Raw genomic sequence first — 57,671 nt, forward strand, 5'->3', positions numbered from 1 at the left:
TGTCCTGAATCAAATAGCTCATGGTGTAATACATGCCGCCCCCGGGAACCAATGTAATCAATTGCGGCAAAACAAAAATCGTGGCGGGCATTTTATAGTGTCGAGAGAAAAATTCGCCCAAAATGCCCATAATGAGTGCGGAAACGAAGGCGCCGAAAAATGCGCTTCCATCCAAGTCTACAATTTTCAAATAAATTAAATAAGCGAAGCCGCTGCTCAAAGCACTGGGGATTAGGGAACGCTTCGGCGCTTCCACGGGTACCGCATAGCCGATAGTCGATGTCACCGAAACGACAAACATCAGGATAAGTTTAGACAGTTCCATATCAGCCTCCGATAATCTTTTGTACGTTTAAAATAAAGCCGACGCCCAGTGCGATGGCGAGAGCGACAAAAATTCCCTTCGTAATGCCGATCATGCCGGAGACAAAGTCCCCACTCATAATGTCTCTAAGTGAATTGGTGATTTGCATCCCGGGGACCAAGGGCATAATGGATCCGATGATGATCATGTCCATGTGGAGTCTATCCGTAGCATTCGCACCGACAAATGCGAGGATGGACACGACCATGGTACCGATGAGCGTATCTGCGAAGAAATTGATATTGAAGCGTGAAGTGGTGCGCATACAATAGCTTAAAGCCATTCCGACTAGGAATGTATAGCTGAAATCGTACCAATCCCCGCCGAACATCACGGCAAAGGATGCACTACAGAGTCCGATAAAAAACATGGACATGGGTAACGAACATTTTTCCATGGTTGATATCGCCAAAAGCTTGTCGCGAGCATCGTTCAGTGAAATATCGCCGGAAACGAAATTTCTTGAAAAAGTATTGATAGCATCGATGCGGGACAAGTGAACGCCTTGGTTTTTAATGTCTTTAAACATGGTGATGGTTTCGCCCTCGTACTGAGCGGAGACGAAAATCGCAGAGCTCAGGGCGAAGACCTCGACCTCTTTGATCTCTTCTACACAAGCGCACATACGCACGATGGTATCCTCGGAACGGTAAATCTCCGCACCGTTTTTGATCAGCATTTGACCGGTAATCATGGCCAGGTTAATCAAGCTTTTTGCTTCGTTTAAATTATCGACGTGGCGTTTTTCCATGCATATCACCTGCTTTCTCTATCAGCTTTAATTTATCGCTTCGACTCATCTTTTTAATAGAGGCTTCGCGGCGAAGCCCCCAGGAAAGATCAGCACCTTCCTCTAAGTAAACCATGGTAACGGGAAGGCGCGAGCGAGTGTACTTGGCCCCGGTGCCTTTATTGTGTTCTTCCAAGCGTCTTTCGGGATCCGTGGTGTAGCCGGTGTACAAGGTGCCGTCGCTACAACGTAGGATGTAGACGTAATGCTTGCTTAATTTTTCCATCGGCTCAACACTTCTTTAATTTCGTTGTAGTGAAAGCCCCTGGAAAGGAGAAATCGGATGATCTTTTCCCGTTCCTTCACAAGAATTCCGTCGCGAAGATATTTTTTTTCTACGATGGCTTCGATCATCTCTATTTCAATTTCCGTGGTATATTCTTCAAGGCCGTGGGCGATGGTCGTATCGTCGATTCCCTTTTGCCGAAGGATATAGGCGATCTTTACCGGTCCGTAGCCGTTAATATTACGCTTGTCCCGACAGAACAAAAGGGCGTAGGCCTCGTCGTCGATGAAGCCGTACTCGCTTAAGTAATCCACGACTTCATCGGTGACCTCTTCGTCGAAATCCTCTGAAGATAGGATCGTGCGAATTTCACTCTCGGTTTTTCGATTCGTCAATTTTTTCAGGGCAAGATCGATTCCGTCTTGTCGAGCGCTGTCAAAGACGATGGCGACGATTTGATCCTCGTCGATTTCCTTTCCCTTATACAAATTGTGGCGTACAAAAACCGACTCCTTAAGAGACAATGTATCGTCATTTGAAAGGTGAAGGACGTAGCGATCATCTTCTTTTTTTATTTTAATAATTTCCATAGGCATCATCGATTTATTTTAACACAAATTAGAGTTTTCTTCTCGATGATCCGGACCTTTGAAACGGCGGAAACGTTGAAAATGAACGGTTGCTGTGATACTATTTAGGTAAAATTGAGATGAGGTGCAGAATGGCAATACTTTCACAGCTTTTTAAATATATCTTCATTCTGATTATATACTTGTTTATTTTTACAATCATTCGCATGATCTACTTAGATATACGCTCCATGCAATCCTTGGAAATAGGAAAAGATGAAGCGTATTTGAAAGTAGTGAATCGATTGGATTCGCTGAATTTTAAAATGCAGGAATATTACGTCTTGCGCGGCTTAACGAAATTGGGCCGAAGCAGTAAGAATGACATCGTCATTAAAGATAATTTCGTTTCAAAAAATCATTTGCTCATTGAAAAGGAAAACGGCCATTACTATATTCGCGACTTAAACAGCGCCAACGGAACCTTTTTAAACGGTCAAACCCTTCATGAAAAAACGGAATTGAAAAACGGCGATCGCATCGGCGTCGGCTTTATTCAGTTTTTATTTGTCGACCAAAGTAGGTGATACAGTGGATAATAAAATCTTCAGACGTCCGCGAGATATCCTTCTCGTTTTTGAAATTTTGTCCATCGCATTGGTTTTTTACACCTACGAGGGGCATCTGGATCGCCAGTTGTTATTTTTAACCGGCGGTCTTATTTTTGTCATCTACATTTCTAATTTTATCCTCGGTAAAATCACCACCGGCGATAATTATATTTTCCTTATCGTCTCCCTGCTATTGACCATCGGGATAATCACGATTTTCCGAATCGAACCGGAGACGGGGATTAGGCAGCTACAGTGGGCATTTATCGGGGTATTGTTTTTTTACGCCACCTATTTTCTCGTTCGCGTCGTGCCCCATGTGGAGCGCTACGGCTCCTTGGCTTTGGTGATCAGTGTCCTGTTGTTTTTATCGACTCTGATATTCGGCAATACCGTGCGGGGCGCGAGAAACTGGCTCAGTATCGGATCATCCATCGTCTTCCAACCGACGGAGTTCATTAAGATCCTACTCATGTTTATTTTAGGCAGCTTTTACAGTAATTACGAGAAATACAAGAAATACCCCTACACCAGTTATATTATTATGGCAATTATTTACTTTTTCGTCCTGCTATTATTTATTCAACGGGATTTAGGGACGGCCGTGCTGTTTATGGCCATGTATATTGCCATTCAATTCGTTTACGACCCGGATATTAAGGCGTTTTTCATCAACCTTGGCCTTTTGGCTCTGGGGGGCGTGCTGGGCTACTTTCTTTTCGGTCACGTGCGAACCAGAATCGACATATGGCTTGACCCCTGGACTTACGCTTACAGCACCGGCAGACAAATTGTGCAATCTCTTTTTGCCATTGCAGAAGGGGGATTTTTCGGTGCCGGGATCGGCTTCGGTCATCCGGAGTTAATTCCCGTCGCCGTATCGGACTTTATCTTCCCGGTTATTTGCGAGGAAATGGGCCTTTTTGCAGGATTTGCCATTATCCTTCTATACATTCTTTTAATCTACCGCGGCATTAAGATCGCCTTGGAGCAAGAGTATAAGTTTTATCGCATGTTGGCTATTTCTGCGACGGTGCTCATATCCGTGCAGGCCTTTCTGAATATCGGCGGCGTCATTAAGCTGATTCCCATGACCGGGATCACGCTGCCCTTCATGTCCTACGGCGGTAGCTCGATCTTGTCCAGCTTTATTGCCCTAGGTATATTACAGGTCGCATCGGAAGACTTGTCTTGGAAATATGAGCGTGAAATTATGAAAGACGAGGTGAGCAATGAACCGAACGGAAAATAAGCACATCATTGTTTTGCTCGCCGGATTGATCCTTTTATTTTTAAGCTGCATTGTCTATTTGACTTACTTTTATTTCTTCCAAGCGGAGGAAGTAAAGAAGAATCCGTCGAACCGTCGGAGTTATATTGAAGAGGCTCAAATTAAGCGCGGGGACATTTACGATCGCAACGGCGAGGTACTTGCCACCTCGAAAGGGGAGCCGGGAAATTACCGCAGGGAATATGCCTATCCCATTTTGTATTCTCATATTATCGGCTACTCCCATCCCTCTTTAGGAAAGAGCGGTTTGGAATCTTCTTACAACGATTATTTGTTGAATCGAAACGGAAACCGTACCTTAAAGGCCATATCCGACATGATTCGCTCGAAAAAACAAGACGGCAATTCCTTGATTCTAACCATCGACACCCAAGTCCAATCCAAGGCGCGGGAAATGCTGGAAGAAAATGCGGAAAAAGGCAGCATCGTGGTTATGAACCCGAAAACCGGGGAGATCTATGCCATGGTCTCCTTGCCCGATTTCAATGCATCGACTATTGCCCAGGATTGGAACGAGCTGCAAAAGAATCAATCCGGCGCATTGCTGAATCGATCCATTAATGGTCGCTATCCGCCAGGGTCCACCTTTAAGCTTATAACCGCATCGTCTCTGCTTGATCAGGATCGCATCGATTTAAACTATGAGGATAATGGCTCTCAAGTCATCGACGGTCGGACGTTTAAAAACGCGGAAGGCGCACAATACGGCTCCGTGGATCTAAAAGAGGCTTTGGTTAAGTCCATCAACACTTATTTCGTCGATAAGGGCTCAAAATTAGGAAAGGACAAATTAGGAGGAGCCGCCGATAAATTTTATTTCAACAGCAAAATTCCCTTTGATCTGCCCGTGTCGGTTTCGGTCTTCGATTATAAAAAGAATTTGCCGAAAACGACTTTGGCCGCGTCGGCCATCGGACAGGGGGATGTTTTGGCGACGCCTCTTCACATGGCCATGGTGGCATCGGCGGTGGCCAACGACGGCAAAATGATGCAGCCTATTTTGGTAAAAGAGGTGGAAAACTCAAAGGGGTCGGCAATTGAAGAGAAAGAACCGAAGGTATTGATCGAATCCACGACGCCTGAGATTGCAAAGAAACTGACCAAGTATATGGTCTCCGTTGTTCAAGACGGTACAGGCCGCAGAGCCGCTTTAAGAAGAACTCAGGTCGCAGGCAAGACCGGCTCGGCAGAAAATGCATCCGGCGAAAACCACGCATGGTTTATCGGCTTCGCACCGGCGGAGGATCCGCAAATCGCCGTGGCCGTCATCGTCGAGCAGGCGGGCAAATCCGGCGGCAGTGTGGCTGCGCCTATGGCCCGAGACATTATCGCCTATGCTTTAAACAATATCGACTTCAATGCCTCCGACATTCATTTGGAGGATGACGATGATTGATCGCGAGGTTTGCGTGATGATTGCTGCTGCCGGCATGGGCAAGCGCATGAATTTAAAGCAGAACAAGCAGTATCTTCCCATTCACGGAAAGCCCATGGTGCGACACACCATCGAAATATTTGACGATATGGATGAAATTTCCTTTCTCGTGCTTTTAATTCGCGAAGGCGAGGAAGCCATGATGAAAGAAATTCTTGAAGACATGGACTTAAGTCACAGCATCTACATGGTCGTCGGCGGCGATGAGCGTCAAGACACTATTTGGGAAGGCCTTCAGTTTTTAAAGGACTGGAACGGCATTATCCTTACTCACGACGGCGCCAGGCCCTTCGTCACGAAAGAAGAAGTACTGGCGGTGATTGAGGGAGCCGAGGAAAGCGGCGCCTGCTGTCTGTCCACGCCGATGAAGGACACTGTAAAGATCAGCGAGGACGGTAAGTGGAGCGGTGTCACACCCGATCGCTCGAAGCTCTATGCCATACAGACGCCACAGGGCTTTCAAAAGGATATTTTGGTCCGCGCCTATGTTCAGGCCTATGACGAAGGCTACTACGGAACCGACGATTGTTCACTGGTGGAAAAGACGGGTCGAAGGGTGAAGCTGATTCGCGGCTCCTATAACAATATTAAACTCACGACGCCGGAGGATTTAATCTTTGCCGACGCCATTTACACAGACAGGAAGGGCTCATGAGAATCGGAATCGGATACGACGTCCATCAATTAGTTGAAGGAAGAAAGCTGATTCTCGGCGGTGTGGACATACCTTATGAGCGCGGGCTGTTGGGTCACAGCGACGCTGACGTTCTCGTTCACGCCATCGAGGATGCTATTCTCGGCGCCTTGGCCTTGGGAGATATCGGGAAGCTTTTTCCGGATACGGACCCGGCCTACAAGGACGCCTCCAGCATTGAAATGCTGAAGCAGGTCATGGCTCATATAAAGGAAAAAGGGTTTGCCGTCGGCAATATCGACGCCACAGTCATTGCCGAGAAGCCGAAGCTGGCGCCGTATATTTCCGCCATGCGGGAAAATATCGCAGAGGCTTGCGAAAAAGATTTAAGCGCCGTTTCGGTTAAAGCAACGACCAGCGAAAAAATGGGGTATGAAGGTAGAGGAGAAGGTATGACCGCCATGGCGGTGGTGCTTTTGGAATCCTCGGAAAAGAAAGGACGATAAAATGTTAGTTACGGGAAAACAAATTTTACAACACGCAGATGATCACGGTTATGCCGTCGGCGCTTTTAATGTCAATAATATGGAAATCATTCAGGCCATCGCCCAAGCGGCTGATGAGCTTCGCGCTCCGGTTATTTTACAAGCGTCTCAGGGAGCCATTAAATACGCAGGTGTCGAATACATTACGTCCCTGGTAAAGACCACGGCCCAACAAATCGATGTACCCATGACCTTGCACTTGGACCACGGCACGGATTTTAACGAGATCATGAGCTGCATTCGCAACGGCTTTACCTCCGTTATGATCGACGCATCGAAGCACGAGCTGGAAGAAAACATCCGCTTAACGAAGGAAATCGTAAAAATCGCTCACGCTGTCGGCGTTTCCGTGGAAGCGGAGCTGGGTAAAATCGGCGGAACGGAAGATCAAATCGTCGTATCGGAAGCGGAAGCTACTTATACCGATCCTGAAGAAGCCCGCATTTTCGTCGAAGAAACCGGTGTCGACTCTCTGGCCATTGCCGTCGGCACGGCACACGGCGTTTATAAAGGCGAACCGAAAGTGGACATCGACCGCATTCGAGAAATCGATCGAGTCGTCAGCGTGCCCTTGGTTCTTCACGGCTCCAGCGGCGTTCCCTATGACACCTTGGAAAAGGCCGTCGGCGCCGGGATTCGCAAGATCAATATCGACACGGACATTCGTGCCAGCTTCGCCGGTGCAGTCAAGGCCTTTGTTGCCGAAAATCCCGACGAAATCGACCCGAGAAAGATTTTGAAGCCTGCCCGTGCAGCCATGGCCGAAACGGTAAAGGAAAAAATCAAAGTCTTCGGCAGCGACGCAAAGGCTTGGAAATAATGAAATTTTTCATCGATACAGCGAATATCGCTGAGATTAAAGAAATCGAAGCCTGGGGCGTATTGGACGGCGTGACCACGAATCCTTCCCTAATCGCCAAGGAGAAGGATGTGGTCTTTGAAGATGTCATCGAAGAGATCGCATCCCTCGTCGACGGGCCAATCAGTGCGGAAGTGACGGCTGCGGATTCCGAGGGCATGATTGCCGAGGGTAAAAAGCTCGCCGCCATTCATAAAAACATCGTCATTAAGGTGCCTATGAACGAAGAAGGTCTGAAGGCCATTCGTGCCCTTAAAAAAGAGGGCATTCGTACGAATTGCACCTTGATCTTTTCCGTGAACCAAGGCCTTTTGGCCATGGCGGCCGGCGCTTCCTTTATCAGCCCCTTTATCGGACGACTCGACGACATCGGTCACGACGGCATGGAATTAGTACGGGACCTTGCGGAGGTTATGGATTATTACGGCTACGACTGTGAGATGATCGCCGCAAGCATTCGCCATCCGCTTCACGTAAAAGAGGCGGCAGAGGCCGGTGCCCATATTGCCACTGTGCCTTACAAGGTATTTAAGCAGATGCTGAAGCATCCCCTGACGGACAAGGGAATCGATCAATTTAACAAGGATTTTGAAGGGACGAAGAGAGCCAATGGATAGAGATCTCAGTTTAAACTTAGCAAGGGTAACGGAAGCGGCCGCTTTAAACGGAGCGCGCTTTCTCGGAAAGGGCGACAAAAACGGCGCCGACGGTGCTGCCGTCGATGCCATGCGCCGCATGTTTGATACGGTTCACATTCGCGGAACCGTGGTCATCGGTGAAGGTGAAATCGACGAAGCGCCCATGCTTTACATCGGCGAAGAAATCGGCACGCGCCATCAATCCGACGATGCCGTAGATATTGCCGTAGACCCTATTGACGGAACGACGGCCATCGCCAACGGCATGAACAATGCCATTGCCGTCGTGGCCGTGGCGCCGGAGGGTTGCCTGCTACACGCGCCGGACGTCTACATGAAAAAAATCGCGACGGGGCCGAAGGCAAAGGGTGCCATCAGGTTGGAAGACTCCGTGGAAGAAAATATTCACCGCGTCTCAGAAGCCATCGGTAAGTCGCCTGAAGAAATGACGATTTCCGTTCTCGATCGGCCGAGACACGACGATTTGATCAAACAAATCCGTGCCACCGGCGCCCGCATTAAAAAAATTAAAGACGGCGATATCGTCACCGCCATTTACACTTGCTTTGAAGAGAGCGGTATTGATATGATTATGGGCATAGGCGGCGCACCGGAGGGCGTCATTGCAGCGGCGGCTTTAAAATGCTTAGGCGGCGACTTTCAAGGAAGACTTGTGACCTTTGACGATGCGCAAAAAGAACGTGTCGCAAAAAGCGGCGCCGACCCCGAAAAGATCTTCACCATCGAAGATTTAGTAAAGGGTAACGACGTGATCTTTGCCGCTACCGGCGTGTCCAACGGCGATTTACTGAAGGGCGTTCGCTACATGAAGGACAATAAGGCGACAACGCAATCCTTGGTCCTGCGCTTGCCCTCAAAGACCGTGCGCTTTATCGACAGCGTACACGATTTGAAGAACAAGCCGGAATACGCAAAGTAAATTGACAAAAAGAAGAAAGTATGCTATCCTATAAAAGTTAGTAATACGAATTAAATTTTTAAGGAAAGGAGTGTGGACAGATGAAAAAAGGTATCCATCCCGAATACAAAGAAGCTACGGTCACTTGTGCTTGTGGCAACACCTTCAAGACGGGCTCTGTAAAAGAGGATTTAAAAGTGGAAGTTTGTTCCGAATGTCATCCTTTCTTCACAGGACGTCAAAAGTTTACTGATACGGGCGGACGTATTGATAAATTTAACAAAAAATATAAAAGATCATAAAAGACGGCCCGTGAAAGCGGGCCTTTTTTTTAAGGAGTTTCACTAATCTATGAACGAATCCTTTAAGACGACCATCGGCGGACAAGCCCTTATCGAAGGGGTGATGATGCGGGGACCTTCCAAGACTGCCTATGCCGTAAGGAAGCCCGACGGAGAGATCGCCCTTCGCACGGGAAAGAATAAAAGCATCGCCGACAAGTATCCCGTTTTAAATTGGCCCGTGTTGCGCGGTGCCGTGAAATTAATCGAGGCCATGGTTATCGGCGTCGATGCCATTATGTATTCCGCCTCTTTTTGGGAAGAGGAGGAAGGGGAAGAGGACGGCTTTTTTAGAAAACACTTCCCTGAACACGGCGAAAAGCTGGAGCAAATTTTTACGGTAGCGTTTTCGTTTCTGTTAGCCGTTATCTTTTTCATGGTCCTTCCCAACGCGCTGGCCACCTTCTTCCAACGCAATATTGAAAGTTCCTTTCTGCTGAATCTGGTAGAAGGAGTTTTTCGCATCGGAATCTTCTTTGCCTACATGGCTATAATTTCCAAACAAAAGGAAATCGGCCGCGTCTTTGAATACCACGGAGCGGAGCATAAATCCATCGCCTGCTACGAGGCCGGTGCACCTTTGGAGGTGGAGGAGGTACGGAAGTATTCTCGCCTGCATCCCCGCTGCGGAACCAGCTTTTTATTTATGGTATTGATTTTATCGGTAATCATCTTATCCTTCTTCGGCTGGCCATCTTTTATCGGTCGCATCCTCGTGCGCATCTTGATCTTCCCCGTTATCGCCGGGGTCAGCTATGAGGTCAATCGATTGATCGGCAAATACGACACGCCTCTTACCATGGCCCTGCGCTATCCGGGGCTCATGATTCAAAAGCATTTCACCGTTCGTGAGCCGGACGACAGCCAAATTGAAGTGGGTATCGCCTCTTTAAAGGCGGTTCTTCCCGAAGAAGGGGAAAGTGATCTATGGAAGTAAAAGAAGCCTTTGACGAGGCTTGTGCGGCCTTAAAAGGGGATCGCCGCCGCGCATACCTTGTGTTCGACGCTCTCTTTCAGCTGGATCAGAAGGCCGTGCTTCTTTATCCGGAGAAGAATCTGAATCAATCTGAAGTTTCAGGGCTTCGTCGAGTGATCGGCGATATGGCAAGTGGAAAGCCCATGGCCTATGCTTTGAAGCAGGAATATTTTTACGGCGAGAAATTTTACGTCGATGAGCGGGTCTTGATTCCCCGCTACGATACGGAAAGAAGCGTGGATTGCATGAAGTCCTTGGCACCGAAGGCCAAGCGCATTCTTGAAATCGGCACAGGCTCCGGCTGTGTGGCCATTACACTGGCCCGGCTTTACCCCGAAGCGGAGGTTCACGGCGTAGATATTTCCGCCGATGCTCTGGATGTAGCCGCATTAAATGCAAAAAACCACGGCGTGAAAAACGTGTTGTTTACAGAATCCGATCTTTTTTCCAAGGTTCGGGAAACTTACGATATAATCTATTCCAATCCGCCGTACATTACCGCAGACGAAATGAATAATTTAGATAAAAGCGTCGTCGATTACGAGCCTGAGCAGGCGCTCTACGGCGGCGTAGACGGATTGGATTTTTACCGGAAAATCACGGCCGAGGCACCGAATTTTTTAAACGACGGCGGTTACTTGGTTTTTGAGATCGGTGCCAATCAGAGAGAAGACGTGGAGAAATTATTACGCGAACATCATTTTTCGGCCGTCGGTTGCGAGAAAGATTTCAGCGGCTTGGATCGCGTCGTTTATGGGAGGATAGAATATGTTTGAAAACTTATCGGTTTATGAGGATCGCTATAAAGAATTAAACGATATGATGATGGATCCGAAGGTGCAAAGCGACAGTAAATTGCTTCAAAAAACGGCCATCGAACACGCGGAGATCGAACCAATCGTAAAAAAATACAGAGAATATACCGAAACCTCCGAAGCCATCGCCGAAAACAAGAGCATGTTTGACGAAAAAATCGACGACGAGATGCGGGAGCTGGTAAAAGAGGAATTGAAGATGGAAGAAGAGCGCTTGGCCAAAATCGAAGAAGAGCTGAAAATTCTCTTGATTCCCAAGGATGAAAACGACGATAAAAACGTCATTGTCGAAGTGCGCGGCGGTGCCGGCGGCGACGAAGCGGCTCTTTTTGCCGCGGTCCTCGTGCGCCAATACATTCATTATGCCGACAATCATAACTGGAGGTCGGAGCTGATGTCCAGTAATGAAAACGGCATCGGCGGTTTTAAGGAAGCCATTCTTTTGATTCAAGGCAAGGGCGCCTATTCTCGTCTCAAATACGAATCGGGGGTTCACCGTGTGCAACGCGTGCCGGAAACGGAATCCTCTGGTCGAATCCATACATCGACGGCGACGGTTATCGTCATGCCGGAAATCGACGATGTGGAAATCGAAATCGACCCCAACGACGTGCGCGTCGACGTGTTCCGTTCCTCCGGAAACGGTGGCCAGTCGGTCAACACCACGGACTCCGCCGTTCGCCTGACTCACGAACCGACGGGGATCGTCGTCAGCTGTCAGGACGAGAAGAGCCAATTGAAAAACAAGGACAAGGCTTTTAAAATTTTAAAGGCGAAGCTTTACGACATGGAACTTCAAAAGCAGGAAGATGCCGTCAGCAAGGAAAAGAAATCCCAAATAGGCTCCGGCGATCGCTCTGAACGCATCCGCACATATAATTATCCCCAGGGTCGTGTGACGGATCACCGTATCAATTACACCAGTCACCGCATCGACGATATCAATAACGGGGACCTGGACGATCTCATCGATGCCTTGACGGCAGCGGATCAAGCGGCGAAAATACAAAGCGTGGAATAAGCCTTTAGCGGTCGCTCGTAAACTTGTCTTATTATCAATTACATGATATGATTAGCAAGTCAAAAAGCAACAAGATATAAGGAGGCATTATTATGCACGCAATGACTCAAGACAACTTAAGAAGCGCTTTTGGAGGCGAAAGCCAAGCACATATGCGTTACGGTATTTGGGCAAAAACCGCTGCCAAAGAAGGTTTCCCCAATGTCGAAAGACTCTTTAACTGCACCGGCGAAGCCGAAAGAGTCCACGCCAATCTGCACTTCAAGGCCATGAAAGATATTCACGGCGATTTCCCCGTCACCAGTATGGCAGGCTTCGGAATCGGAAGCACCTCTGAGAACCTTCAAAAGGGTATCGATGGCGAAACCTTCGAATTTACGGAAATGTATTCCGCATTTATCGAAGTAGCTAAGATGCAAGGGGAAAAAGAAGCGGTTAAGGCGATGCAATTTGCTATCGAAGCTGAAAAGATTCACGCCGTTCGCTACGAAGAAGCTAAAAAGGCAGTTGACGCAGGTAAAGACTTGGATGCAAAAGACATCCTTCTCTGCCCCGTTTGCGGTTACATCACCTTCGACGCAAACGAAGAAGAATGCCCCATCTGCCACACCAAGTCAAAGGCCTTCGTCGCTTACTAAGATCTGAAAAGACATCTTCGGATGTCTTTTTTTCATGCCCGAAATTTCAATTTCAACTATGGTATAATTAAGGGAACTGTTAATCAAAGGAGTAGTCATGGAAGAGCAATTTCAACATTTAATCGATCGTGTGAAGGAAATCCACGGCGGTGAAACCTACGTCATCACCACCCACGGATGCCAGATGAACGAACACGATTCCGAAAAAATAAAAACACTATTAAATAAGATGGGCTTTAAAGAAATTGACAGAGAAGAAGATGCCGACCTGTCGATTATCAATACCTGCTCCGTTCGCCATAGTGCGGAAGATAAAGTCATCGGCCATATCGGTCGCTTAAAACACATTAAAAAGAAAAACAAAAAGTTGAAAGTAGCGGTCTGCGGTTGCATGATGCAGCGAAAGGAATCTCGAGACTACGTACTCAATACGTTTAATCACGTGGACATCGTCTTCGGAACCAATAATATTTACCGTCTGCCCCAATTAATTTTGGAGAGCGACGACAGGAAAAATGCCGTGGTGGAAATCGACGAAAGCTACACCAATTTCGACAATCAGATTTATTCAAGAACGGCGAGCAATGCCGCTTACGTCAACATCGTGTACGGCTGCAACAATTTCTGCACCTACTGCATCGTGCCTTACACTCGGGGCCGTGAAGTATCCAGAGAACCGGAAGATATTCTCGATGAAATAAAAAATCTCGTGGCCGACGGCGTCAACGAGGTGACTCTGCTGGGACAAAATGTTAACTCCTACGGAAAAAATTTAGAAGAGAAGACCACCTTCGCCGAGCTTTTACGCATGGTACACGAGGTGGATGGAATCGACCGTATTCACTTTACCACCTCCCATCCCAAGGACATGTCCGACGACTTAATCGCCTGCTTTAAGGATCTACCGAAGCTTGCCAATTACCTGCACCTGCCCGTGCAGTCGGGATCCGATCGCGTGCTGAAGATGATGAACCGCCACTACACGCGGGAGGATTACTTTACGCTTATCGACAAAGTGCGCGCCGTCCGTCCGGACATTTCCCTTTCCACCGATATCATGGTTGGCTTTCCCGGGGAAACGGAAGAGGACTTCGAAGACACATTGGACCTGGTGAAGCGCGTTAAGTACGACAACGCCTTTACCTTTATTTACTCCCGACGGGAAGGCACAAGGGCCGACAAAATGGAAAATCAGGTGCCTAAGGAAGTAAAAGATGCGCGCTTTCAGCGTCTCTTGGACGCGGTGTATGCCATTCAAAGGGAAAAGTACGAGGCCTTACACGGTACCGTGCAGGAGGTCTTATTTGAATCGGCGAGCAAAAACGATCCGACGAAAATGAGCGGACGCACCGGAGGATTTAAATTGGTCCACGCGCCCTACGATCCCGAATACATCGGTCGCATGGCTCAGGTAAAGATTACGGGAGGCAATACATTCTCTTTAGAAGGAGAAATCGTTCATGGAAATCAGTGATTTTGAAAAATTGACGCCGGCTATGCGCCATTACGTCGAAACAAAAAACGAAAACCCCGAAGCCTTTTTGTTTTACCGCCTCGGGGATTTTTACGAGCTCTTTTTTAACGATGCCATCGTCGTTTCCGATCTACTGGACCTCACCTTAACCAAGAAAAGCGGCGGCTTGGAAGACAAGATTCCCATGTGCGGCGTGCCTTATCGCGTGGCCAATCAATACGTGAAGCGGCTGGTGAAAATGGGTTATTCCGTGAGCATTTGCGATCAAGTGGAAGATCCGAAAGAGGCGAAGGGCCTGGTGAAGAGGGAAGTCACCAAGGTCGTTACGCCGGGCACTTTTATCGACGAAGACGACACAGACGAGCCCCGCATATTGACCAGCATCGCTCAAGTGGGGAAGATCGTCGAGCTGGTGCACTGCGATTATCCTTCGGGCAAGCTGGTACTAGAGCGAAAAGTATGTTGGGACAAGCGCGAAACGGAAAGCTTTCTCGAAAAACAATTCGCCCTTTATCGTCCCACGGAGATTCTTTACGACGGTGATTTTAAAGAGAAAAAGATCATTCATAAATTGGCGCGCCGCCACTTTGTCTTAAAAACGACGGAAGTGAAGGAAAATAATCGAGCCGTTTTAGCCGATTACGCCGAATTAAATCAAAGCATCGACTTCGATAGTTTGTCCCTCGCCAATCTGCTGGCCTATTTGGAAGCGACCCAACACAGCAAGCAGAATCACCTCCATATTGCCGAGCGCAAGGACAACGACGAAACCATGGATTTGTCGGAAACCACCATTCGCAATTTGGAGCTGGTGAGCAACAGCCACAATAATCAAAAGGAGCATTCACTTTACGCCATTTTGGATCGTTGCAAGACGAAAATGGGCAGTCGCTACCTTCGCACGGCTATTTTGCATCCCTTAATGGACGCTGACGCCTTAAATGATCGTTACGATCGCATCGACGCGTTGCATAGCGATCGCATTTTATTTGACGATATTCAGGAGCAGCTGGCGGCGATTTACGACATCGATCGACTGTCCATCTACATTGCCAACGAAACCATGACGCCGAAACAGCTTCAGCGGCTGGAGAAAAGCTTGAACGCGGTGCAAGAAATCGTGCATCTCCTCGAGCAGGCAGACAGCCAAGCCTTGCTTCGGCTATTCGACGGCGTGGATCTCATGTGGGAGCTTTCGGAGCTGTTGAAAGAAACATTTGTGGAAGACGTCCCCGTTAACTTCCGCGAACAGCGCTTTATGGCCGAGGGCTTCGATGAAGAGCTTGACCGCCTCTTCGCCCTTTCCGAAAGCGGCAAGCAGTGGATTTTGCAGCTGGAGGAAAAAGAGCGGGAAGCGAGCGGCATAAAGAATTTGCGAATTAAGTACAATAAAATTCTCGGCTACTTTTTCGAGGTGTCCAAGTCTTTTGTGGATCAGGCGCCGGATCATTTCATTCGCAAACAGACCCTGGTGGGTAGTGAGCGCTTCTTCACAGAGGAATTAAAGGACAGGGAAGAGGAAATTCTTCACGCAAAAGAGCGTGCGCTTATGCGTCAGCTGGATTTGCTTGAGGGAATTCAACAAACTATTCGGTCGAAACTTTTGTCCATTCAAAAGTTATCGGAAGCCGTACAAAAGCTGGATGTGGCATGTTCACTGGCCACCGTTTCTGAGCGCTACCATTACATTCGCCCGTCCTTTAACGACAAGGGCGTGATCTCCATAAAAGGAGGCCGCCATCCCGTGGTCGAGCAGTCCATGGAGGATCCCTATATTCCCAACGACACCTATCTCGACGACGAGAAGGTGCTTCTGCAAATTATTACGGGACCGAATATGGCGGGCAAATCCACCTATATGCGGCAAGTGGCCCTGATTCAGATTATGGCTCAGATCGGCTCCTATGTGCCTGCCGATGAAGCCGATCTGCCTTTGGTGGATCAGATCTTTACCCGAATCGGTGCCTCAGACTACCTGACGCGAGGTCAATCCACTTTTATGGTAGAAATGACGGAAGTGGCGGAGATTTTACGGCTGGCTACGGCCAGGTCCTTGATTTTATTCGATGAAGTGGGCCGCGGCACCAGCACCTACGACGGCCTTTCCATCGCTTGGTCCATTATCGAATACATTTGCATGGACGTGCGGGCGAAAACTCTTTTTGCCACCCACTATTTCGAGCTCACGGAATTGGAAAAGCGCTACGACGGCATTTTAAATGTCACCGTGGCCACGGAAGAAGTGGACGATGAGATTCGCTTTTTAAGAAAGCTCGTCATCGGTCAAAGTAATTACTCCTTCGGCATCGACGTGGCAAAGCTCGCCGGCGTCAAGGAAGAAGTGATCGATCGTGCCCGCAGCGTGCTCATGCATTTGGAGTCGAAGGAAGACGGAAAAATCGTCGAGAGCGTGAAGGAAAAAAGCGTCGTCTCCGAAAAGGGACCGGATCCTTTGCGGGAGAAAATCCGCTCCATCGATATAAATCACACGACGCCCTTGGAAGCTTTGATGTTACTGGAAGCCTTAAAGGAGGATGTAGATGCCTGAAATCTATGCACTGAGCGATCAGACGATTTCTCAAATCGCCGCCGGTGAAATCATCGAAAATCCCGCCTCCATTATTAAAGAATTGGTTGAAAATGCCATAGACGCCGGTGCCGATCGGATCAGCATTCGCCTCGCGGATAATCTTCTGGACGAAATTCGCATCGCCGACAACGGCATGGGCATGGATAAGAGCCAGGTGCCCAAGGCCTTTGCCCGCCACGCCACGTCGAAGCTTCGTACCATTTCCGATCTGGATATGATTACCAGCCTGGGCTTCCGTGGCGAAGCCTTGGCGAGTATCGCAAATATCAGTGAGGTGGAATGCGTTACGAAGACGGAGGACAGCGACTTTGCTTACAAATTTTCCGTTGAAAAAGGCATCGTCTCTCGCGGTGAGCCCGTAGGGGCACCGGTAGGCACCACCATGATCGTGAGGGACATCTTTTACAACACGCCGGTGAGGAAAAAATTCCTGAACACCACGGCGAAGGAGATTCGTCGAATCGTGGAAGTCGTGGAGCTCTTAGCCTTAAGCCATCAAGACGTGTCCATTCACTTGTTGCGGATTCAAAAGACCCTTTTGCATTCCCAAAGCGCCGATAACAAGATCAATCACATCTATTCGATTTTGGGAAAAGACATTGCAAGAAATCTACTGCCGATTTCCTTTGAAACGGAATCCTACCAAATCGAAGGCTATGTCTCCAATAATTTACTTCACCGCTCGTCGCCGGATCGGGAATTTCTCTTCGTCAACGGCAGGGGAGTGAGGAGCAACGACATTGCCCAGGCCATTCGAAAGGTCTACCGTTCCTTAATTCCACTGAATCACTATCCGGTTTACGTCCTCTACATTACCATCGATCCCATATTAATCGACGTGAACATTCATCCTCAAAAGCAGACCATTCGCCTTTCCAATGAAAATCAGCTGACGACGATTTTAGAGCGTCTGGTGGAAGAAAAGCTCATGCCGAAGCGGGAAATCCCATCCGTGGACGATTTAAAAGAGGGCGCTGATAAATCAGAGACACCCGTGCCGGAGAAGACCATTTTTGAGCTCAGCAGGGAGAGAAAGCTGGAAAAAGAGGTCCCGAAGCCTAAGGCGCCTGCCTTTGTCTTGCCGAAAGATATGCCGGTAGCGGCGGAAAGCGAAAAGGATTACGATAAGGAACCGCTTCTTAGAGAATCAGTGGAAAAAGATGATGTGACAGAAGACGAAGCGCCCCATGAATCGCCGTTGGATGTAAGTCTTTACGAATTCTTGGCCGTGGTTTTTAAAACATACCTGCTCTTCGAAAACAAGCGGGACCATCGCCTTCTCGTCGTGGACCAGCACGCCGCACACGAGCGGATTCTATACGAACGCTACAGCAAGAAAATTCAGGAACATGCCGTGGCGACTCAGCTCTTGCTGGCGCCGATAACTATCCACTTAAGTCCCGAGGAGATGCAGGCGGTGGAAATGCACAGGGCGGACTACGAGCAACTGGGCATCTTTCCCGAAGTCTTTGGCGAACAGGACATCCTTATTCGCGAAGTGCCTGAGCATATTCTCATTGACGACTTCCGGCAATTTTTTCTGGACTCCATCCATCAATTGGAGGACGGCGTAAATGTCAAAGAACAAAACATTTACAAAATCATGCGCCTCGCCTGCAGAAGCGCCATTAAAGCGGGGGATGCCATCTCTGAGACGGAAGCCTACGCTCTGTTGGACGAGCTCAACGATGCAGACACGCCCTTTACATGTCCTCACGGACGGCCGACGATGATCCACGTGGAAAAACGGGCCTTTGAAAAATTATTCTTACGGGAGGGTCTATGAAGCCCTTGATTTTAATCACCGGGCCCACCGGCTCCGGCAAGTCGGATCTGTCCGTAGCTTTGGCCAAAGCGCTGAATACGGAAATTATTTCGGCGGATTCCGTTCAGGTCTATCGCGGCTTTACCATCGGAAGCGGAAAAATTACGGCCGATGAAACTGAAGGCATCGTACACCACTTAATCGACATTAAGGAACCTGAGGAATTTTATTCCGCCGCGGATTTTTACGAAGCGTCTCTGCCGATTTTTTATCGCCTGTGGGACGAGGGAAAGATTCCAGTCATCTGCGGAGGAACGGCCCTTTACATCCATAGCTTGATCTACGAGCTGGATTTTTCCAAGAAGCCTTCATCGGTTCTTCGGAACCGGTTAAATAGCCTCTACGACGAGCATGGTTTGGAATACATGGTGGAGCTTTTGAAAGAAAAAGAAGAATCCATGGCCCATGCCGTGGACTTAAACAATCCCCGCCGCGTCATTCGCGCATTAGAGCGCATCGAATCCGGCCACGTGGAAACGGAACAGCTCCGAAAGGTAAGAGAAGACGTCGACCCCCTATACATCGTATTGGATTGGGAACGTGAGGCGCTCTACGACCGCATTAACCGCCGTGTAATCAATATGGTGGAGGCGGGTCTATTCGATGAGGTAGAGAGCCTCTACAAGACCTATGGCGACGATGTCAAGCCCATGGGCTCCATCGGTTATAAAGAAGTGGTGAAGTATTTAAAAGGGGAATGGGACGAGACCACGGCCATCGAAAAAATTCAGCAGCATTCCAGAAATTTTGCAAAAAGACAAATGACCTGGTTTCGCAAGGAAGAAGATGCAATCTTCCTCCCCATGTCCGAAATGACGAGAGAAGAAGCAGTAGAAAAGATTTTAGAACTGGAGAGAGAAAAATATGGTACAGATCGCGGATTTGCAGGAGATCGAAAACAGTCTTCGTGAACCCTTCGCCGCCCTGGATGAGATTTGTCTGTTCAATCAGGAGAAAGTATTAAACGCCATGCAGTCCGTTCGTTTAGCGTCCACGGATTTCAACTGGACTACGGGCTACGGCTACGGCGACGTGAGTCGCGATAAGGTGGAGGCCGTCTATGCGGCCCTCTTTCGCACGGAAGACGCCCTGGTACGGCCCAATATAGTCTCCGGTACCCATGCCATCGCCCTTGCGATCAAGGCATTGACGTCGGCCGGAGACACTATCGTCTCCATTACCGGCACGCCCTACGACACCTTGCATAAAGTTTTGGGCACATCCGGCGACGCACCGGGCAATTTAAGATCTAAAGGCATCGACTATCGGGAGCTTCCTTTGATAGACGGCGCCATCGACTACGATGCCATCCCCGATTTCGTTCCCCACGATACGGATTTGGTGATCATGCAGCGATCCACGGGCTATTCCAACCGCCGCGCCTTTACGGTAGAGGAGCTGAAGCAGGCCGTGGATGCCGTAAGAAAAAGCTTCAACGGTATTATTTTTCTCGACAATTGCTACGGTGAGTTTACGGAAACAATCGAGCCCACGGAAGTCGGCGTCGATATTATGGCGGGCTCCCTCATTAAAAATCCCGGCGGCGGCCTGAGCCTATCCGGCGGCTACGTCGTGGGGAAGGAGGACCTTATCGAGCGGGTGGCATCGGAGCTTACGGCACCGGGCATCGGCAAAGAATGCGGCCTCACCTTCGGCCAAAGTCGTAACACGCTTATGGGCCTGTTTCTCGCACCCCACCGCGTGGCTCAGTGCATTAAGGGCGCCATGCTCTTCGCCAAAACCTTCGAATCCATGGGCTACGATTGCGTTCCCGCATCTACGGATCCCAGAAGTGACATCGTACAGTCCATTGCTCTTGAGACGCCGGATAACCTGATTCGTTTCTGCCGCACCATTCAGGCGGCCTCTCCCGTGGATTCCCATGTGACGCCTTATCCGTGGGACATGCCCGGCTACGAGGATCAGGTCATTATGGCTGCCGGCGGCTTTATCGAAGGCAGCAGCATCGAGCTGTCCGCCGACGGGCCCATGCGCCCGCCTTACCGCGTCTATTTTCAAGGCGGACTTACCTACGAACACATCAAGCTCGCCCTGATTCAAGTGCTCCGTGCCCTAAAAGAAGAAGCATAAAAAGAACCCCGAGAACTTCCGACGGAAGGGAAGCTCGGGGTCTTTTTTATTACGAATAGACGGCGAGTAAGCGCTTAGATTCCAATTCAGTTAAAGGATTGATAAATTTCTTATTTACTTCTAACTCAAATTCAATACAATTATGATTATTTAATTCAAGACCATGATCTTTTCTAGATTTTTTTCCTTCCGACTTTGTAGATATTGTTTCTTTTCCCCTAAATAAATCTAGAAAAGAAACAGCATTTGATGCATTATCTTTAACATAAATTCCATATTCTCCATCATCCGGAATAGTAAACTTTACCTCATCTTCTGGGCTTTCTAAACCCTTTTTTATAGGAGCACCATAATCATTATAGCCCCAGCCAACGTTAATATCTTCGGCAGGCAAAATACCTACTTCTAAATCGCTTCCTTTTAAAGACTTAAACTTAATGACTACGATATCACCTTTTTTCCACTTTTCTCTAGCAAAAGTAGCTACACTTCCTTTTAACAAGCGGATTTGAAAATCCGTAGATCCTTTTGTATCTCTAGATTCTACTAAAAAATTCTTGCTTGAAAAACATTTTGCATCGTTGCTATTTTTCGCAGCCATTACTACATTCGGACTAAAAACTAATGCAAAAAGCAAAAGTGCTATTGAAATTTTTTTTATATTCTTCATTTAATTTCCTCCTATGCCTTTATTACACTGTTCACACTCAAATTTATCAAAACCAAATAGTGTATAAATACATGTATTTAGTTTGTTTGCAATTTCAATTGCCACTGAAATTGTAGCTTGAGCCTCACCACGTTCCAAAAGACTAATGTATTGTCTTGTTACACTTAACTCATAGGCTAATTCTCGTTGAGTTAATCCTTTTTCTTTCCTAATTTGTTTTATTCTATTTCCCAAAATATTTTGAACCTACCTATCTAACATTCTCAATTTAACTTTACTGTAGCATATTCCTTTTCATGATGCAATTATATTTGCAAAATTGTTAGAATTTATCAAAGTCCTCTTTTATAGCTACTTACCAACACTTGAACTTGTTTTTCGAATCGGTATCATAGCCCTAAAAAAAGCCGTCGAAAAAAGCTCGGCGGCAAAAAACAAATTCTAGAAAAGGCGATAAAGACCGATTACGCGGCCCAGTATTTTTAAATCATCGACATAAATAGGATCCATGGTGCTGTTTTCCGGTTGAAGGCGGAAGCGGCGATTGGCTTCGTCGCGATAAAAAGTTTTTATCGTGGCCTCGTCTTCGATCAGCGCCAAGATAATCTCGCCCTCTCTGGCGGTGGAGGTAGGTTCGATCAACACCTGATCGCCGTCTAAAATGCCGACGTCGATCATGCTTTCGCCCTGAACCGTTAAAAAGAAGAGATTGCGATCGTTAACGAAGTCCGTGGCCATAGGCACCGTATCGGAAATATTTTCAGATGCTAAAATAGGCAAGCCCGCGGCAACACGCCCTAAAATGGGAATGTCCGTGGTTTTCTTTTTTGCCGATAGAAAATCGTCGTCTTGATGAATGACCTCGATGGCGCGGTTAATGGTGGCGCCGCGGCGAATATAATTTTTCAGCTCCAGCTTTTCTAAATTGGAGTGAACCGTCGAGGTGCTTTTGATATTACAGCCATTACAGATTTCGCGAATAGAAGGGGGGTAGCCCTTGGAGTCGATAAAGCGTTTAATATAAAAGAGAATTTCCATTTCCCGTTTTTCAAGATCTTCATACATAAATTCAATCGCTCCTTTTCATGAAGTATGTTTAGTATATCAGAGACGAACAAACATTTCAAACATACATTCAAAAAAGCTTGACACAGAACAACTGTTCAGATAAAATATGAACAAACGTACGAACAGACATTCGAATAAATGATCGAAAATAAATTGCATGGAGGTCTAAAATGAAAAGGGATAAAAGCATGCAAAGACAAAATCACAAAAATTTACAACTCTCTCATCGGATTATTAAAAATAGAAAGCGACTCCGTCTGCTGCCGATTATTATTCTTTTACTTATGAGTATAATGGGGACCACGGTGCCGAAGCATCGTTCAAATACTTACCAAGTGCAAGAGGAGTACCTGGTGCAGCCCGGCGACACCCTGTGGTCCATCGCAACGAACTATGCCGAGCACGGCGACGATTTGCGCCTCATGATCGATCGCATGGTGGAAGCCAATCACTTAGGCGACGATTGCGCACTCAAGCCGGGCGACAAAATCATCGTCGTACTGGATGAACGGGAGCTTCCGTTATAGATTTATAGAGAGACTTTGAGATCTCGATCCCATCACGGAAGATAAACATCAAATCCAAATAAATACGGAATAAAAAAAGGCGACTTCGGTCGTCTTTTTTAGTGAGATGGAAGGGATGGAGCAGAGCGATCATAAATCCATAGCCACAAATATTTAGTCACAAAATAAAGATTTTGTGACTAAATGCGTCGTTTTAAAGAAAGAACGATTCGGGGGTTATTTAAAGCCCTTTAAGAGGCGTTCACGTCCTCTACATGTGACCTTAGGAGCTTTCTATTTTTATTTTAAGATCTTAGGTTTGATTACGTATTTGATCTGTAATTTTATTTCTGAGTCGATTTTAAAAGTTTGTAATTTGATTCCGATGTTTTCTTTAAAACTTTAAATGGTCGAGATTCATATATATCGGTTACTATTTATAGATTACATTGACGGTATCCTATTTCGATGCTTGTTGCCGTCAATGCCACTCATCAATGGCCTCCGGTATATCTATTTGAATCACAGCGCATATCTTCAGTTAAAGTCTGAAAAATGACGTCGTAGAATCGAAATAGCAGGCTTTTTAGGTTTAAATCATATAACTGCATGGAAGAAACACAAAGTCTCTTAAAAGGCCTTTAATAGCCTGTAAAGACGTAATAGCCCGAATTATGGTATGAAGAAGCATTTACAGGCATGTAAAGCCGACTTATAGGCGATTGTATCGAACGATCTGTGAGCATTGATACAAAAATTCGAACCGTATGTTCGAACATGCGTTTATATCATTCCTTAGACTCATTTTCTTTTTCAGCATCCTCTAACATTTTTTCCACGTCTTCAATATTCGCCAAAGGGTTTTGATTCATGGTATGGCGAATGTCTTCCAGGTTCACGTGAGTATAAATTTGCGTCGTGGAAATGGATTCGTGTCCCAGGATCTCCTGCAGGGATTTTAAATCCTCGTCGCCGAATTGATACATTAAGGTGGCTGCCGTGTGGCGCAATTTATGCACGGTATATTTCCGCGTGTCGAAGCCGGCGTTTTTTAAATGTTTCTCCAACATATGCTGAATGGAACGATTGCTCATTCGTGTCTTGCGCATACTTAAAAACAGCGGCTCCTCGTCTGCCAAGCCTTCGGCCTTGCGGGCGAATAAATAAGCGTCGATGGAGCGTTCCACATTGTCGTTTAAGTAAACCAGCCGCTCCTTGGAGCCCTTGCCGATAATGCGTAAGGTGCGATCCTTGTTTAGATCCTTTACATTTAAGGAAGCGAGCTCGCTGAGCCGCAGGCCGCAATTTAAAAAGAGCATGGCTATGGCATAGTCCCTAAGGCGAAAGATGTTCTTTTGTTTAAAGTTCTGAATACTGCGGAGCAGCCGGATAGACTCCTCCAGGGTTAAGTAAACGGGAAGGGATTTTTCCATTTTAGGCATATCGATATTTTCCGAGGGATTTTTTTCCAGGACATCCACCTTATAGGTCAGATAATCGAAAAAGGAGCGCACGGAAGAAATCTTTCGAAATTTCGTACGGCTATTGTTTTTCCGCTCCCGGTCTAAATAGGAAATATAGGCGTAAATATCCGATTTTTCGATTTTTCTGAGAAGTTCGCCGTCGACGGCATCGATGTCCACCTCGTCTAAAGATTCCACGGCGAGGCCCTCTTTTCTTACGCGCATGTAGCGGAGGAATTGGCGTACATCGTAAAAATATTCTTTAACCGTGCCTTCGCTTCGGCCTCTGGCGGCGCGCATATAGTTTAAGTAGTCGTCCAATATATTTGCCCGAATCATGTTTCACCTCTTAACTATCATAGCAAAGAAAGCAAGAAAAAACCTGCCCGTAGGCAGGTTTTTTTATTTGGCGTATTCGATGGCACGGGTTTCGCGGATCACATTGACTTTGATCTGTCCCGGGAAATCCAGCTGCGCTTCGATTTCGTTGGCTATGTTTCGAGCCGTGGTTACCATGTGAGCCTCGTCGATTTCCTTGGGCTTCACGATGATACGCAGTTCACGTCCGGCTTGAACGGCATAGGATTTTTCGATGCCTTCGAAACCGGTGGCGATTTCTTCCAATTGTTCCAGTCGCTTAATGTAGTTTTCGATGGTTTCACGTCGTGCACCGGGTCGAGCCGCGCTAATGGCGTCGGCCGCCTGTACTAAGACGGATTCCAGAGAATTGAATTCTACATCGCCGTGGTGAGCCTCGATGCCGTTAATGACGGCTTCGGGTTCCTTGTAACGTCGCGCAAGTTCCACGCCTAATTCCACATGGGGTCCTTCCACTTCGTGGTCGATGGATTTACCCAAATCGTGGAGCAGACCGGCGCGTCTCGCCAATTTCGAATCGATACCGATCTCTTCGGCCAAGTAGCCGGCGATTTTCGATACTTCCACGGAATGGCGCAGACAGTTTTGTCCAAAGCTGGTACGGAATTTCAGTCGGCCCAGGTACTTCACCAGCTCAGGGTGAAGACCGTGAACGCCTGCTTCAAAGGCAGCTTCTTCGCCGCTTTCTTTGATGATCTCGTCCACTTCCTGTCTCGCCTTTTCCACCGTATCCTCGATACGCGTCGGGTGGATCCGTCCGTCAAGGACCAATTTTTCCAAAGCGACGCGGGCAATTTCCCGGCGAATGGGATTAAAGGATGAAACGACTACCGCTTCCGGCGTGTCGTCGATAATCAAGTCGACGCCGGTCAAGGCTTCGATGGCGCGAATGTTTCGTCCCTCTCTGCCGATAATGCGTCCCTTCATTTCGTCGTTGGGAAGATTGACCACAGACACCGTCGTCTCGGCGACCTCGTCGGCTGCAATCCGTTGAATGGCGTGGACAATGACGTCTTGAGCGATCTTTTTGCTCTCATCCTTAATGTGGCGTTCGTATTCTCTGATTTTCACAGCCGATTCCTGAGTCAACTCATTTTCCAATTCGTTGAGCAGAATCTGCTTCGCTTCTTCCTTCGATAGTCCGGAGATCCGTTGAATTTCTTCGGATTTCTTTTCTACCAATTCGTCGATCAGGTCTTCCTTTTCTTGAATGCGATTTTGTTGATCGAAAATTTGGCTTTCCTTTTTTTCCAAGGTCGCACTTTTCGATTGAAGCAAATCTTCCTTCGAATTCAAACGATCTTCATAGCGTTGGAGTTCGCTTTTCCGAGCATCGCTTTCCTGTTGGACCGTATCCCGAAGCTTGTGAATTTCCTCTTTCGCTTGGAATAAAATATCGCGTTTATTGTTTTCGGCTTCACGTTCCGCTTCAATAATGATATTCTTGGCTAATTCTTCTGCACGGTTGATTTTTCCTTCAGCCGATGACTTACGTATAAAATAACCAATAGCTACTCCGAGGATTCCAATTACCAATGCCCCTATAATAGGTACCAAATATGCGGGCATATGGAACACCTCCTTATTTAGTTTTCATGATTCAAATGGTATAAACCACTTGTTTATTATATCATAGTTCGAAACTTTTGTTTGATGATTTAACCTATTACTAAAATTTGCCACAAAAAAAGCCGCTTAGGACAGCGGCCCCTTTACGATAGCCTGTTCGTCGGCATCGTCGATTAATTCCGTCACCTCGCTGATGCCGTTTCGTATGTCCACGCGAAAGGCTTTGTCACAAATGTTGGTCAGGTAGTCGTTATGAGTGACCATAATGATTTGTCGAGAAAAAAGGCGAGAGCATTCCTTTAAAAATTCGCCCATGTTAAAAATATAATCGTCGCTTATGTGCTTGCCGGGCTCGTCGAGAAAGAGAGGCCCGTCCATTTTCGGCCGATGATTTTCCAAAAATGCGATGCGAAGGGCGAGACTGACGATATCCACCACGCCGCCGCCCCGACTTAATTCCGGCTTCGTCTTAACTTTGTAGTCGCCGTAGTCGGACTCCACAAAAAATTCCGCAATGGGCAGACCCCGTTTTTCAGAGAGATCGACGATAAACCTCGAGCTGTTTTGCATAATATAGGCGATGGATTGAGTGACGATGTCTTCGATTTGGTGGGTCGCCTGATTTCTCGAAAAATCCGCGGCCTTTTGAAGGAGAAACACGACGCCGTTCAGCTTCGTCTCCTCCCCTTCTACTTCTCTTATCTCGCCCTTCTTTTTTTCAATCTGCTCTTTGATCGAATCCCGTATGCCCTCTTGGCGGCTAACATCCTTTGAAAATTTTTCAAAGCGATGGTTAATTTCTTCGTAGGTCATGACCGATCCTCGGGCAAGAGTTTTTCCGCCTCATCCAACAAGCGAAGGATCTCCCCTTCCATCCGTTCAATTTCTTCCTCCAAGGTGTCGGGATTAAAGCCTAGGGCCTTGATTTTTGCGTTTAGCTCCTTCTCTTCCCTTTCCAGCTCTTCCATGCGCCATTCCGCGCGCTTTCTCGTGTCCTTGGCCTGCTCGTAACGTTTGTTTAAATCGCTAATCCGTTGTTCTAAGTTCATCTAATCCTCCAAACTATGCTTAATGGCGTGAAGCGCCTTATCGTCAATGGTCTGCTTGCACAAGGGACAAGTGCCTGCGTGGGAGAGGCAGTCGAGATAAGCGTTCATAGCCTGCCGATCGCCCTCGATCAAATGCTTTAAATCCACTGCCGTTTTATTTTTCTCATCCCTTAATCGCCTTTGGTCGTTTTTTAATGACTCAATGGATTGTTCTTTCTCCATCATTTCAGCTATTTGAGTATTTAATAGGGCCAATTGGTCCAGCTGATCGAATCGAGTGAGAAACTGTGCCCCCTTTTCCATTCGAAGCTTTAATTCCTTAAAGGCAGCAAGGGTACGGCTATAGTCGCAAAATGAAACGTATTTTTCCCGAAGGTTCATGGCCTCCACGTCAAAAACGCCTTTCGTTTCCCGCAAAATGATTCCATTGGTTCTCTCTGCCTCGCGAATGGATTGCATGCGATTAAAATCGGGCAAGATACCGTCGTATGTAGCTTTTAATTTCGCCAATTGCGTTAAACTCGACTCCAGCGCATTGACATTTTCATAGAGTGACAAAAGGGCCTTCGTTTCCTTTCGGCCTTTCTGATTTTGTAAAAAGAGATCGAAAAGCAAGCGCTCGTTTCTGTAATGCTCGACGTTTCGCTGCAGGTGCATCAGCTTGTTTCGGAGCTCGTCCAACACGGCGTAACGAGCTATGGCATCCTTTGTCAGGGCGCGATCTTGATTTATATCCCTCAGTGCTTCGGCGAAAGCTTTCGCCGTCTCCGCCTTTTCCTTTAGCTCCGAAACAGAGCACAGAAGCTTTTCGACCCTTTCGCGCAAGACTATTTGATCGTCTAAATCGGAAAAGGCCTCCAGGGACTTCTCCGTTTCCTCGAGATCTTTTTCCATTAATTCGCGGCGAAGGGAGATCTGTTTCTTATCCCGCAAAGTGTCGCGCATGGTTTCGTCTAAAAGATCGACGCCCACCATTCGGCCGATGGCCTGCGCTTTATAAGCGTCGGTTTCCTGAAGCAAAAAGGGGCCGTCCAGCTGATCGGAAAAGTTTAAGGGCAAGGACTTTTTGTCGTCCAGCATGATTTTTTTGATGCCGATGGCCTCTTCGATTTCCTTCGGCACATTCTTCCCGAAGCCTTCAAAGATCAGTTCCTCTTCGTCGGGCCGGCGCAAAATGTATTGATTCTTTGAACGACTGCGACGTCGCTCCACCTCCACGTGGTTTTGAAAGCGTACGGTAACGGAAACCTCCGATTCCCCTTCACGAACGAATTCCACGCCGGAAGGGTCGTTAAACATATTCCAGCGCAGGGCGCGCATGATGGCGGTCTTTCCGCTGTCGGAAGGGCCTACGATGACGTTGACGCCGCGGGAAAGGCTGAGCTCGGAGTAGACGTGGGATTGAAAATTGACGAGAATAATCTTTTCTATAAAATTCAAATGCCGCTCCTCCTCTCCTGTACTTGAGCGATGCGTGCCATAGCCTCCTCTTTGATTGCCGGATCCAATTTTTCGTTGGCGGAAATATCGGCAAGCAAATCGAAGAAATTAATGCGGTCGTAATTGCCCGTGCGGTCGATGGACTCCTTGAACTCGGCCAACTCTCTGCGCTTAAATTTGTGCATCTCGATTTCCGTTCGGTCCAAAACCTCCGATCCGGGTCGCGCGGATTTTAAATAGCGCTCCGTGATGGTGGCGTTGTTTTTCTTCACGTCGATAAGTAAAATTTTCGGACGCCTCTTAAGCTCCGTCATGGAGTTTGAAATTCGCACGATGGCGCCTGGATTGGCGAACACCTTCCCCTCGACCTCTGTCGTCGGAAAACCGTCGTGTAGGTGGCCGGATAAGGTCAGATCCGCCTTGGTGTCCAAAATATCGTCGATAAGGGTGTTGGAAAACATGGCCTTCACATTGCCGGACATTAAGAAGCCGTGGACCAGGTGGATGGCATAATCCGCCGAAGGATCCCGCTCATCGAGCACATAGAGAGCGCGGTTTTCCTCACGGTCGATGCCGTAAATATAGGGAGAGCCGCTTAATTGCACGGTGGTCTCTTCGTCTTTTAAGAGAAGCCGCTGATTGTTAATTAAGTGAATGATCCCCAGCGTATCCAAAAGGCCCATCATGGTCCTTGGCAAGGTGATGGGATTGTGGCCGTAAATATCGTGATTGCCGCTAATAGCATAAATCGGCGCCTGAAAGCTTTTTAAAATCGGAATGATTTCGTTCATAACCGAAATCGAAACGTCCGGTCGATCGAAAAGGTCGCCTCCATGTAAAACGGAGTGGACCTTTTCTTCGGCGGCGATGGATTGAATCTCCTGTAATTTAATTTTGACCGTATGGAAAAACGAATCCGTTCTGGATTTCGGATTCGTTCCTCGAATGTGACTGTCTGTGAAGTACAGGAATTTCAAATTTTATTCCTCCTCGGAGGGCACGCCTTCGTTGTTTTCCTTGTTCTCGCCCATATGGTAATGAATGCGAACTTTTTCGTCGATATCATTTAACAGATCCGGATTTTCCAGCAAATAGGCCTTGGAATTTTCACGACCCTGACCGAGCTTTGCATCGCCGTAGCTGAACCAGGAGCCGGATTTTTCAATAATGCCCGCTTCCACGGCGGCATCCAGAACGGAGCCCACTTTTGAAATGCCCGTGCCGTACATAATGTCGAACTCGGCTTTCTTGAAGGGCGGCGCTACCTTGTTCTTAACGACTTTCACGCGAACGCGATTACCGATAATTTCATCGCCCTTCTTCAAGCTGTCGATGCGGCGAATATCCATGCGCACGGTGGTAAAGAATTTAAGGGCGCGGCCGCCTGTGGTCGTTTCGGGATTGCCGAACATAACGCCGATTTTTTCGCGCAGCTGATTGATGAAGATAACGGAGGCCTTGGATTTGCTGATGGCGCCGGTGAGCTTTCTTAAGCCTTGGCTCATGAGGCGAGCCTGAAGACCCATGTGGCTGTCGCCCATTTCCCCTTCGATTTCCGCCTTCGGAACCAGTGCGGCTACGGAGTCCACGACGATTATATCGACGGCGTTGCTGCGAACCAGGCTTTCCGTGATTTCGAGAGCCTGTTCCCCTGTGTCCGGTTGAGAGATAATTAAATTTTCCGTGTCCACGCCTAGATTTTTGCTGTACTGAGGATCCAGGGCGTGCTCCGCATCGATAAAGGCTGCCGTTCCGCCGAGCTTTTGAGCTTCGGCGATCATGTGCAGAGCCAGTGTCGTCTTCCCGGAGGATTCGGGACCGTAAATTTCGATGATCCGTCCTCTGGGAATGCCGCCGATCCCAAGGGCCACATCTAAGCTTAAGGAGCCTGTGGGAATCGACTCTATATTTAAATTGGCATTTTCGCCGAGACGCATAATGGCGCCTTTGCCGTATTCCTTTTCGATTTTAGCGATGGCATCGTCTAATGCTCTTTTTCTACTTTCGTCCATGTCCCTCTCCTAACTCATGTAATAAAATCCGCGCCAAAATGTATTTCGAGCTGCGATATTGAATGGTGTTTCGATCGCCCTTAAACATTCGGCTTTCCCGCACAACTTCTTCTCCGTCTTTTCGTATGGAATAAATAACCGTGCCTACCTCTTTCCCCGTGGCCGATGTGGGGCCGGCTTCTCCTGTGGTGGCGACGCAGTAACGGCTCTTCGTTTTTTCGTAAAGTCCGCGACTCATTTCCGTCGCCACGGCTTCAGAAACCACCGTGTCTTTCGAAAAGGTCTTCGGATCAACTGCCAATAGCTTTTCCTTCACGGAGTCGCTATAGGTTATATAGCTTTCGTGGAGCACATTGCTCGCTCCCGCCACCGAAGTGATCATATGGGCCATCTGTCCTCCGGTTACCGATTCGGCGAAGCTGATGGTCATCTTCTCTTGCGTAAGACAATCCACCAATGTTTCGAAGACATCTCTTTCGCCGTCGCCGTAAATGAACTCGGCAAAGAGCTCGCGAAGGGCGCGAATAGCCTCGGCGTGTTCCTTTTCGATTTCAGCAGCCTCCGCCTCGTCCTCGGCATGGGCGATGACCTTGATTTCCACTTCACCGGTCTTGGCAAAGGTGTTGATCTCTACCCGATCCGTTTCGATTTGCGCCGCTCTGAACATGGATTCACATTTCGATTCGCCGATATTGACCAGGCGCAACGACGTGATGAAGTTTTTTCCGTGAACGGGCTTCAGGTAATTGGCCACAATGTCGTCCGCCATAGGCTCAAACTCCCGCGGCGGCCCCGGCAGCATGAAGAATTGCTTGCCCTCGTAGTTCAGCATACATCCCGGTGCCGTTCCCTTTGGATTGGGAATGACCACGGCGCCTTCGGGAAATTCCGCCTGCCGCTTGTTGTTTTCCGTAATATGCTTTGAAAAGCTCATGGACACATGGCGAATGTAATCCCACTGTTTTTCATCGAAAATAAGTTCCAAATCCAGGGCATGGGCCAAGGCCTGCTTCGTCATATCGTCCTGCGTGGGCCCTAAGCCGCCGCATAGAAAAATAACGTCAGAACGGGTCAAGGCGATATCAATGGCGTCTCTAATGGCTTCGTACTTGTCCCTAACCGAAGCGTGATAGCAGACGTCGTAGCCCTCGTCGGTGAGCTTCCTCGACAAGTAGGGACCGTTGGTATTTAAAATGGAACCGATGAGAATTTCGGTCCCTATGGTTATAATCTCAGCTTTCATAGACGCTCCTAAATATTTTCCAAGTCCAAAACGCTCTTGTTCTTAACCAGGTAATCGACGCCGCTTAAAACCGTAAGCACGACGGCAATGTAGAACAGGACGATGCCGATCATTTGCGGTACAGGCGGTGCAAACAACAGGGCGATAAGAGAAAGCAGCTGCGTAATGGTTTTAATCTTTCCGAAGGGGCTTGCGGCAATGGTGATATTGTCAGAAGCTGCCAAAATTCGAAAGCCCGTAATGGCCAATTCCCGCGCGACGATAATAATGACGCCCCAAGCCGGAATGACCCCTTCTTCCACGAGCATAATAAATGCCGAAATCGTAAGCACTTTATCGGCCAAGGGGTCGAGAAATTTTCCGAAGGTGGTCACTAAATGGTATTTTCTAGCCAAGTGACCGTCGAGAAAGTCGGTAAAGGCAGCCACACAAAAAACAAAAGACGCGGCAAGCCCGGTGCCGGGTGTCTTCATCAAAAATAAAATGACAAAGACGGGAACCAAAAGCAAGCGCATGATCGTAAGTTTATTTGCAATGTTCAATGTAATCACCACCTAAATCATAAGCCGTGGATTCGGTAATTTCAACTTTTATAAAATCGCCGACGGACAATTTTTCGTCTGTGCGGATCGTGACCTCTCCGTCGATATCCGGTGCATCTAAATAGGAGCGGCCCATGGCGCCCTCCTCCGTGAGCTCCGTGACCAAGACGTCCAAGACCCGTCCCACGTGCTTTTCCATGAGAGCTTCCGATACGTCCATTTGCAAAGACATAAAGGTGTCGACACGCTCTTCCTTTACGGCATCGTCTACCTGATCTTCCAATGTTGCGGCAGGCGTGCCCTCTTCGCGGGAATAGGCAAAGGCGCCGGCACGATCCAGAGGATGTGCTTTTAGAAAATCGAGAACCTCCTGAAAATCCTCGTCGGTTTCACCGGGAAAGCCCAGCAAAAAGGTGGAGCGTATGGCGATGTCGGGCATGGCCCTTCGAAGTCTCGTGATCAAGGCTTCGATGGCGCGGCGATCGGTTTTTCGATTCATGCGCTTTAAGACGGAGTCGGAGACGTGTTGAATGGGAATGTCGATATAGGGAAGAATCTTCGGATTATCCTTCATCTCTTCGATTAAAGCGTCGTCGAAGTGATCAGGGTATGCGTAAAGGATACGCACCCAACGCAAATCGTCGATAGACCTAATTGCTTTCAAAAGATCGATAAGGGCATAGCGCCCGTATAAATCGATGCCGTAGTCTGTGGTGTTCTGCCCTATGAGAATGACCTCGCGGGTTCCCTTTTCAACTAGGTGGCGAATTTCATCGACGATATGTTCCAGAGAGCGGCTGCGATTATTGCCTTTTAAGTAAGGAATAATACAGTAGCTGCAGCGATTGTTGCATCCCTCGGAAATTTTAACGTATTCGGTAACGGAAACTTCTTCTCGCCGGGCATCTTCGAGGTAATTATTTTCTAAAGACGAGGCGTAAATGGGCTTTTCGTGATTTTCCGCTTCAACGATGGCCTCGTTAATGGAGCGAATATGACCCGGACCCAAAATGCCGTCCGCCTCAGGAATGGATTCCAGCAATTCCTCCGGATAGCGTTGGGCGAGACATCCTGCCAAGAGCAGCGTCTCCAGTTTGCCGATCTCTTTTAATTTAGCTAAGTCCAAAATAGTGTCGATGGACTCTTCTTTCGCCGCGTCGATAAAACCGCAGGTATTCACGACGATAACCTCGGCCTCTTTTACCTGATCCGTAAAGACAAAGCGGGATTCGTCTAAAACGCCGCGCATTTGGCCCGAGTCGATGTCGTTTTTAGAACAACCCAGGGTGACGATGGACACATGTTTCATATATTCTCCTGATTTTCTTTCAGTGCTTCAATTTGTTCTTTTGTCATAAGCAGCTTACGGGGCTTCGTGCCCTCGTGGGGCCCGATAATCCCCATCTCCTCGATTTGATCCACGATGCGCGCCGCACGGGCATAGCCCACCTTCAGCTTGCGCTGTATAAAGGATATAGAGGCTTGCTCTTGCGTCAAGACGATGTCCACGGCATCGTAAAGCAGTGGATCTTCGTCGGCTACGGCCTTCTGCACCTTTTTCTCCATGGTGTCCAAGGCGTCCTCGTCGTAGTCCGTAGACTCCGTGTGATGCTTCACGTAATTTAAGACATCTTCCACTTCCTTATCCGACACAAAGGCGCCCTGTAAGCGCTTGGGCTTCGGGAAGCTCGAAGGATAAAAAAGCATATCTCCCTTACCCAGCAGCTTTTCCGCGCCGGACATATCCAGAATCGTACGAGAGTCGATGGAGGATGAAACGGAGAAGGCGATGCGGGAAGGAATGTTCGCCTTAATCGTTCCCGTAATAACATCCACCGAGGGGCGCTGGGTCGCGAGGATCAAGTGGATTCCCGCCGCTCTCGCCATTTGAGCGAGGCGGGTAATGTAATCTTCCACTTCCTTTGCCGCTACCATCATTAAGTCGCTTAACTCGTCTACGACGATGACGATTTTCGGCATGGTACTTTCGCCGCTGAGCTTCATTTTTTCGTTATAGCCGGACACGTCACGCACGCCGGTTTCAGCAAAGGCCTTGTAGCGCTTTTCCATTTCGTCCACAGCCCAAGCCAGGGCGAAGGCCGCCTTCTTCGGATCCGTCACCACGGGGATGAGCAAGTGAGGAATACCGTTATAAATACCCAGTTCCACCACTTTCGGGTCGATAAGGATTAAGCGCACGTCTTCCGGCGCCGATTTATATAGAATGCCCATTAGGATCGAGTTGATGCACACGGATTTACCCGAGCCCGTAGCACCGGCGATTAGCAGGTGAGGCATCTTATCGATGGAGGAGACGATGGCGTTGCCGCTGATGTCCTTTCCTAAGGTCAAAGGCACGTTAGAATCCAAGGATTCAAAGGCGGCGCTTTCGATGATTTCTCTGAGATTGACGCTGTCCTTTACCTTATTTGGTACCTCGATACCGATAGCACTTTTACCGGGAATCGGTGCCTCGATGCGGATGCCGGGGCTAGCCAAGGAAAGGCTGAGGTTGTCGTGAAGGGAAACGATTTTTGAAATCTTCACGCCCGGCGACGGTTCCAATTCGTATGAGGTAATGGTTGGGCCGCGATTAATAGCCCGCACGCGACAATCCACGTTGAAATTGTCCATGACTTCCTGGATAATGGCGGCGTTTTGTCGAATGCCTTCGTCGCTCAATGTGGATCCGCCGGTGGGCTTTTTCAAAAGCTTTAAAGGCGGGAAGTGATAGACCGACTCTTGGACCTCCGTATTCACATCCTTGGCAAAGGCGGCCTTTTCCGTTTCCTTTAAAGCTTCCGCCCGCTTCGGCTTTTCTTCCGCTGCCGGACGGTAGTCGCGAATTTCCACGGCCTCCGGCGACCTTTCGGCTTTTTCTTTTTTTCCCGCTACGCCGAATACGTCAAAGCCGGAAATGAGAGGCGCCTTGTTCTCCTTCTTTGTCGAGGAGGAGGCACTTTTTTCTTTCTTCGCTGCGGACTTTTCTTTCTCTTGAGCTTTTTCGTTTTTATTCTCTTTTTGCTCGCGGAAGAATCGGCTTATCTTTTCTTTTACTAATGCCTTTCGCTCTTTCGACGGCAAAAGATAAAGCAGTAAAAACGCCATTAAAATCATCAGCGTCCAGCTCCCAACGATGCCGAGAAGGCCGACGATTAGTCGTGAGAAGCTTTCTCCGATCAGTCCCGGGTCCGTGTAAGGCCCTCGCAGGTTTATACGGCTGTCCCACGTCATGACTGGGCCCGTGGGATCGTAGGTATAAAGCATGCCCATAAGGAATGCTAAAATGCCCAGGCCTAACACTTTTAATTTAATTTTGACGTCCCAGTCCGTAATAAAGAACAGGCCGATGACGAAAAGAAGGGCGCAAAAAAGCGGGCCGACCTTTCCGAAGAGAATGCCGACGGCCGATGATACGAAGTCGCCGAAGACGCCCATCTGTTCGCTGTAAAGGCTCAGCATGGAAAGGATGGCCAGAATGATGATGAGTCCACCAATCATATAAGCCCTTTGTTGGCTCTGAGCGGTAGTCTTTTTTTTCGTCGTTTTTCTTTTTCTAGGCAAGGGAATCCTCATTTCGTCAAATATATGTTCGGTTTTATTATAACATAACTTACGGGATTCCACATGATTTTAGCGTATCCCGGTGTGACCAAATCCGCCTTCGCCTCGCTCCGTTTCAGACAATTCGTCCAAGCTTTCCACTTGAACCCAATGAGCCACTTCATAAGCCATAAAAACCATTTGGGCGATGCGATCGCCGTCTTCAATGGTTACCGCTTCATCGGAAAGATTGACGACCAGAATGCCCAGCTCGCCACGGTAATCGCTGTCGATGGTGCCGATGCCGTTAATGAGGGTAATGCCTTTTTTCAAGGAAAGGCCGCTTCTCGCCCGCACCTGACCTTCGATACCCTTGGGAATTTCGAAAAAAAGGCCGGTGGGAATCATGGCACGCTCCAAGGGCTTTAAGGTTTTCGGCTCCTCTAAATTCGCGCGTAAATCCATGCCGCAGGAGCCTTCGGTTTTATAAGACGGAAGGGGGTGATGGGATTTATTTACAACTTTTACATTCATAGGATCTCCTTTATGAAAAAAACCGCCGAAGCGGTTTTCTGTTTATTTGTTATTTTCTTTGTCTTCCGGCTTTTTGTCCCGAGGCGGATGATTCCGTTCCGGCTTCGGTAAAAGAGCTTTCCTGGAAAGGCCGATCTTTCCTTTTTCAAGATTCATTACCCTAACCTTGACCTTGTCCCCTTCTTTTAATACATCGTCCACTTTGGCTATACGCTTGTGATCGATGTTTGAAATGTGCAGGAGACCTTCTCTTCCCCACAGGATTTCGACAAAGGCACCGAAGTCGACAACCTTCGTAACCGTGCCGTCGAATACTTCCCCCACTTCCAATTCGTGGACAATGTCTTCGATGATTTTCTTCGCAATAAGAGCGCCTTCGTCGTTGGCGATAATGGATACGCGACCGTCGTCTTCGATTTCGATTTGTGCGCCGGTTTCTTCGGTAATTTTATGGATGACCTTGCCGCCGCTGCCGATGACTTCACCGATTTTTTCGGGATCGATTTGCAGACCCGTAATCTTCGGTGCGTAGGGCGAAAGCTCTGCTCTGGGACCAGCAATGGTGCCCTTAATGTGAGCTAAAAGCTCCATACGGGCGTCATTTGCCTGTTTCAGGGCACGGGAAAGAATTTCTCTGGAAACGCCGCTGATTTTTATATCCATTTGCAAGGCGGAGATGCCTTCCGAGGTGCCCGCTACTTTAAAGTCCATGTCGCCGTAGTGGTCTTCCAAGCCTTGGATGTCCGTTAAAATGACCGGATCGTCTCCGTTGTCGATAAGGCCCATGGCGATACCGGCAACCGGCGCTTGAATCGGCACACCGGCATCCATTAAAGCCAGGGTCGATCCGCAAATGCTCGCTTGTGACGAAGAACCGTTGGATTCCAAGATTTCATTGACTACGCGAATGTAGTAAGGGAAGTCTTCCTCCGTAGGCAGCACGGGGAGCAAGGCCCGCTCGGCCAAATTGCCGTGACCGATTTCTCGGCGACCCGGGCTTCTCGGCGGACGGGTTTCACCGACGGAATAGGACGGGAAATTGTAGTGGTGTACATAGCGCTTCGTATATTCGGGATCCAAGCCGTCGATAATTTGTCCTTCCGTCAAGGGAGCCAAGGTAACCGAGGTCAAGGCTTGTGTTTGTCCGCGAGTAAAGAGGGCGCTGCCGTGAACGCGAGGCAAAAGCCCTACCTCCGAAGACAGGGGACGGATTTCCGTGAAGTCTCTGCCGTCGCTCCGTTTTCTGTCTACGAGAATTTGTTTTCTAAAGATTTCTTGCGTCAGGTTTTCAAAGATGACGTTTAATTCGACTTCTCTGTAATCATCCTTCTCTTCCAATTCCGCGATCAGCTCGTCCTTCACTTTGGAAAGCGCGTGGCCTTGCTCCGTTTTATCGGCGATCCATAAAGCCTTTTCAACCTTGTCGTAGACCGCATCTCTAATCATGGCCTTGTAATCTTCGTCGATGACCAATTGATCGTAGTCCATATTTTCTCTTCCCACCTCGTCGACGATGTCGTCAATGAAGGAAACCAGTTTTTTAATTTCCTCATGGGCAAAGAGAATGGCGTCCAGCACCTCATCTTCCTTCAGCAGGTCGACTTCCGCCTCCACCATCATAATGGCGTCGGCAGTGCCCGAGACGGCGAGGTTTAAGCGGGAGATTTTTTGATCGTCAACGGAAGGATTTAATACCAATTTGCCGTCGATATGGCCGACGCGCACCGAACCGGTAGGGCCTTGGAAGGGAATATCCGAAATCGACAGAGCGATAGAGGATCCGATCATGGCCAAAATATCCGTAGGGTGGTCGGGATCGTAGCTGAGTACCGTGGCCGTAACTTGAATGCTGTGGTGGTAGTCATCGGGGAACAGGGGTCGAATGGGGCGGTCGATTAAGCGACTGACCAAAATAGCGTTGGTACCGGGACGTCCTTCCCGCTTGTTGAAGCCACCGGGAATTTTCCCGGAGGAGTAATATTTTTCTTCGTAGTCGCAGCTTAAAGGCAGAAAATCCGCTCCTTCGCGGGCCTTGGTCGATGCCGTCGCCGTGACGAGAACCACGCTTTCGCCCTGTCTGATCCAGCAGGCGCCGTTAGCCTGTTTGGCGACCTTCCCGATCTCTACATGCAGAGGCTCGCCGTTTAGTATAGTCGAATATGTTTTATACATGTCACACTCTTTTCTCTATAAAGAAAGAGCGGTCGCCCGCTCTTTGATTCCTGTCTTAACCTCTGATGTTTAAACGTTCGATAAGAGTTCTGTAACGTTCCACATCCTTGTTCTTCAAATAGCGGAGCAGGTTCCGTCTCTTACCGACCATCTTTAAAAGACCTCTACGAGAGTGGTGGTCTTTTTTATGTTCTTTTAAGTGTTCGTTCAGCGTATTAATGGTGTAGGTTAAAATAGCAACTTGTACTTCCGGAGAACCGGTGTCGCCTTCTTCTCTTTGATACGCTTTGATGATTTCTTGTTTCTTTTCTTTCGATAACATAATTTCCTCCTCATAAAAATACGGTTTGACCAAGTAAGCGTCGAGGGTCGACAAACTGAGCCAAACTAACGAATACTCAGTTATTTTACCATTATTCTACTTATTTGTAAAATCCTGTTTAGAAATTTTTACGCGAATATCTTCCAGATCGTCGTTCATGCGATCCTTTAATTCATCCACGTCTTTAAAAGCCACTTCCGGACGAATAAATTCCAGCAGGGCTACGTCCATGGTTTTCCCGTAAAGGCTATCGCCATGGTAGTCGTAAATATAGGTTTCCACCTTTATTTCCTGCTCGGAAAAGGTCGGGTTCGTGCCGATATTCGTGGCGCCGTAATAAAACCTTCCGTCTACGGTGACGCCGGTCAGATAGACGCCGAATTTCGGTATGACGTAGTGAACGTCGTACAGAATATTTGCAGTGGGAATGCCGATGGTCCGCCCCAACTGCTTTCCGGCGACGACGGTGCCGCGTATGGTAAAGGGGCGCATTAAAAGGGATTGTGCGAGTACGACATCGCCTTCTTTTACGGCTTCTCGAATGCGCGTACTGGAAACAATCTCGCCGCCGTAGGTCACCGCTTCTTTAACGGAAAGGGCAATGCCGTTTGCCTCGCAAAGCTTTTTAAGTGTGGAGGTCGTTCCCGATGCTTTATAGCCGAAGCGATAATCGTAGCCGACGACGATTCCCTTGGCCTTTAAATGGTTTAGAAGAAATTTGGTCACAAAGGCCTCGGGACTCATGTGCATGATTTCGTCGGTAAAATCGATCTCGTAAATAATATCGATACCAAGAGAGCGAAGTATGTCGTGTTTTTGAGATCGGGACGTTAAAAGCTCCTGGGAAATACCATCCGTCATGTTTTTCGTGTGCGTCGTAAACATCAGCACGGAAGACGGGCAGTGAAGCTCATGCGCCATATGGACGACACCTGTGATCAGTGATTGATGACCTTTGTGTATGCCGTCGAAATTACCCAGGGCAATCGTCGCCTCCCTATGAATTTCCGACTCTAAATCGACTTGTATAACCTCCATAAACACCTCACACTAATACTTTCTTCATGAATACATTCATTGCGCCGTCAATCTCTTTAAGCGTGCCCAAGCCGACGAAGGTATCTCCCGCATAGACGCGGTACAGCCCGGCACGTGGAACGGACGAATGAATTCGAGAAGACATGCCGCTCATGGCGGGCTTCAGACGATTTGCCGCAAGATGAATCGCAGGCATATGCTCGAGCAGCCGGTCCATGGGAAGAAGAACGTCTCTTCTCTCCCGAGGCGTCATGGCCTCCACTTCCTCGATGGTAAATGCATCATCGATGCTTGTATCACCGACGGAGACTCGCCGCAAGGCAGACATGGTCAAATAGCAGCCGGCTGCCACGCCGATGTCGTCGAGGAGCGTGCGAATATAGGTCCCCGAAGACACCTCGGCCAGAATCGTCACCGATTCTTTATCCGATTTTAAGCACTGAAGCTTCGTCACTGAAATAGGACGCTTCTTCCGCGGAACACATATGCCCTTACGCGCATACTCGTATAATTTTTTGCCCTTATACTTCAGCGCCGAATGCATAGGGGGCAGCTGCAGCTGTTCCCCTCTGAAGGCCTCCAGAACATTATTTAAGTCTTTCGGAACCGGATAAGGGGATCTTGCATAGACTACACCGGAAGTGTCCCCTGTGTCCGTCCTAAAGCCTGCAGAGGCCGTAGCGACATAGGCCTTGCGATCGTCGGAAATATATCCGGCCACCTTTGTCGCACGCCCGATGCAAATGGGCAAAAGGCCCGTCGCCATGGGATCCAAGGTGCCCGTGTGACCGACCTGCTTTGTTTCATAGAGCCTGCGCATTTTTTGAACCACATCGTGAGAGGTCCAGCCCTCAGGCTTATCGATTAAAAGGATTCCGTTCATTGACCCGTATTTTCTATTTTATCCCGAACTAATGCTTCCACTTTCTCGATTACACTGTCCAAAGAGTCCTTTGACGAAGCACCGGCTGCGCGAATATGGCCGCCGCCACCGAAGACGGAGGCGAATTCCGTGCAGTTGAGATAACTCTTCGAGCGAAAAGAAAGCTTGACCTCATCGGCTTTTTCTTTGAGGAAAATCGCCATTTCGACGCCGTCGATATTTCTGGCCTTTTCTACGATTCCCTCCGTGTCGTCCTTTGCCGCCCCCGTCGCTTCGATGTCTTTCAATCGACAGACGGCGATAGAAATTTTTCCGTCGGCCATAAAGCGCAGATCGGAAAGGACGCGAGATGACAGCGCCAGCTTTTCCTTAGACATGGATTGATACACCGATTTGACCACTATATTATGGTCGCATCCGGCATCGTAGAGCTTGGCGACGATGCGGTGGGTATCGCCGTTGACGCTGTCGTATTGAAAGCTCCCCGTGTCCGTCGATATGGCCGTGTAAAAGCCCGTAGCCATAGCAGGCGTTATCTCCGCATCCATGGCTTCCAAAACTCGGAATAATACTTCTCCGGTGGATGTGGCCTTGGGAAGCACACAATTTAAATCGGCGTAGGAAAGGTTACTCATGTGGTGATCAATATTCACCGTAAGCTTTGCCTTCTCAAAAAGCTCTTTCCCCTTGGGACCGAAGCGATCGGCATCTGATGAATCTAAGGCGATTAAAAGGTCAAACGCCTCGTCGACGGACGAGACGTCTACTCGGGCTTTTGTCGAGGGTAAATAAGCAAAATCCTTCGGAACATCGTCGTTAGACAGGTAGACGACCTTCTTATTCAATCCCTTTAAAAAGCCGTACATGGCATCCAAGCTGCCGAGATTGTCTCCGTCGGGGCTGGTGTGCGACATAATCGCAACAGTATCCGCCCGACGGATTTTATCTCGAAGTGTATCGGCAAATCGTTGAATATCACTCACTGTGATGCTCCGATTCCATAACCTTATTTATCGTTTCTTCCAGAGCCATGCCCTTTTCGATGCTTTCGTCCAGCTCCAAAAGGAGCTCGGGCATCGCCCTTAATTTTAAGCGGCTGCCCAATTCCTTTTTCATAAAGCCTTTTGCACTTTCCAAGCCTTCCATGGCATCTTTTTTCGCTTCGGCGTCGCCGAAAATCGAAATACCTACCTTGGCATAGGAAAGATCTCTCGTCACCGAGACAAAGGAGACGCTGGTTAAAGGAGGAATCCGAGGATCTTTCAATTTGTTTTGAATAATGTCGGAGAGTTCCCTCTTCACTTCTTCCGATATTCGGTGAACTCGTTTATCCTTCATGTTAAATTTCCTTCTTAATTTCTTTTTCGATATAGCATTCCAGCAAGTCGTTAACTTGAATGTCGTTAAAGTTTTCCACCATCAGACCGCCCTCGTAGCCTTGAGCGATTTCCTTGGCGTCATCCTGGAAGCGCTTCAAGGATGAAATCGCCCCTTCGTGAATGATGACGTCGTCGCGCAATACCTTGACGAATGCCTTTCGTGCAATTTTTCCCTTGAGAACGTAAATACCGGCGACGATGTCGTTGGAAGGGAGCTTAAAGGTTTCGCGGACCTCGCATCGACCCAAGACTTCTTCGGCGATTTCAGGCGTAAGCATGCCGCTGATCGCATTTTTCACATCGTTTAAAATGTCGTAAATGACGCGGTAGGTGCGCACGTCCACTTCTTCCTGCTTGGCCAGCTCGATGGCATTAATATTCGGACGAACGTTAAAGCCGATGACCAGCGCATTGGACGCGGAAGCCAGGTTAATGTCGCTTTCGTTGATTCCGCCGGTGCCGGAGTGGATAATGTTGACCTGAACTTCATCCACATCTTCGTTGTCGTTTAATTTCAGCAGGGATTGAGTTAAGGCTTCTACGGTACCCTTGACGTCGGCTTTGACGACAAGGTTTAAATCCTTCAGCTCGCCCTCTTTGATCTTGTCGAAGAGATTGTTCAAGGATACCTTGTTCTTCGAAGCCAATTTTTCTTCCCGTTCTTGAGCGATGTTGTGAGCGGCGATTTCTCTGGCCGTCTTTTCGTCTTGAACGGCATAGACCATGTCGCCGGCATTAGGAACGCCGTCGAGACCGAGAACGACGACGGGCATTGCCGGGCCGGCCGTCTTCAGACGCTTCTTCTTGTCGTCGTTCATGGCGCGAATGTGACCGTAGCAGGTGCCGCTGACAATGTAGCTGTCGCTGGTCAAGGTGCCCTTTTGAACGAGAATCGTCGCCATGGGGCCCTTTCCCTTATCGAGACGAGCTTCCACGATAGTACCTACCGCCAGTCGATCGGGGTTCGCCTTTAATTCCAGAACCTCCGCCACGAGAAGCACCATATCCAAAAGCTCGGGAATCCCTTCCTTCGTCTTCGCCGATACTTCGACCATAATGGTATCTCCGCCCCAGTCTTCGCAAACCAAGCCTTCTTCCGTCAGCTCTTGGCGAACGCGGTCGGGATTGGCGCCGTCGCGGTCGATTTTATTGATTGCGACGATAATGGGAACGCCGGCGGCCTTGGCGTGGTGAATAGCTTCTCTGGTTTGAGGCATGACGCCGTCATCGGCAGCGACGACCAGAATGGCGATATCCGTAATGGACGCCCCTCTGGAGCGCATGGCCGTGAAGGCCTCGTGACCGGGCGTGTCCAGGAAAGTAATGGCCTTGCCGTTAGCCGTCACCTGGTATGCGCCGATATGTTGGGTAATGCCCCCGGCTTCCGATGCGGTGACGTGACTCTTTTTAATGACGTCCAGGATCGAGGTCTTGCCGTGGTCGACGTGACCCATGACCGTAACGACCGGAGGCCTTTCAACCAGACTGTCCTCGGGATCTTCCTGATCCAAGCCGTAGAGCTCTTCGATATTCGAATCCTCTTCGGAGATAAACTCGATCTCCAGCTTTAATTCGTCGGCTAAAATTTCAATGACGTCGCGGTCAATGGATTCGTTTTGTGTCGCCATAACGCCTAAGCCGATAAGCTTTGTAATAACCTGTGCCAAGCTGATGCCGACTGTATCGGCAAATTCCTTAACCGTTAACGGTGCTTTGATCTTAATAGCCCCGTCCCCCTTTACATCTTCCTTTGCCATGCGCTCTTTACGCTTTTGACTTCTCGATTTCTTCTTCGGTGCCTTCGGCTTTTCGAAATCCTGCGGCCGTGCATTTGTTTTTTCTTTAGCCTTGGATTTCTTCGCTTCTTTTTGTTTTTTCTTTTTGCTCTTCTTAAGGTCCGAATGCTTTTTGCTTGTACCGTCGGAATACTGTTTATCCTCGTAAGCATCCACCTCGGGTGCGCTCTTTTCTTGCACCTTCCGCGGAGCTTCTTTTACGACTTTGGGACTGACCTGAGTATCTCCTCGGTCGTGAACCTTCTTTTTAGCCGTCTTAGCCGCCGGTTTTTCCGTCGTCTTTTTAGCAGACTTGTGATCCGATTCCGTTTTCTTTTTGCTCTTCTCAGGCGCCTGTTTCTTGACGGGAGCTATTTCCTTTTTCTTCATATCCTCGGCTTTTTCCGTCGGTTTCTTTTCCGTTTCCTCAGGCTTTTGAGCGCCGGTGCTTTGCGCACTTTGCGCCTTCCTGATAAAGCTCAAAAGATCTTTTTGTTGCTGTTCACTTAAAGTACTCATGTGACTTTTGACGGTGATATTTGCCTGCGCAAGAATATCCATTAAATCCTTGCTGGCCATGCCAAATTCCTTGGCTACCGTGTAAACTCTCTTGTTCGACATGAGAACACCTCCTCATTAATAGAGGGTTATAGATCTGCAAGTGATTGGCGAAGCGATTCGATCGTTTCCTCTGTGAGGTCTTTTCCTAAGGCCTTGTAAATCGCCTTCGTTTTAATCGCCTTATCCAGGCACCTTATATCTTTACAAACATAAGCGCCTCTGCCGTTTGCTTTTCCTGTTTCATCTATAAAAACCTCTTGTTCTTTATTTTTTACGATTCGTATAAGCTCTTTTTTCGGCTTCGATTCAGAACACCCTACACATTTGCGCAAGGGAACTTTTTTCGTCTTGTTCATCGATGAATCCTCTTACTCATCTTGCGCTGCTTCCTCCGCTAAATCCTCGTCTTGGACCGGCTCCTCTTCCGCTACGCTTTCATCCGCATCTTGGAACAATTCCGACAGATCCATGCCGGTAAGACCGCCGATACTTGCGAAATTATCGCTGACCCTCGACTCGCCTTTTTCATCGGCTGCGATTGCTACCTTCGACGTGCCGTCTTCCGTGGATTCCGCCGCCGTATTTTCAAAATAGGTTTTGAAATCGTCTATATCCATGGAAAGGGAATCCAGGTATTCGTCAAATTGTGTTTCGGATTTAATGTCGATTTTCCAGTTCGTCAGCTTTGCCGCCAGACGCGCATTTTGTCCTTCTTTGCCGATGGCCAAGGACAACTGATAGTCCGGTACGACGACCATGGCGGATTTTTCCCGTTGATTGATAAAGACTTCCACGACCTTCGATGGGCTCAAGGCGTTGCCGATAAAGGCGGCAATATCTTTTTCCCAAATCACGATGTCGATTTTTTCGTCGTGCAGTTCGTCGACGATGGTCTTCACCCGGCTGCCCTTAAAGCCGACACAGGCGCCTAAGGGATCCACGTCTTCGTCTTTGCTGAAGACCGCGATCTTTGTCCGGCTCCCTGCTTCTCTTGCGATGGAGAAAATCTCGACGATTCCGTCGTGGATTTCAGGTACTTCCAATTCAAACAGCCGTCTGACTAAATTCGGATGACTTCTCGAAAGTACGATTTGCGGTCCCTTCGGCTGCTTGTTAACCTCGAGTACCAGCATTTTGTAGCGGTCGCCCTGCTCGTAGGACTCCCCTTGGATTTGTTCTGACACGGGCAAGATGGCTTCGGTCTTTCCTAAGTCGACGAAGACGTTGCCCTTCGTCACGCGCTGTACGTCGCAGGTAATAATTTCATTTTCCCGATCGGCGTAGTCGTCGTAGATAACATCTCGTTCGGCGTCCTTGATCCGTTGAATGACTACTTGTCGAGCCGTTTGTGCGGCGATGCGACCGAATTTTTCCGGTTCAATATCTTCGTAATAAGTATCGCCAATTTCCAATCTGGGATTTTCTTTTCGCGCCTCTTCCAACGAAATTTCCGTGTTGTCGTCAAAAACTTCCTCTACGACCTCTTTTTCGGCGGCTAAAGAAATTCTTCCCGTTTCCCGATCGATATCAACGACCACATTTTGTGTGGTACCGAAATTTTTCTTATAGCTGGATAAGAGTGCCGTTTCAAGGGCCTCGATGATGACGTCCTCTGGAATTCCTTTTTCGCTTTCTAATTGCTTCAGAGCTAAAATAAACTCTTCATTCATTGTTTTTTCTTTGCCTCCTAAAATTCAATGACCTGTCGCATTAATGAGATGGATTTTGAATCAAAGGTGACAATTTTTCCATCTTCGGTGCGGATGTCCACGGTATCTTCGCCGTAGTCCGCTAAAATACCAACAAATTCTTTCTTATCTTCTACTTTTTTGTAGAGGTGAACCTCGACCTTTTTTCCCATGTTTCGCCTGTAATCATCCGTCGTACGAATGGGTCGATCCAAACCCGGCGACTGAACCTCCAAGGTGTATTTGCCTTCAAATAAATCCTCGCCGTCGATTCGCTCTCCTATATCGCGAGAAATATCGGCGCAGTCGTCGATTTTCACGCCCTCAGGATGATACACCGTGATAACAATACGCGACGGCGTCTTGTTTGAAACCTCAACCTCTACGATTTCATAACCGCGTTCACTTGCCGCTTTTTCCGCCGCCGATGCGACGATCTCCCGTACTTGAGAATGTTTCAAGAACTCACCTCCCATAAAAAACTAGAGTGGTGGACCCACTCTAGTTCTACTCGTCTATCTTTGCTTTAGTATATCACATTTTACCGGTATCGCCAACAAGATCCATGATGCTTAATTGGTTATCTTGCGGGATTCCTCTGAGGGCGCCGTGCGCCTTTAGAGTTTCCACGACAGTTTTGGAAGCACCGGTTCGCTTCACCATGTCTTCTACGGAAAGAAATTCCTGTTCCGCGACGGCCTCGTAAATTTCTTTCGCCACCGTTCGTCCGATTCCCTGAAGGGAACTGATGGGCAAAAGCACTTTTCCTTCATAGACGGAAAATTTCTCGTAATGGGACACGCCCAGATGGATGGGCTCAAAGGCATAGCCTCTCGCCATCATTTCCATAACGACACGTAAAATGGGTAATTCGGATAATTCCGCCTTTGTCGCGTCGTCGTTATTTTCGATCCATTCCATCCGCTTTTTAATTTCGCTGATCCCGCCGACCAGTAAATCGCCGTTTAGATCTGACAGCTTGGTCGTAAAATAGGCGGCATAAAATGCCAGGGGGTAATGGACCTTGTACCAAGCGATGCGAATACTTGTCATGACATAGGCTACGGCGTGAGCCCGCGGGAACATGTACTTAATCTTTTCGCAGCTTTCGAAATACCAGCTCGGTACATCCAAGGTTTTTAACACGTCCATGTATTTTTCAGGAAGGCCTCGACCCTTTCGTACCGCTTCCATGGTATCGAAGGCAACTTTATTTTCGGCACCGGCGACGATCAGGTAGTTCATAATATCTTCCCGGGTACTGATGACTTCCGAGATCGTGGCCTTCTTGGAGTGCACCAAATCTTGGGCGTTGCCCGTCCATACGTCGGTGCCGTGGGAAAGGCCGGAAATATTCACCAGCTCGCCGAAGGTGGACGGCTTCGTGTCCATAAGCATGCGCACGACGAAATCCGTACCGAACTCGGGAATCCCTAAAGTTCCAGTCGGCGAAGTGAAAAGTGTTTCATCCACTTTTAATGCATCTGTGGAAGTAAACAAACTCATGACGTCGGGATCGTTCAGGTCGATGGTCTCCATAGGGACGCCGGTTAAATCTTCCAGCATACGCAGGATGGACGGCGCATCGTGGCCGAGGATGTCCAGCTTTAAAATATTTTCGCTAATGGAGTGGTAGTCGAAGTGAGTGGTTATGACGTTTTTCTTCTTTTCATCCGCCGGATACTGAATCGGCGTAAAGTGATGAATGTCCTGATCCTTCGGCACGACCATAATGCCGCCGGGGTGCTGGCCGCTGGTGCGCTTTACCCCTTCGATGCCCTTGGCCAATCGCATGATTTCCACGGGATTTTTCTGAATATTGTTTTCTTCGATAAATTTCTTCACCAGACCGAAGGCGGTTTTTTCCGCCAAGGTGCCGATAGTACCGGCGCGAAAGACGAAGCCTTCGCCGAAGTAATCCTCTATGAATTTGTGGGCCGTCGGCTGATATTCGCCGGCAAAGTTTAAATCGATATCCGGTTCCTTGTCGCCGTAAAAGCCCAGGAAGACCTCAAATGGAATCTTGTGGCCTTCGCGAGTTAAGGGCTCGCCGCAAACCGGGCAATTTTTCTTCGGCAGGTCGAAGCCGGTGCTCACCTTGCCGTCGTCGATAAATTCACTGTACCGACATTTGCCGCAAACGTAGTGCGGCATCAGGGGATTGACTTCCGTAATGCCGGTCATAGTAGCGACAAAGGAAGAGCCGACGGAGCCACGGGAGCCGACGTAATAGCCGTCGTCGTTGGATTTTTGCACCAGCTGCTGGGCAATTTTATACATAACCGCGTAGCCGTTTCCGATAATACTTTCAAGCTCCGTATTTAAACGGTCCTCCACGATTTTCGGTAAGGGATCGCCGTATATTTCCTTCGCCCGCTTAAAGGCGTCTGCCTTTAAATCCACGTCGGCGTTTTTAATTTTAGGCGGGAATTTTCCCGAGGGAATCGGCGGGAATACGTCGATTGAATCGGCGATCTTCTTCGGATTGTCGATGACGATGGTCTCTGCTTCCTCTGCCAGGAAGGAAAAGGCGTCGAGCATTTCGTCGGTAGTCATAAGGTAAGCGCCGTTATTTGTAAAGGGGCGACCCCTGAATTTCGAATGCTCCAGTATTTGAAGAAATTCCGCGTTCTCTTTGTTTAAGTAGCGCACGTCGGAGGATGCAACCACGGGAAGATCAAGCTCCTTTGCCAATTTTATTAAATCGGCGATCATCTCCCGAGCGTCGTCTTCATTTCTCAAAAGGCCGTCGGCGTAGGCCTTGCCGTAACGCGTCAGCGGCGCTACCTCGATGTAATCGACATTCGAAGCGATGTGCTTAAGCTCCTCTTTATCTGCTCCTCGCAAATAGGCATCGATTAATTCGCCCTCTTCTCCCCCGGATCCGATGACAAAATTTTCTTTGTTTTTTAAGACCTCCGAGCGAAGCATCCGCGCCGTACGGAAAAAATGATCCATATGAGACTCGGAGATCAAATGGTACAAGGCCGTAAGACCCTCCAGGTTCTTCGGAAAAATAGTCATCTTCGCAGGGAAAGATTTTTCAGGCGCATCGGGCTTCAATTTGTTGAGGTCGTCGGGCCTTTCGACACCGCATTTTTCCGCCAGTCGTTGCAGCTGCAGAAATAATTCCGCCGTAGCCTCGGCGTCGTTGACGGCGCGGTGAGCTCCCTGCAGGTTTATGCCGAAACGCTTCGCAAGAGTGCCCAAGCGAAAATTTTTCACCTGAATATCCAGGGACCGAGCCAATAGCAAGGTGTCGATGGTTGGGTAGGGCGTCTTGCCCTTTCGTCTATACTCGATAAAGCGAGAGTCGAAGGAGGCGTTGTGAGCTACCAAAATGCAGTCGCCGATAAAAGCTTCGAATTTCGGCAGAACTATATCGATGGGATCTGCATCCGCTACCATCTCGTCCGTAATGTTGGTAAGCTCCACCACTCTATCCGGGATGGGCCGCATGGGATTGACAAAGGTCGAAAAGCGATCGGTAATGCGCCCGTCCTGAATTTTTACGGCGCCGATTTCCGTAATCTCGTCGTAGCGCGGAGAAAATCCCGTGGTCTCCAAGTCAAAAACCACGTAACCTGCCCCGTGTTGAGCCTGTCCCGGATTTTTATAAATAAGCTCCTCGTCATCCACCACATCGGCATCGATGCCGTAGAGAATGCGTATGTCATTTTTCTTCGCCGCATTCATGGCGTCGGGATAGCCCTGCACCACATTGTCGTCGGTGATGGCAATGGCCTCGTGGCCCCAAGCCTTGGCCTGCTTGGCGAAATCGCCGATGGTGTTGGTGCCGTCCATATTGCTCATTTTCGTGTGGAGGTGAAGCTCGATGCGCTTACGTTCGCTTTTGTCTACACGCTTCGGCGTGGGGGACAGCTTGATATTTTTAGCCACCATGCACTCCCGCTTGTCGAAGCTGTCGAAATCGTATTTCCCATGGACGGAAACGGTTGTCCCTACCCCAAAAGTCTGAGCAAAGGCATCGGCTTCTTTGTTTTTGGCAAAGGCCTTTACCGTCGCACTGTCCGTGCCGTCGTAAATCGAAAGAATAAGCAAAGTCTTGTCATTTTTAATGGGCCGTGCATCGAAATCGAAGACGGAGCCCGTAATCGTCACCGTCTCCCCTAAGCTACATTGGTTGAGAGGCGTCGGCGCTTCGAATTTATTTTTGCCGAAACTGTAAACTTCGTCCTCGTTTTTCCCGGGCTCTTGCGCAGCCACCGGCGTTTCAAGTTTAAAATCGTTGCAGAAAACCGACTCTTCGCTTTCGATCACCTCATTCAAGGCTTTCAATTCACAACCATCCTCCGAGCAGGCACACTCGAGGAAGTAGTGGTGTCCGGTGATTTCTTCAAGTCGACCTTCTATGCCCATGGAAAGAACGGTCTTTTGTACGGTGGCATTGGGCACCTGAAGGGTGATTCGGCCCTCTTTTAAAGAAAAGCAGCCTCTTTCGAGCCATGCTCCGGAAGAAATAATCGACGTCTTCAGAAAATCATAGATCTCATCCTCCGTGTAAGTCGCCGGCTCTTTTTTCTTATCTAAGTAAAACATCTCGACGTCCAATGTGGGATAACACTGCGCCACCAGTTGGCCCAGCTCGTCGCTCCAATCCCCTTCCTCGCAGCTTAGATGCAAGCTTAAAAGGGCTTTGTCCCTGTTATAGACGAGCTTTTCGAAGGGTATGGCGTTTTTTAAAATAAAATCCATCAGGGCACGCTCTGATGGATGCTTTTCTTGATTGATCACCGATGATCCCTTTCTATTAAGTCGATAAGAGCGTCTAAGAGCTCGGTTTCAGGTACGGTTTTCACAACTTGTCCCTTTTTAAAAATGACGCCTCGCCCGTTTCCGCCTGTAATTCCGTAATCCGCTTCCTGTGCCTCGCCGGGGCCGTTGACCCGGCAACCCATAATGGCGATCTTCCCTTCGAAATCTAAGGACTTAAAGCGCTCTTCCGCTTCTTTGACCAAATTGATTAAGCCGATTTCCGTGCGTCCGCAGGTGGGACAGGCAACGATGTCGATGCCCTCTTGTCTCAGACCCAGGCTCTTCAATATGGCCTTGGCGCAATAGACCTCATCCACGGGATCGCCCGTTAAGGAAACGCGCATGGTGTCGCCGATGCCTTCCTCCAGCAAGGTTCCCATGCCCACTGCCGATTTAACGATGCCGTTTAAGGCTGCGCCGGCTTCGGTAATGCCGAGGTGGAGCGGGTAGTCTGAAACCTTTGAAAACTCGCGATAGCTTTCGATGGATTGACGCACGTCGGAGGATTTCAATGAAACCTTGATGGCGTCGAAGCCGAATTTTTCCAAGGTGGCGATCTCTTCCAGAGCCGATTCCACAATGGACTTTGGATTGACGCCGTGATACTTTTCGATAAAAGAGGGCTTCACGGAGCCGGAATTGACACCGATGCGAATGGAGACGTTCCTTGCCTTTGCCGCTTCCGCCACTTCCTTTACCTTCCATTCTTCACCGATGTTTCCCGGATTGATGCGCAGGCCGTGGACGCCGTGCTCCAAGGCGTAAAGGGCCAGTCGGTAATCGAATTGAATGTCGGCGATAACCGGAATGGCGATGGCGGGAATAATTTTATCCAAGGCTTTTGCGTCGTCCTCGTCGTTGACCGCCACCCGAATAATATCGCAGCCGGCCTTTTCCAAGCCGTGAATCTGCTCGATGGTCGAGGTCGCGTCCTTCGTCTTCGTGTTCGTCATGGACTGAATGCTGATTGGAGCGCCGCCGCCGATTAAAACGTCGCCGACTGCGATTTGCTTCGTGTACTTTGCCACTTTCGTCGTCCTTTCTAATGTAAAAATCGTGCGATGTCGCCGAAAATCGTCACGTAAATCATAAGGCTGAATAATAATACAAAGCTTGCTATCGAAAGACCCTGTTCTACCCTTTCGTTGACGGGCTTACCGGTAATCCCCTCGATGAGCAAGAAAACCAGCTTTCCGCCGTCGAGGGCGGGAATGGGAAGCAAATTCATAAAACCTAAGTTTGCAGAAATATAAGCCGTAATAAAGAGCAGAGATGCGAATCCGTATTTCACCGAATCGCCGATAACCTTCACCACGCCCACCGGCCCCGAGAGATTATCGACGCCGAGCTTGCCGGAAAATAATTGACCCAGCACTTGAAAAATAGTCACGACGGTCTTACCGGTCATGGTGAATCCGTCGCCAATGGCTTTGATCGGTTCTTTTTTGCTCGTCGGTTGAATGCCGACGATAGGCCGACCTTCTTTTTTCACCGGCGTAACGGTAAAAGACAAATCCTCGCCCTTGCGACGAACGCCGATGGTCAAGGTCTTTTTCGATGCCGCCACCGTTTTGGAAAATGTGTCCCAATCGGCCACGGTCTTTCCGTCGATGGAATGAATCACATCACCGGTTTGTATTCCCGCTTCTGCCGCCGGGGATTGGGGAAGAACCCTTTCGACGGTGCGGGTCGGATAGCCTGTAATTAATAAAAAAAGGCTAAAGGTCACGATGGCCAAAACGAAATTCATTCCGGCACCGCTTACGACGACCGCCGCCCGTTTCCAAAGGCTTGCGTTATTAAAAGATCTGGGGTCTTCCGATGCCGATTCCTCCCCTTCCATGGCGACGTAGCCGCCGATAGGCAGGACTCGAAGGCTGTACTGGGTCTCTCCTTTTTTCTTTTTAAAAATTAACGGACCCATGCCGATGGCGTATTCGTTGACGCGAATGCCCACAGCTTTGGCCACGGCAAAGTGACCGAACTCGTGTATGGCAATAATTAATATAAATACAAAAAGTGAACCTAATAAGGTCGACATAAAACCTCCTAAAGGGCAAAACGGAATAGGATATAGACCATGGGAATGATTAATAGCATGCTGTCGAAACGGTCCATAAATCCGCCGTGACCGGGAAGGAAATTTCCGAAGTCTTTAATGCCCGTCGTTCGTTTAATTTTTGATGCAAATAAATCGCCGAGCTGTGCCGTCACCGAGGCGAGGCCGATAAAAAGCCCGTGAACAAAGTAAATTTCGATATGAAAGATAAGACAATAGATCAATCCGCAAATCAACGTGCCGATAATTCCGCCTAAAGCGCCCTCAATGGTCTTATTCGGACTAATGGAGGGGCATAGCTTGTGTTTCCCGAAGGCCATGCCCGTTAAATAGGCAAAGGTGTCCGTCGCAATGGATATAACGAAGACCAGATACAGATAGCGGGTCTTGTTCAGCGACATAATGGGAAACAAAAATGTAGGCACATAGATGAGTATTAAAACGGAAATGCCCATGTCCTCGACGGTAAATTGATCGTCTTTCAAAAAATAAAGAATTAAGAAAAATAAAGGAATGGTGAATGCGACAAACCACGGCCAGCCGAATTCGTAGACCACAAAGTGAAATGCACAGGCGAGCAAAATATAATGCTCGGGAATGTGATTGCCCTTGTGCTTAAAGGCGGCAATCAGCTCTCGAGACAGCTCCAGAGAGAATAAGAGCACGGCAATCTGCAGCATCCTTCCGCCGAAATATAAAATCGTGACTAAAAGCGCAATAAGAACCAGGGCCGTTATCGTACGTTTTGATAGATTACTCAATTATACGCCTCCAAATCGCCTGTTTCTAAATTGGTAATCGTCGATCGCTTTTTTTAAGGTTTCTTCGGTAAAATCTGGCCACAAAATATCCGAGAACCAAAATTCCGCATAGGCCAGCTGCCAGAGCATAAAATTACTTACCCTTAGCTCGCCGCTGGGACGGATTAAAAGATCCAAGGGCGGCTGATTTTTCGTGTAGAGCTCTTTTTCGAAAGCCTCTTTGTCGATGGCATCCGCGGTGATTTCTTTCGCTTCCACCTTTTGCGCCAAAGCCTTTGCCGCACGAAGGATCTCGTCTTGTCCGCCATAGTTTAAGCCGATGTTTAATACGAGGTCTCTATTGGGTTCCGTTCGCTTCACGGCATTTGTTACCATCTCTCTCGTCTTGTCTCCCAAAGCCGATACGTCGCCCATAATATTCAGCTTCACGCCGTTTTCATATAATTCATCCAGATATTGCTCGATAAATGAACGCAATAAAAACATCAAATTGGAGACTTCCTGTTCGGGACGCTTCCAATTTTCCGTGGAAAAGGCATATAGAGAGAGGTAGGGAATATTTAATTTGTAGCAGGCCTTGACGATTTCTATAACCCGTTTCACGCCTTCCTTATGTCCGTAGGTCCGAGGCAAGTTTCGTTTTTTTGCCCAACGGCCGTTTCCGTCCATAATAATGCCGATATGTTTCGGCATTGCTTTTTTTGCAGAATCCATGATTTCTCCTAAAAAGAAAGAACCCCCTAAGGGGCTCTATTCAATTGTATTTAAATTTCAAGTAGTTCGTCTTCCTTTTTCTTGGCTATGGCATCGATATTTTTGATGGCGGCGTCGATCAGCTTTTGAATTTCTTCTTCATAATCTTTCAGATCATCTTCAGAAATTTCCTTGTTCTTTTCCGCTTTTTTAATCGTTTCGATGGCATCGCGACGAACGTTACGAATGGCAATTTTCGATTGCTCCGCATCCTTACCGACGACCTTAATCATATCCCTGCGTCGCTCTTCCGTCAGTTGAGGAATCGCCAGACGAATTAATTTTCCGTCGTTGGAAGGATTTAAACCCAAATCGGATTTTAGAATCTCTTTTTCAATGGCCGGAATCAAGGATGCGTCCCAAGGTTGAATGGTTAACAAGCGCGCTTCCGGTGCTGTAATGCCAGCGACTTGGTTTAAGGGCGTTTGTTGGCCGTAAGCTTCTACGGTAATTCGGTCTAAAAGAGAGGGATTGGCGCGACCGGCACGAATCGATGCCAACTCTTCCTTTAAGCGATCGGCAGTCTTTTGCGTTTTGGTTTGAACTTCTTTTTTGATTTCGCTAAAATCCATACAAAATCCTCCTTATTCCACACGGGTTCCCAGCTCCTTGCCCATGGCCGCATCGTAAAGATTGTTCGATTCGTCGATGCCGAAGACAAGTAAGGGAATTTCATTTTCCATGCATAGAGAAGTGGCTGTCGAGTCCATAATTTTTAAATTCTTACTTAAGATATCGAAATAAGTCAAGTTGTCAAATTTTACAGCGTCTTCATAGACATTGGGGTCGGAGTCGTAAATACCGTCCACGCCTTTTTTCGCCAGCAAAATGACTTCCGCGTCGATTTCAGCTGCACGGAGGGCCGCTGTGGTGTCCGTGGAGAAATAGGGATTGCCGATGCCGCCCGAGAAGATAACCACACGTCCTTTTTCAAGGTGGCGAATGGCGCGGCGACGAATGTAGGGCTCGGCCACCTGTTTCATTTCGATGGCCGTCATGACCCGCGTGACCACGTCCATTTGCTCCAGAGCATCTTGGAGGGCCAGGGCATTCATTACCGTTCCCAGCATCCCCATGTAGTCGGATGTGGCACGATCCATTTCCTTGCTGTCGCGGCCACGCCAAAAGTTGCCGCCGCCAACGACGATACACGTTTCCACACCGGCTTCGGAAATACGCTTAATTTCAGAAGCGAAAAGCCGGACGACGGAAGAATCGATGCCGATTCCTTTTTCACCCGCCATGGCTTCCCCGCTGAGCTTTAAGACGATTCGCTTATATTTAGGTTCCATGGTCGCGGTCCGATTATTGCATTTGTTTTGCAACTTCTTCGGCGAAGTCTTCGTTGCGCTTTTCTAAACCTTCACCGACTTCATAGCGGCAGAAACGACGAATGCTGATCTTTTCACCGATCTTTGCGATGAGTTCGGTTAACAGATCGTTGACGCTCTTGTCGCCGTCTTTAATAAAGGGTTGATCCAATAAGACGATTTCTTTGTAGAATTTTTCCAAACGGCCTTCGACCATTTTTTCTACGATCTTTTCGGGTTTGCCTTCGTTTAACGCTTGTTCCTTTAATACGGAACGTTCGTGATCCAATTCTTCTTCGGGCACTTCTTCGCGGGTAACGTATTTCGGATTGGTCGCTGCTACTTGCATCGCCATGTCGCGAACGAATTCTTTGAAGTCTTCGTTTTTAGCGACGAAGTCGGTTTCGGAGTTGACTTCGATCAGAACGCCGATGCGATTGTTGTGGATGTAGCTTTCAACGATCCCTTCAGCGGCAATACGGCTGCTCTTCTTAGCAACCTTGCTTAATCCTTGTTCTCTGAGAATGTCGGCCGCGCGATCGATGTCACCTTCGGATTCTTTTAAGGCCTTCTTGCAGTCCATCATGCCTGCGCCGGATTTGTCTCTCAGTTCTTTGACCATTTTTGCAGTAATTTCCATTTTACAGTCCCCTTTCAATCGTGAATCACATTTTCAAAAAAATAAGAGTTCCATTGGCTTAGAACTCTTATAATCTACCTTATTCTTGTTCTTTTGTATCAGCCGCACTGTCCATGTTTTGATTTTCAGTTTCTTCGGTTGCTTCAGCTTCTTCGGAAGCTTCCGTCGCTTCAGCTTCTTCTTCAGCGTGGTCTTGTGCCCCTTGTTTCCCTTCGAGAACGGCATTAGCCATGGTTTCCGTAATCAACTTAACGGCACGGATGGCGTCGTCGTTACCGGGAATGGGGTAATCCAGCTCATCGGGATCGCAGTTGGTATCGAGAATACCAACGATGGGAATACCGAGCTTTTGAGCTTCTTTAACGGCGATATTTTCCTTCTTCGGATCGACGACATACATAACATCGGGCAGACCGTTCATGTCTTTAATGCCGCCTAAGAACTTTTCAAGACGTTCTCTTTCGTGACGAAGGCCGATCACTTCCTTCTTGGGAAGAACGTCGAAGCGACCGTCTGTTTCCATTTCTTCTAAATCCTTCAGACGACCGATTCTTTTCTTTATGGTTTGATAGTTGGTAAGAAGACCACCTAACCAACGTTGGTTGATGTAGAATTCTCCGCAACGCTTTGCTTCTTTTTCAATGGCATCTTGTGCTTGTTTTTTCGTACCGACAAACAATACTTGTCCGCCGTTTTGTACGGTTTCGCGAACGAAGTCATAGGCGTCTTCGATTTTACCGACGGTTTTTTGTAAGTCGATGATGTAAATGCCGTTACGTTCGGTGAAGATGTATTTCTTCATCTTCGGGTTCCATCTTCTGGTTTGGTGACCAAAGTGTACGCCGGCTTCAAGCAGGCTCTTCATAGATACTACAGACATAATTC

The 57,671-nt window shown here is 48.3% G+C and carries 57 protein-coding genes (1 of these 57 cut by a window edge); 19 read left to right on the plus strand and 38 right to left on the minus strand.

The genetic code is table 11. The annotated features are described in order from the left end of the window. The 4 genes in view from BQ7397_RS05705 to BQ7397_RS05720 are tightly spaced (at most 1 nt apart) and all read right to left on the minus strand, a layout consistent with a single transcriptional unit that may run on beyond the window. Positions 1–325, minus strand: partial view of a threonine/serine exporter family protein gene (locus BQ7397_RS05705; protein WP_077075151.1) — the 5' portion only. 164 nt of this gene lie to the left of the window's left edge; only the first 325 of its 489 coding nucleotides appear in the window; its start codon is at positions 323–325; its stop codon lies off the left edge, out of view. Between the two features lies 1 nt (position 326). Next, positions 327–1,115, minus strand: coding sequence for a threonine/serine exporter family protein (locus BQ7397_RS05710; RefSeq protein ID WP_077075152.1), 789 nt, complete (start codon positions 1,113–1,115; stop codon positions 327–329). After that, a complete protein-coding gene (locus tag BQ7397_RS05715; RefSeq protein ID WP_077075153.1) occupies positions 1,093–1,380 on the minus strand; it encodes a GIY-YIG nuclease family protein in 288 nt (95 codons plus the stop codon). Before BQ7397_RS05715 ends, BQ7397_RS05710 begins: the two co-directional genes overlap by 23 nt. After that, complete coding sequence (locus BQ7397_RS05720) at positions 1,368–1,970, minus strand: RecX family transcriptional regulator (RefSeq protein ID WP_159435161.1); 603 nt, start codon at positions 1,968–1,970, stop codon at positions 1,368–1,370. Before BQ7397_RS05720 ends, BQ7397_RS05715 begins: the two co-directional genes overlap by 13 nt. A 131-nt stretch (positions 1,971–2,101) precedes the next feature. On the opposite strand from BQ7397_RS05720, the gene BQ7397_RS05725 reads away from it, so the two are divergent. From BQ7397_RS05725 to BQ7397_RS05810, 18 genes are all read left to right on the plus strand, one after another. Next, positions 2,102–2,536, plus strand: coding sequence for an FHA domain-containing protein (locus tag BQ7397_RS05725; RefSeq protein ID WP_077075155.1), 435 nt, complete (start codon positions 2,102–2,104; stop codon positions 2,534–2,536). Positions 2,537–2,540: 4 nt separating this feature from the next. Next, positions 2,541–3,812, plus strand: coding sequence for an FtsW/RodA/SpoVE family cell cycle protein (locus tag BQ7397_RS05730; protein WP_077075156.1), 1,272 nt, complete (start codon positions 2,541–2,543; stop codon positions 3,810–3,812). Continuing rightward, entirely contained in the window at positions 3,793–5,247 is a 1,455-nt protein-coding gene (locus BQ7397_RS05735) for a peptidoglycan D,D-transpeptidase FtsI family protein (protein ID WP_077075157.1), read from the plus strand. The genes BQ7397_RS05730 and BQ7397_RS05735 overlap by 20 nt, the downstream gene beginning before the upstream one ends. Then, positions 5,240–5,941 (plus strand): 2-C-methyl-D-erythritol 4-phosphate cytidylyltransferase, encoded by a 702-nt coding sequence (gene ispD, locus BQ7397_RS05740; RefSeq protein WP_077075158.1) that lies wholly within the window; start codon positions 5,240–5,242, stop codon positions 5,939–5,941. The genes BQ7397_RS05735 and ispD overlap by 8 nt, the downstream gene beginning before the upstream one ends. Next, positions 5,938–6,426, plus strand: coding sequence for a 2-C-methyl-D-erythritol 2,4-cyclodiphosphate synthase (gene ispF / locus BQ7397_RS05745; protein ID WP_077075159.1), 489 nt, complete (start codon positions 5,938–5,940; stop codon positions 6,424–6,426). Before ispD ends, ispF begins: the two co-directional genes overlap by 4 nt. Position 6,427: 1 nt before the next feature. After that, complete coding sequence (locus BQ7397_RS05750) at positions 6,428–7,285, plus strand: class II fructose-1,6-bisphosphate aldolase (protein ID WP_077075160.1); 858 nt, start codon at positions 6,428–6,430, stop codon at positions 7,283–7,285. Beyond that, positions 7,285–7,941, plus strand: a complete 657-nt coding sequence (gene fsa / locus BQ7397_RS05755; RefSeq protein WP_077075161.1) for a fructose-6-phosphate aldolase — start codon at positions 7,285–7,287, stop codon at positions 7,939–7,941. Before BQ7397_RS05750 ends, fsa begins: the two co-directional genes overlap by 1 nt. Next, a complete protein-coding gene (gene glpX, locus BQ7397_RS05760) occupies positions 7,934–8,902 on the plus strand; it encodes a class II fructose-bisphosphatase (RefSeq protein WP_077075162.1) in 969 nt (322 codons plus the stop codon). The genes fsa and glpX overlap by 8 nt, the downstream gene beginning before the upstream one ends. Positions 8,903–8,982: 80 nt before the next feature. Beyond that, complete coding sequence (rpmE, locus tag BQ7397_RS05765) at positions 8,983–9,183, plus strand: 50S ribosomal protein L31 (protein ID WP_068458125.1); 201 nt, start codon at positions 8,983–8,985, stop codon at positions 9,181–9,183. 49 nt (positions 9,184–9,232) lie between these two features. Beyond that, positions 9,233–10,159: a DUF1385 domain-containing protein gene (locus tag BQ7397_RS05770; RefSeq protein ID WP_077075163.1), complete on the plus strand. Its 927-nt coding sequence runs from the start codon at positions 9,233–9,235 to the stop codon at positions 10,157–10,159. Next, positions 10,150–10,974 (plus strand): peptide chain release factor N(5)-glutamine methyltransferase, encoded by an 825-nt coding sequence (prmC, locus tag BQ7397_RS05775; protein WP_077075164.1) that lies wholly within the window; start codon positions 10,150–10,152, stop codon positions 10,972–10,974. The genes BQ7397_RS05770 and prmC overlap by 10 nt, the downstream gene beginning before the upstream one ends. Beyond that, positions 10,967–12,034: a peptide chain release factor 1 gene (prfA, locus tag BQ7397_RS05780; protein WP_077075165.1), complete on the plus strand. Its 1,068-nt coding sequence runs from the start codon at positions 10,967–10,969 to the stop codon at positions 12,032–12,034. The genes prmC and prfA overlap by 8 nt, the downstream gene beginning before the upstream one ends. Before the next feature lie 92 nt (positions 12,035–12,126). Then, on the plus strand, positions 12,127–12,672 hold the full coding sequence (locus BQ7397_RS05785) for a rubrerythrin family protein (protein ID WP_077075166.1): 546 nt from the start codon (positions 12,127–12,129) through the stop codon (positions 12,670–12,672). Between the two features lie 97 nt (positions 12,673–12,769). Next, entirely contained in the window at positions 12,770–14,146 is a 1,377-nt protein-coding gene (gene miaB, locus BQ7397_RS05790) for a tRNA (N6-isopentenyl adenosine(37)-C2)-methylthiotransferase MiaB (RefSeq protein WP_077075167.1), read from the plus strand. Further along, the gene (gene mutS, locus BQ7397_RS05795; RefSeq protein ID WP_077075168.1) at positions 14,133–16,694 is read left to right on the plus strand and encodes a DNA mismatch repair protein MutS; all 2,562 of its coding nucleotides are present in this window, start codon (positions 14,133–14,135) and stop codon (positions 16,692–16,694) included. The genes miaB and mutS overlap by 14 nt, the downstream gene beginning before the upstream one ends. Then, positions 16,687–18,522, plus strand: a complete 1,836-nt coding sequence (gene mutL / locus BQ7397_RS05800) for a DNA mismatch repair endonuclease MutL (protein ID WP_077075169.1) — start codon at positions 16,687–16,689, stop codon at positions 18,520–18,522. Before mutS ends, mutL begins: the two co-directional genes overlap by 8 nt. Continuing rightward, entirely contained in the window at positions 18,519–19,472 is a 954-nt protein-coding gene (miaA, locus tag BQ7397_RS05805) for a tRNA (adenosine(37)-N6)-dimethylallyltransferase MiaA (RefSeq protein ID WP_077075170.1), read from the plus strand. Before mutL ends, miaA begins: the two co-directional genes overlap by 4 nt. Beyond that, complete coding sequence (locus tag BQ7397_RS05810) at positions 19,426–20,652, plus strand: methionine gamma-lyase family protein (RefSeq protein WP_077075171.1); 1,227 nt, start codon at positions 19,426–19,428, stop codon at positions 20,650–20,652. The genes miaA and BQ7397_RS05810 overlap by 47 nt, the downstream gene beginning before the upstream one ends. Before the next feature lie 49 nt (positions 20,653–20,701). Here BQ7397_RS05810 and BQ7397_RS05815 read toward each other — a convergent pair whose 3' ends face one another. From BQ7397_RS05815 to lexA, 3 genes are all read right to left on the minus strand, one after another. Further along, on the minus strand, positions 20,702–21,322 hold the full coding sequence (locus tag BQ7397_RS05815) for a hypothetical protein (protein ID WP_077075172.1): 621 nt from the start codon (positions 21,320–21,322) through the stop codon (positions 20,702–20,704). Then, a complete protein-coding gene (locus tag BQ7397_RS05820; RefSeq protein WP_077075173.1) occupies positions 21,323–21,556 on the minus strand; it encodes a helix-turn-helix transcriptional regulator in 234 nt (77 codons plus the stop codon). A 207-nt stretch (positions 21,557–21,763) separates the two neighbouring features. Next, positions 21,764–22,387 carry a transcriptional repressor LexA gene (gene lexA, locus BQ7397_RS05825; RefSeq protein ID WP_077075174.1) on the minus strand — a complete coding sequence of 208 codons (624 nt, stop codon included), beginning with the start codon at positions 22,385–22,387 and terminating at the stop codon, positions 21,764–21,766. Positions 22,388–22,560: 173 nt separating this feature from the next. Here lexA and BQ7397_RS05830 point away from each other — a divergent pair, with 173 nt between their 5' ends. After that, complete coding sequence (locus BQ7397_RS05830; protein ID WP_077075175.1) at positions 22,561–22,917, plus strand: LysM peptidoglycan-binding domain-containing protein; 357 nt, start codon at positions 22,561–22,563, stop codon at positions 22,915–22,917. Positions 22,918–23,684: 767 nt separating this feature from the next. Here BQ7397_RS05830 and BQ7397_RS05835 read toward each other — a convergent pair. The 31 genes from BQ7397_RS05835 to rpsB all read right to left on the minus strand — a co-directional run bounded on the left by BQ7397_RS05835 (position 23,685) and on the right by rpsB (position 57,666). Then, the gene (locus BQ7397_RS05835; protein WP_077075176.1) at positions 23,685–24,698 is read right to left on the minus strand and encodes a tyrosine recombinase XerC; all 1,014 of its coding nucleotides are present in this window, start codon (positions 24,696–24,698) and stop codon (positions 23,685–23,687) included. A gap of 63 nt (positions 24,699–24,761) precedes the next feature. After that, positions 24,762–26,306 (minus strand): ribonuclease Y, encoded by a 1,545-nt coding sequence (gene rny, locus BQ7397_RS05840; protein ID WP_077075177.1) that lies wholly within the window; start codon positions 26,304–26,306, stop codon positions 24,762–24,764. Positions 26,307–26,432: 126 nt separating this feature from the next. Then, a complete protein-coding gene (locus BQ7397_RS05845; protein WP_077075178.1) occupies positions 26,433–27,119 on the minus strand; it encodes an AAA family ATPase in 687 nt (228 codons plus the stop codon). Then, positions 27,116–27,355, minus strand: coding sequence for a hypothetical protein (locus BQ7397_RS05850; RefSeq protein ID WP_077075179.1), 240 nt, complete (start codon positions 27,353–27,355; stop codon positions 27,116–27,118). Before BQ7397_RS05850 ends, BQ7397_RS05845 begins: the two co-directional genes overlap by 4 nt. Continuing rightward, positions 27,356–28,795 (minus strand): AAA family ATPase, encoded by a 1,440-nt coding sequence (locus tag BQ7397_RS05855; RefSeq protein WP_077075180.1) that lies wholly within the window; start codon positions 28,793–28,795, stop codon positions 27,356–27,358. After that, a complete protein-coding gene (locus BQ7397_RS05860) occupies positions 28,792–29,772 on the minus strand; it encodes a metallophosphoesterase family protein (RefSeq protein ID WP_077075181.1) in 981 nt (326 codons plus the stop codon). The genes BQ7397_RS05855 and BQ7397_RS05860 overlap by 4 nt, the downstream gene beginning before the upstream one ends. 3 nt (positions 29,773–29,775) lie before the next feature. Beyond that, positions 29,776–30,807, minus strand: coding sequence for a recombinase RecA (recA, locus tag BQ7397_RS05865; RefSeq protein ID WP_077075182.1), 1,032 nt, complete (start codon positions 30,805–30,807; stop codon positions 29,776–29,778). Next, positions 30,794–32,050 (minus strand): competence/damage-inducible protein A, encoded by a 1,257-nt coding sequence (locus BQ7397_RS05870; RefSeq protein ID WP_077075183.1) that lies wholly within the window; start codon positions 32,048–32,050, stop codon positions 30,794–30,796. Before BQ7397_RS05870 ends, recA begins: the two co-directional genes overlap by 14 nt. Before the next feature lie 8 nt (positions 32,051–32,058). After that, positions 32,059–32,592, minus strand: a complete 534-nt coding sequence (gene pgsA, locus BQ7397_RS05875; RefSeq protein WP_077075184.1) for a CDP-diacylglycerol--glycerol-3-phosphate 3-phosphatidyltransferase — start codon at positions 32,590–32,592, stop codon at positions 32,059–32,061. Then, positions 32,576–33,901: a 30S ribosomal protein S12 methylthiotransferase RimO gene (rimO, locus tag BQ7397_RS05880; protein ID WP_077075185.1), complete on the minus strand. Its 1,326-nt coding sequence runs from the start codon at positions 33,899–33,901 to the stop codon at positions 32,576–32,578. Before rimO ends, pgsA begins: the two co-directional genes overlap by 17 nt. Further along, positions 33,898–36,093, minus strand: a complete 2,196-nt coding sequence (locus BQ7397_RS05885) for a DNA translocase FtsK (protein WP_234970586.1) — start codon at positions 36,091–36,093, stop codon at positions 33,898–33,900. Before BQ7397_RS05885 ends, rimO begins: the two co-directional genes overlap by 4 nt. Positions 36,094–36,225: 132 nt before the next feature. Next, positions 36,226–36,669: a dUTP diphosphatase gene (gene dut / locus BQ7397_RS05890; RefSeq protein WP_077075186.1), complete on the minus strand. Its 444-nt coding sequence runs from the start codon at positions 36,667–36,669 to the stop codon at positions 36,226–36,228. Positions 36,670–36,711: 42 nt separating this feature from the next. Then, complete coding sequence (gene pnp, locus BQ7397_RS05895) at positions 36,712–38,841, minus strand: polyribonucleotide nucleotidyltransferase (RefSeq protein WP_077075187.1); 2,130 nt, start codon at positions 38,839–38,841, stop codon at positions 36,712–36,714. 55 nt (positions 38,842–38,896) lie between these two features. After that, positions 38,897–39,163: a 30S ribosomal protein S15 gene (gene rpsO, locus BQ7397_RS05900; protein ID WP_077075188.1), complete on the minus strand. Its 267-nt coding sequence runs from the start codon at positions 39,161–39,163 to the stop codon at positions 38,897–38,899. A gap of 96 nt (positions 39,164–39,259) precedes the next feature. Continuing rightward, complete coding sequence (locus BQ7397_RS05905) at positions 39,260–40,201, minus strand: bifunctional riboflavin kinase/FAD synthetase (protein WP_077075189.1); 942 nt, start codon at positions 40,199–40,201, stop codon at positions 39,260–39,262. A 7-nt stretch (positions 40,202–40,208) separates the two neighbouring features. Continuing rightward, positions 40,209–41,084, minus strand: a complete 876-nt coding sequence (gene truB / locus BQ7397_RS05910) for a tRNA pseudouridine(55) synthase TruB (protein WP_077075190.1) — start codon at positions 41,082–41,084, stop codon at positions 40,209–40,211. After that, positions 41,081–42,067, minus strand: coding sequence for a DHH family phosphoesterase (locus tag BQ7397_RS05915; protein WP_077075191.1), 987 nt, complete (start codon positions 42,065–42,067; stop codon positions 41,081–41,083). The genes truB and BQ7397_RS05915 overlap by 4 nt, the downstream gene beginning before the upstream one ends. Further along, positions 42,060–42,422 carry a 30S ribosome-binding factor RbfA gene (rbfA, locus tag BQ7397_RS05920; RefSeq protein WP_077075192.1) on the minus strand — a complete coding sequence of 121 codons (363 nt, stop codon included), beginning with the start codon at positions 42,420–42,422 and terminating at the stop codon, positions 42,060–42,062. Before rbfA ends, BQ7397_RS05915 begins: the two co-directional genes overlap by 8 nt. 1 nt (position 42,423) lies before the next feature. Then, positions 42,424–44,859 carry a translation initiation factor IF-2 gene (infB, locus tag BQ7397_RS05925; RefSeq protein ID WP_077075193.1) on the minus strand — a complete coding sequence of 812 codons (2,436 nt, stop codon included), beginning with the start codon at positions 44,857–44,859 and terminating at the stop codon, positions 42,424–42,426. A 26-nt stretch (positions 44,860–44,885) separates the two neighbouring features. After that, positions 44,886–45,155: an RNase P modulator RnpM gene (rnpM, locus tag BQ7397_RS05930; protein WP_077075194.1), complete on the minus strand. Its 270-nt coding sequence runs from the start codon at positions 45,153–45,155 to the stop codon at positions 44,886–44,888. Positions 45,156–45,167: 12 nt separating this feature from the next. Continuing rightward, a complete protein-coding gene (gene nusA / locus BQ7397_RS05935; RefSeq protein ID WP_077075195.1) occupies positions 45,168–46,469 on the minus strand; it encodes a transcription termination factor NusA in 1,302 nt (433 codons plus the stop codon). 17 nt (positions 46,470–46,486) lie between these two features. After that, positions 46,487–46,948 carry a ribosome maturation factor RimP gene (locus BQ7397_RS05940; protein WP_234970587.1) on the minus strand — a complete coding sequence of 154 codons (462 nt, stop codon included), beginning with the start codon at positions 46,946–46,948 and terminating at the stop codon, positions 46,487–46,489. A 73-nt stretch (positions 46,949–47,021) separates the two neighbouring features. Then, positions 47,022–51,242: a PolC-type DNA polymerase III gene (locus tag BQ7397_RS05945; protein WP_077075197.1), complete on the minus strand. Its 4,221-nt coding sequence runs from the start codon at positions 51,240–51,242 to the stop codon at positions 47,022–47,024. Beyond that, positions 51,239–52,291: a flavodoxin-dependent (E)-4-hydroxy-3-methylbut-2-enyl-diphosphate synthase gene (ispG, locus tag BQ7397_RS05950; protein WP_077075198.1), complete on the minus strand. Its 1,053-nt coding sequence runs from the start codon at positions 52,289–52,291 to the stop codon at positions 51,239–51,241. The genes BQ7397_RS05945 and ispG overlap by 4 nt, the downstream gene beginning before the upstream one ends. A 14-nt stretch (positions 52,292–52,305) precedes the next feature. Next, positions 52,306–53,304: an RIP metalloprotease RseP gene (rseP, locus tag BQ7397_RS05955; protein ID WP_077075199.1), complete on the minus strand. Its 999-nt coding sequence runs from the start codon at positions 53,302–53,304 to the stop codon at positions 52,306–52,308. A gap of 8 nt (positions 53,305–53,312) precedes the next feature. Continuing rightward, positions 53,313–54,083 (minus strand): phosphatidate cytidylyltransferase, encoded by a 771-nt coding sequence (locus BQ7397_RS05960; RefSeq protein ID WP_077075200.1) that lies wholly within the window; start codon positions 54,081–54,083, stop codon positions 53,313–53,315. Next, positions 54,084–54,797 carry an undecaprenyl pyrophosphate synthase gene (locus tag BQ7397_RS05965; protein ID WP_077075201.1) on the minus strand — a complete coding sequence of 238 codons (714 nt, stop codon included), beginning with the start codon at positions 54,795–54,797 and terminating at the stop codon, positions 54,084–54,086. 50 nt (positions 54,798–54,847) lie between these two features. Next, positions 54,848–55,408: a ribosome recycling factor gene (gene frr, locus BQ7397_RS05970; protein WP_077075202.1), complete on the minus strand. Its 561-nt coding sequence runs from the start codon at positions 55,406–55,408 to the stop codon at positions 54,848–54,850. A 12-nt stretch (positions 55,409–55,420) separates the two neighbouring features. Further along, positions 55,421–56,128, minus strand: coding sequence for a UMP kinase (gene pyrH, locus BQ7397_RS05975; RefSeq protein WP_077075203.1), 708 nt, complete (start codon positions 56,126–56,128; stop codon positions 55,421–55,423). Positions 56,129–56,141: 13 nt separating this feature from the next. After that, on the minus strand, positions 56,142–56,786 hold the full coding sequence (tsf, locus tag BQ7397_RS05980) for a translation elongation factor Ts (RefSeq protein ID WP_077075204.1): 645 nt from the start codon (positions 56,784–56,786) through the stop codon (positions 56,142–56,144). 79 nt (positions 56,787–56,865) lie between these two features. Then, positions 56,866–57,666 carry a 30S ribosomal protein S2 gene (gene rpsB / locus BQ7397_RS05985; protein ID WP_077075205.1) on the minus strand — a complete coding sequence of 267 codons (801 nt, stop codon included), beginning with the start codon at positions 57,664–57,666 and terminating at the stop codon, positions 56,866–56,868. Positions 57,667–57,671: the final 5 nt, after the last annotated feature.

This window comes from Aedoeadaptatus urinae, assembly GCF_900155585.1.
Taxonomy (GTDB): domain Bacteria; phylum Bacillota; class Clostridia; order Tissierellales; family Peptoniphilaceae; genus Aedoeadaptatus; species Aedoeadaptatus urinae.

Bases quoted from the DNA above. Each gene is read 5' to 3' on its own strand.
- BQ7397_RS05710 (WP_077075152.1), bottom strand. From the start codon at position 1,115: ATGGAAAAACGCCACGTCGATAATTTAAACGAAGCAAAAAGCTTGATT.
- BQ7397_RS05715 (WP_077075153.1), bottom strand. From the start codon at position 1,380: ATGGAAAAATTAAGCAAGCATTACGTCTACATCCTACGTTGTAGCGAC.
- BQ7397_RS05720 (WP_159435161.1), bottom strand. From the start codon at position 1,970: ATGGAAATTATTAAAATAAAAAAAGAAGATGATCGCTACGTCCTTCAC.
- BQ7397_RS05725 (WP_077075155.1), top strand. From the start codon at position 2,102: ATGGCAATACTTTCACAGCTTTTTAAATATATCTTCATTCTGATTATA.
- BQ7397_RS05735 (WP_077075157.1), top strand. From the start codon at position 3,793: ATGAACCGAACGGAAAATAAGCACATCATTGTTTTGCTCGCCGGATTG.
- ispD (WP_077075158.1), top strand. From the start codon at position 5,240: ATGATTGATCGCGAGGTTTGCGTGATGATTGCTGCTGCCGGCATGGGC.
- ispF (WP_077075159.1), top strand. From the start codon at position 5,938: ATGAGAATCGGAATCGGATACGACGTCCATCAATTAGTTGAAGGAAGA.
- BQ7397_RS05750 (WP_077075160.1), top strand. From the start codon at position 6,428: ATGTTAGTTACGGGAAAACAAATTTTACAACACGCAGATGATCACGGT.
- fsa (WP_077075161.1), top strand. From the start codon at position 7,285: ATGAAATTTTTCATCGATACAGCGAATATCGCTGAGATTAAAGAAATC.
- glpX (WP_077075162.1), top strand. From the start codon at position 7,934: ATGGATAGAGATCTCAGTTTAAACTTAGCAAGGGTAACGGAAGCGGCC.
- rpmE (WP_068458125.1), top strand. From the start codon at position 8,983: ATGAAAAAAGGTATCCATCCCGAATACAAAGAAGCTACGGTCACTTGT.
- BQ7397_RS05770 (WP_077075163.1), top strand. From the start codon at position 9,233: ATGAACGAATCCTTTAAGACGACCATCGGCGGACAAGCCCTTATCGAA.
- prmC (WP_077075164.1), top strand. From the start codon at position 10,150: ATGGAAGTAAAAGAAGCCTTTGACGAGGCTTGTGCGGCCTTAAAAGGG.
- prfA (WP_077075165.1), top strand. From the start codon at position 10,967: ATGTTTGAAAACTTATCGGTTTATGAGGATCGCTATAAAGAATTAAAC.
- BQ7397_RS05785 (WP_077075166.1), top strand. From the start codon at position 12,127: ATGCACGCAATGACTCAAGACAACTTAAGAAGCGCTTTTGGAGGCGAA.
- miaB (WP_077075167.1), top strand. From the start codon at position 12,770: ATGGAAGAGCAATTTCAACATTTAATCGATCGTGTGAAGGAAATCCAC.
- mutS (WP_077075168.1), top strand. From the start codon at position 14,133: ATGGAAATCAGTGATTTTGAAAAATTGACGCCGGCTATGCGCCATTAC.
- mutL (WP_077075169.1), top strand. From the start codon at position 16,687: ATGCCTGAAATCTATGCACTGAGCGATCAGACGATTTCTCAAATCGCC.
- miaA (WP_077075170.1), top strand. From the start codon at position 18,519: ATGAAGCCCTTGATTTTAATCACCGGGCCCACCGGCTCCGGCAAGTCG.
- BQ7397_RS05810 (WP_077075171.1), top strand. From the start codon at position 19,426: ATGGTACAGATCGCGGATTTGCAGGAGATCGAAAACAGTCTTCGTGAA.
- BQ7397_RS05815 (WP_077075172.1), bottom strand. From the start codon at position 21,322: ATGAAGAATATAAAAAAAATTTCAATAGCACTTTTGCTTTTTGCATTA.
- lexA (WP_077075174.1), bottom strand. From the start codon at position 22,387: ATGTATGAAGATCTTGAAAAACGGGAAATGGAAATTCTCTTTTATATT.
- BQ7397_RS05830 (WP_077075175.1), top strand. From the start codon at position 22,561: ATGAAAAGGGATAAAAGCATGCAAAGACAAAATCACAAAAATTTACAA.
- BQ7397_RS05835 (WP_077075176.1), bottom strand. From the start codon at position 24,698: ATGATTCGGGCAAATATATTGGACGACTACTTAAACTATATGCGCGCC.
- rny (WP_077075177.1), bottom strand. From the start codon at position 26,306: ATGCCCGCATATTTGGTACCTATTATAGGGGCATTGGTAATTGGAATC.
- BQ7397_RS05845 (WP_077075178.1), bottom strand. From the start codon at position 27,119: ATGACCTACGAAGAAATTAACCATCGCTTTGAAAAATTTTCAAAGGAT.
- BQ7397_RS05850 (WP_077075179.1), bottom strand. From the start codon at position 27,355: ATGAACTTAGAACAACGGATTAGCGATTTAAACAAACGTTACGAGCAG.
- recA (WP_077075182.1), bottom strand. From the start codon at position 30,807: ATGGACGAAAGTAGAAAAAGAGCATTAGACGATGCCATCGCTAAAATC.
- BQ7397_RS05870 (WP_077075183.1), bottom strand. From the start codon at position 32,050: ATGAAAGCTGAGATTATAACCATAGGGACCGAAATTCTCATCGGTTCC.
- rimO (WP_077075185.1), bottom strand. From the start codon at position 33,901: ATGAAACATGTGTCCATCGTCACCCTGGGTTGTTCTAAAAACGACATC.
- BQ7397_RS05885 (WP_234970586.1), bottom strand. From the start codon at position 36,093: ATGATTGGTGGACTCATCATCATTCTGGCCATCCTTTCCATGCTGAGC.
- dut (WP_077075186.1), bottom strand. From the start codon at position 36,669: ATGAATGTAAAAGTTGTAAATAAATCCCATCACCCCCTTCCGTCTTAT.
- pnp (WP_077075187.1), bottom strand. From the start codon at position 38,841: ATGTATAAAACATATTCGACTATACTAAACGGCGAGCCTCTGCATGTA.
- rpsO (WP_077075188.1), bottom strand. From the start codon at position 39,163: ATGTTATCGAAAGAAAAGAAACAAGAAATCATCAAAGCGTATCAAAGA.
- BQ7397_RS05905 (WP_077075189.1), bottom strand. From the start codon at position 40,201: ATGGAGGTTATACAAGTCGATTTAGAGTCGGAAATTCATAGGGAGGCG.
- truB (WP_077075190.1), bottom strand. From the start codon at position 41,084: ATGAACGGAATCCTTTTAATCGATAAGCCTGAGGGCTGGACCTCTCAC.
- rbfA (WP_077075192.1), bottom strand. From the start codon at position 42,422: ATGAAGGATAAACGAGTTCACCGAATATCGGAAGAAGTGAAGAGGGAA.
- infB (WP_077075193.1), bottom strand. From the start codon at position 44,859: ATGTCGAACAAGAGAGTTTACACGGTAGCCAAGGAATTTGGCATGGCC.
- rnpM (WP_077075194.1), bottom strand. From the start codon at position 45,155: ATGAACAAGACGAAAAAAGTTCCCTTGCGCAAATGTGTAGGGTGTTCT.
- nusA (WP_077075195.1), bottom strand. From the start codon at position 46,469: ATGAATGAAGAGTTTATTTTAGCTCTGAAGCAATTAGAAAGCGAAAAA.
- rseP (WP_077075199.1), bottom strand. From the start codon at position 53,304: ATGTCGACCTTATTAGGTTCACTTTTTGTATTTATATTAATTATTGCC.
- BQ7397_RS05965 (WP_077075201.1), bottom strand. From the start codon at position 54,797: ATGGATTCTGCAAAAAAAGCAATGCCGAAACATATCGGCATTATTATG.
- frr (WP_077075202.1), bottom strand. From the start codon at position 55,408: ATGGATTTTAGCGAAATCAAAAAAGAAGTTCAAACCAAAACGCAAAAG.
- pyrH (WP_077075203.1), bottom strand. From the start codon at position 56,128: ATGGAACCTAAATATAAGCGAATCGTCTTAAAGCTCAGCGGGGAAGCC.
- tsf (WP_077075204.1), bottom strand. From the start codon at position 56,786: ATGGAAATTACTGCAAAAATGGTCAAAGAACTGAGAGACAAATCCGGC.
- rpsB (WP_077075205.1), bottom strand. From the start codon at position 57,666: ATGTCTGTAGTATCTATGAAGAGCCTGCTTGAAGCCGGCGTACACTTT.